A 41,161-nucleotide genomic window follows, 5' to 3' on the forward strand; every position below is an offset into this window, starting at 1 on the left:
TCCGAGGATGCGCGTGTACATGGGATGTTCCTTGTTGGAGGCAGCGCATTTCTTGCGCCCTCACTCCATGAACGAATGAACCGCTCGCTCTATTCCGGATCTGACGAAGGCGTGATCATGCGCGTGAGCACGCCATCCCTGAGCTGGAAATGATGCCGCAGTGCCGCCGCGACGTGGAGCGCGACCAGAGCCATGCCGGCATAGCCGAGATACCAGTGCGCCGCCGCCCAGAAGCTTTCGGCACCATCCGATTCGGCCAGCGGCAGGTTCGGCATGATGAACAGGTTGAACGGCAGGCTGGGAATCTCCAGCATCGAGACCGACACCAGCGCCCAGCCGGACAAGGGCAAGGCAAGCTGGAACGCGTAGAGCGCAAAATGGGCCAACGGTGCCGCCCGACGCTCCAGAGTCCCGACCGAGCGCGGCAGCGGCGGCCATACATTGCCAAGGCGCCAGGCGATGCGCAGGACGATCAGGCCGAGCAGCAGAAAACCGAAGGATTTGTGCAGCTGGATCAGTTCGAAGGCGGTGCGCTGGCTGGTCAGCCGCACCATGACGAAGCCGAGTCCGAACTGGCCGATGAAGATGAGCGCAATCAGCCAGTGGAGAATGATCGCGCCCCAGCCGTAGCTGGTCGTGCTATTGGTGATCGATGTTTGCATCGTTGGTGAACGACCGCGATGCCGGTTTTCTTCCACCAGGGGGAGGGGCGAGCCCGCTCTATCCACTCACCTTGAAGAAATCGACAAACGCCCTGAGCGCTGGCCGCATCTGACGGCGGCTCGGATAATAGACAAAGAAGCCGTCGAAGGGCGGGCACCAATCCTCCAGCACGCGGATCAGCCTGCCGTCGGCGAGCGGGGCGCGGACATAATCCTCAAAGACGAAGGCAAGCCCGGCGCCGTCGACCGCCGCCTGCGCGATCAGATGGTCCTCATCGAGGATCAGCGGTCCCTCCACCGCCATCTCGATCGTCTCGCGGCCTTTCTCGAATTCCCAGCGGTAGAGGATGCCGCTGGAGAAGCGGAAGCGGATGCAGCGGTGGCCGGCTAGGTCGCGCGGGTGGAGCGGCTTGGGGCTCACCTCGAAATAGACCGGGGCGCCGACCACCGCGCCGCGAAGGTCCGGCCCGATGCGCACCGCGATCATGTCGCGCTGCAGGCTCTCGCCTAGCCTGACTCCAGCATCGAAGCCGCCTTCCACCACGTCGGTGAAGCGGTCCTCGATGACGATCTCCAGCACGATGTCGGGATAGGCCGACGCAAAGGCGCCCAGCCGTGGCGTCAGCGCCAAATGGGCCGCCGTGCGCGGCACGGTCAGCCGCAGATTGCCGGCCGGTCGGTCGCGCGCTTCGATTGCCGTCTCCAGCGCCAGGTCGATCTCGGAAAGCGCCGGCCGCAATCGCTCGAGCAGTTGCGCGCCCTCCTCGGTCGGGGCAACGCTGCGCGTGCTGCGTGCCAACAGGCGCACGCCAAGCCGGGCTTCGAGGCTGGATACCGCGTGGCTAACCGCCGAAGGCGCGATGGCCAATTCCCTGGCAGCGCCGCGAAAGCTGCCGCATTGAGCGACAGTCGCCAGCACCGCCAGTTGTGAAAGATGCGCTCGATTCATTGATCTATCTTTTAGTACAGCCCGTGCGGATGAAAACCGATTATCGAACACAAGGCAAGGCGCTATTTCTGCCACATCGCAACAAGGAGACGCGTTATGCACACCCGCAAGCTAGGAACTGAATTGAACGTCTACCCCGTCGGCCTCGGCTGCATGGGCATGAGCTTCGCCTATGGCGGCCAAGCGGAAGCCGATGCGATCGCCACGCTCCACCGCGCCGTCGACATCGGCGTCAATTTCTTCGACACGGCGGAAGTCTATGGCCCTTACGAGAACGAGATCCTGCTCGGCAAGGCGCTGAAGTCGGTGCGTGACAAGGTGACGATCGCGACAAAATTCGGCTTCAAGATTTTGGAGGAAGGCACAGGCCTCGACCGCATGGCGGGCGTCGACAGCCGCCCCGAGCACGTCAAGGCGGTCGCCGAGGCCTCGCTGAAACGGCTGGGCACGGATGTGATCGACCTCTACTACCAGCACCGCGTCGACCCCAACGTGCCAATCGAGGATACGGTCGGCGCCATGGCCGAACTGGTGCGCGAGGGCAAGGTGCGCGCGCTTGGCCTGTCCGAGGCGAGTGCCGCGAGCATCCGCCGGGCCCATGCCGTTCATCCGATATCGGCCGTGCAGAGCGAGTATTCGCTGTGGAGCCGCGACCCGGAAGACGAGGTGTTCGCCGTCTGCCGCGAGCTCGGCATCGGCTTCGTTCCCTATAGCCCGCTCGGCCGTGGGCTGCTGACCGGCACGATCGCCAAGCCCGAGGCCTTGAGCGACGACGACTGGCGCCGGACCTTGCCGCGCTTCCAGGCCGAGGCGATGGAAGCCAATGCCGCCGTCATCGCCACGCTGGAAAAGCTGGCGGCTGAAAAGGGCGCAACCTCGGCGCAGCTGGCGCTGGCCTGGGTGCTGCACCAGGGCGATTTCATCGTACCGATCCCCGGTGCGCGCAAAATCCGCCATCTCGAGCAGAACACGGCGGCGGCGGACATTGCACTTAGCGCTGTCGAGGTGCAGGCGATTGGCGATGCGCTGTCGCCCGACAAGGTGGTCGGTAGGCGCTATGCGCAGAAGGAGTTGGCGCTGGTGAATGGGTGAAAGCTGGTGAGTAAGCGGAAGGGGTGCTTCGGCGCCCCTTTTCATGCGCGATGGTGCAGAAGGTTGCGTGACGTTGGCGCGAGGCACCCCCCTCTGTCCTGCCGGACATCTCCCCCGCAAGGGGGGAGATCGGATGTCACGCCGGCTTTCGCCAATCACCAACGTTGCAAGAAGGGTGCCGCCGATGAAGTTGCCAATCTCCCTCCTTGCGGGGGAGATGGCCGGCAGGCCAGAGGGGGGTGCCTCGCGCCAACATTCCGGCAACTCCCTACCAAGGCACGACAGTGGTCTCCGGCCAATACTCCTGGGCGCGTCTGCCCTTCACCTCATGCGTGCGCTGATTGTCCATCACCCGGTTCGGTGTGATGCGGAACGAAAAAATATCGTCAAGACCAAATGGAGCCACGATCTCGAGCTGCCCATCCGCATCGTATCGCACACCCACCGCATGGGTCTTCGACGCAAAATAGCTGACGGATTCGCTGGCGCTCGAATAGCGCGGGCAGGGTTGGCAGAACTTCTGCGGATACCATAGATGCACCCGCGCCTGGTTGCGCACCTCGACCGGCAACGCTAGCCCCTCGAAATGCCGCGCCGCCCGGCGGATCACCGCGTCCTCGGCCTCGTAGGACAGGTCGCTGTCATCGAAGTAGAAGAGATCAACGTCCTTGATGCCGTAACCCGAAGGCTTGCCGGTCAGGTGGTTCCAGACACTGTTGTAGAGCGCGCCGGACACCACCAGCCAGCCCGGCAGGTCGAGCGTGCGAGCCCGCGCCAGCGCGTCGCGGACCAGCGGGTCGGCAGGCACGATGGCGAGAAACGCCGCGCGCTGTTCTTCGAAAGGAAGTCCGGAATACCGCAGATGGTCCATCGCCCTTTGGAGGGCGATTCGCCATCTGCTCGCAAGTCTTAGCCGCGCAGAACGCCGCCCGTCTGCTTGCCGACATTCTCGACGATACGCTTGGCCAGTGCCTCGAAATCCTCGTCGGTCAGCGTCTTTTCGACCGGCTGGATCGACACTTCGATGGCAATAGACTTCCTGCCCTCGCCGAGCGAAGCGCCTTCGAAGATGTCGAAGACCGAAACGCCCGTGATGAGCTTCTTGTCGGCGGCGAGCGCCGCGCGGACCAGCGTGCCGGCCTCGACCGTTTTGTCGACGACGAAAGCGAAGTCGCGCTTGACCGCCTGGAAGGGGGACAGTTCCAGTTTCGGCTTGGTTTTCGTCGGCTTGGCCTTCGGTTCGGGCACCGCATCGACGAACACCTCGAAGCCGCACAGCGGCCCGGAAACATCGAGCCCCTCCAGCGTCTTCGGGTGGAATTCGCCAAAGGTGCCGAGCACGGTTTTCGGGCCGAGCTTGATGGTGCCGGAACGGCCGGGATGGTACCAGGCTGGACCGCCGGCCTCGATCTGCAGCCGCTCGACCGGCGCACCGCAGGCTTCGAGCGCGGCGATCGCGTCGGCCTTGGCGTCGAACACGCCGACCGCACCCGAATTGCCGGCCCAGTTGCGGCCTGAGCCGTCGAGCTTGGCGGTGCCGCGGCGCACGCCGGCGGCGACGCGCCGCTGCTGGTCGGCGCCGTCGCCCTCATAGGTGCCCGACACTTCGAACAGCGCCACGTCGCCGATACCCTTGTCGGCGTTGCGCTGGGCAGCCGCGATCAGGCCCGGCAGCAGCGACGGCCGCATGTCGGACATGTTGGCGGCGATCGGGTTGGCGAGCTTCAGCGCGGTCTGGCCACCGCCGAACAGCTCGGCATGCTTGGCCGGAATGAACGACCAGGTGACGGCTTCCATCATGCCGCGCACGGCAAGCGCGCGCTTGGCGGTGCGGGTGCGGACCTGCAGCGTGGTGAGTATCCTTGCGTTGACCGCGTCATGCGCACCGAGCGGCTGCGGCGCGATGTTGTCGACGCCGTGGATGCGCATGACTTCCTCGACCAGGTCTGCCTTGCCATCGACGTCGGGGCGCCAGGACGGCACGGCGACATCGACGACATCGCCCGAGCCCTCCGGCTTGAAGCCGAGGCGCGACAGGATGTCGAGGCTTTCCGCCCTGGGAACCTCGATGCCGGTCAGCCTCTTCACTTCCGAAAGCGGGAAGGAAACGATCTTCGACTTGTGGCCGGCGTAACCGACGACTTCCATTTCGGTCGGCGTGCCGCCGCAGAAATCGAGCACCAGTTTCGTTGCCAGCTCGACGCCAGGCACCATGAATTCAGGGTCCACGCCGCGCTCGAAGCGGTAGCGCGCGTCGGTGATGATGCCGAGCGTACGGCCGGTGCGCGCCGTGGTGATCGGATCCCAAAGGGCGGATTCGATCAGCACGTCGGTCGTGTTCTCGTCGCAGCCCGAATGCTCGCCGCCCATGATGCCGGCGATGGACTCGACGCCATTGTCATCAGCGATGACACACATTTCCGGCGTCAGCGTGTATTCGCGGCCGTCGAGCGCCTGCACCTTTTCACCATCGCGCGCGCGGCGCACGACGAGATTGCCGGCAACCTTGCTGGCGTCGAACACATGCAGCGGGCGTCCGCGGTCGAAGGTGACGTAGTTGGTGATGTCGACCAGCGCGCTGATGGGTCTCAGGCCAATGGCGATCAGCCGCTGCTGCAGCCATTTTGGCGACGGCCCATTCTTGACGCCCTTGACCAGGTTGAGCGCGAAGCCGGGGCAAAGCTCCGGCGCTTCGATCGTCACCTTGACCGGACACATGCCATTGCCGACATGCGGCATGATGGCGCCGCCAACGAGGCGGCCAAGCCCGCTCGCCGCCAGATCCCTGGCGATGCCATAGACGCTGGTGGCATCCGGCCGGTTCGGCGTCAAATTGATCTCGATGACCGGATCGTCGATATGCGCATAGGCGGCGAAGCTGGTGCCGACCGGCGCATCCTCGGGCAGGTCGATGATGCCGTTGTGTTCGTCTGACAGTTCCAGCTCGCGCTCGGAACACATCATGCCGTGGCTTTCGACCCCCCTGATCTTGCCGACCGCCAGCGTCACGTCGATGCCGGGCACATAGGTGCCGGGCGCGGCAAAGGCGCCGATCAGGCCAGCGCGGGCGTTTGGCGCGCCGCAGACGACCTGCACGGGTGGCTTGCCGTCGCCCGTATCGACGGTCAGCACGCGCAGCCGGTCGGCATCGGGATGCTGGACCGCCGTCAGCACCCTGGCGATGACGAAGGGCTTCAGGCTTGACTTGTCGTCGACATGCTCGACTTCGAGGCCGATCGAGGTCAGCCGCTCGACGATCTCGTCGAGCGTAGCGTCGGTCTCTAGGTGGTCCTTGAGCCAGGAGAGGGTGAATTTCATGGGGCTGTTCCGTCTGGTCTTTTGACGCTTGATTTCAGATGTCTCGGCAGGTCGTCGGACATATGCAGGTAGGGCAGCTGCTCGCCGACATAGGCATGCAGCGTGGGTTCAAAATCGGCTGGCATGTCCATGGCGCCGAGCATGAAGTAGATGTCGTCTTCCAGCCGCTCGTCGACATAGGCGATGGGTGAGCCGCAAGTGCCGCAGAACGAGCGCGTCACCGGGCCGTTCTCGAACATCTTCAGCGCCTTGCCGGTGAACGCGACCTGACCGGCCGGGAAGCCGACAAAGGCCGATACAGGCGCGCCGCTGGCCCGCCGGCAATCGCCGCAATGGCAATAGCTGACGTGGTGCGGTTCGGCCGATGCCTCGAACCGCACGGCGCCGCAGCGACAGCCGCCGGCGTAGGGCGCTGTCATGCGCTCAGGCCCCCAAACAGCGTCGGCATGTCGAGCGGCCTGAACCCGTAATGCGACAGCCAGCGCACGTCGGCATCGAAGAAGGCGCGCAGGTCCGGCATGCCGTATTTCAGCATGGCGATGCGGTCGATGCCCATGCCCCAGGCAAAGCCCTGATATTCGTCCGGATCGAGCCTGCCATGGCGCAGCACGTTGGGATGGACCATGCCGCAGCCGAGGATCTCCATCCAGTCGGAGCCTTCGCCGAAGCGCACTTCGCCCGGCCGCGAGCGGTCGCACTGGATGTCGACCTCGAGGCTCGGCTCGGTGAACGGGAAGAAGGACGGCCGGAAGCGCATCTTGACCTGCGGCACCTCGAAGAAGGCCTTGCAGAACTCCTCCAGCACCCACTTCATGTTGGCGACGTTGGCCGTCTTGTCGATCACCAGCCCCTCGACCTGATGGAACATCGGCGAGTGAGTGGCGTCCGAATCCTGGCGGTAAGTCTTGCCCGGAATGACGATGCGGATCGGCGGCTTCTTCGTCTCCATGGTGCGGATCTGCACCGGCGAAGTGTGCGTGCGCAAAAGCTTGCGCTCGCCCTTCTCGTCCGGCTGGAAGAAGAAGGTGTCGTGCATCTCGCGCGCCGGATGGCCTTCGGGGAAATTCAGCGCAGTGAAATTGTAGTAATCGGTCTCGATATCGGGACCTTCCGCGATGGAAAACCCGAGGTCGCCGAAGATCGCAGCGATCTCATCGATGACCTGGCTGATCGGGTGGATACGGCCGCGCTCGGCCGGCGACTGCCGCACCGGCAGCGTCACATCGACCCTTTCGGCGGCGAGGCGGGCGGTGATCGCCACATCTTTCAACTCGGCCTTGCGCACCGTCAGCGCATCTGTGACGCGGTTCTTGAGTCCGTTGATTGCGGGGCCTTTGACCTGACGCTCCTCAGCGGTCATGGCGCCAAGGGTCTTCAGCATCTCGGACACGGCGCCCTTCTTGCCGAAAGCAGCGATGCGCACGGCCTCGATGGCCGGCTCATCGGCGGCCGAGGCGATTTCGGCCAGAAGTGAGTTTTCAAGCGTATCCAGGCCAGTGGTTGCGTCGTTCACGGTCAAACTCGCTACGTTGGAAATCAGCTCAAAGTGAAAGTCACTTTTAAGTTGAAAGTTCAGGCAAAAGAAAAACCCGCGCCAGCCGTGCCAGCGCGGGTTCCCCAAATCAGAATTGCGAATGCTTGGGAAGCGCTGGTCTTAGGCGACAGCGCTTTCAAAAGCGTTCGGCGTGGTGTTCTTCAGATATTCGAGCGCCACCTTGGCCTTGGCGACCAGGGCTGCGAAAGCCTGCGGCTCATGGATGGCCATGTCCGACAGGATCTTGCGGTCGATCTCGATGCCCGACTTGTTGAGGCCGTCGATGAAGCGGCCATAGGTCAGGCCATGCTCGTGCGTCGCGGCGTTGATGCGCTGGATCCACAGCGCGCGGAACGAGCGCTTGCGGTTCTTGCGGTCGCGATACGCGTACTGCATCGACTTTTCCACCGCCTGCTTGGCGATGCGGATGGTGTTCTTGCGGCGGCCGTAGAAGCCTTTGGCGGCTTTCAGGACCTTCTTGTGCTTGGCGTGCGAAGTGACGCCTCTTTTTACGCGTGCCATGTCATGATCTCCTTAAAAGCAATTCCAGGAAAAGTGCCTTGCGGTTTTCCGTTCGGAATTGCGTAAAACAAATGCGTGTCCGGACCGAATGATCTTATTTTGGCGAATGATGTTTTCCAAAAAGTCTGCAACTTTTTGGCATCATTCCCTAGAGACCGTTCGGCAGAAAATTCTTGATGACCTTCTTGCCATCCGGTTCAGCCAGAACCATCGTGCCGCGGGCATTTCGAATGAACTTGTTGGAACGCTTGATCATGCCGTGACGCTTGCCGGCCGCAGCCGACAGGACTTTACCCGTACCTGTGATCTTGAACCGCTTCTTGGCGGCCGATTTGGTCTTCATCTTGGGCATTTTGCTACTCCGTATTGTTGGCGCACTATCGCGCTTCTTGTTCGCTTCGGGCCGACCAAAGCCCGAAAAGCAAATGAAACCGCCACGGCATGCCCTGCCGGGCGGTTTTCTTGAACGGCGGTGCTATACGTCAAAGACGGCCCGCGTGCAACACCTGTGGAGATGCGGCGCTGTGTCCTTGGTCAGGGCAGCGTGAACCAGACCGGCAACATGCCTGACAGCTGGGCTCCGTCTATCAGCTCGAAGGCCGGCAGGGCGACGAGGAAGACCAGGCCGTCGAGCAGCGTGGTCAGCAACAGGCGGGGCTTGAAGCTGCCCGTATCGCCCTCCTGGTAGAGCGACAGCTTCGGGAAGAAGCGCGGCACCTTCTCCAGATAGGCCTGGTACGGCGCGCCGAGCGCTTCCTTGAGGAACTTCTCTTCGCGCAGGATGACGATGTGGAAGGCACCCGCGCACAGCAGCGCAAAGAGGATGATGCCGGAGAACGAGCCGATCTGGGCGCCGACGCCCGCCGCGGCCACGGTCGAGAACACATAAAGTGGGTTGCGGGTGATCGAGTAAGGCCCGCCGGTCACCACCTCGGAAGATTTGCGCCCGCCTATGTAGAGCGTCGCCCAAAGGCGCCCGACGATGCCGAGGAAAATCAGCAGCACGCCGAACATTTCGATCGACTCATGCACCCAGGTTTCAGGCGGAAACGTCGATTGGCCGAACAGCAGTGCCAGAAACAGCACCACCACCAGCACCGCAAGCACCATGCGGCGCATATGCTGGTAGTTGCCCAGCCCGTGTGCCTCGACGGGCGCAGACTTGATTTCATTGACCATGGCGGAATCCGATCGTCGAAAAACTTGCCGGCGATCGCAGCTTCTGGCCAAGAAAACAGGGCCCCGCCGATCGTTGGGACGGCTTGCAGGATAATTCAGGCGGATTTAATGCATGTCGCCTCTTTTGACTGCCTACCGCAGCTCAATACAGCCAGAAGAGGACGGGAATTACACCGCTTTCCTGTCCGGACTCGATGAGTTCGAAAAACGGTATGGAAACCAGAAACATCAAGCCGTCGCGCAGCGTGTGATTGAAGATGCGCGGTGTGAAGGTGACCTCGGCCTGATCGCGATAAAGCCGGGGATTGGGAAAAAAACGCGGCACCCGTGCAACGTAGTCCTTGTACGGCGCCCCGAGCACGGTCGTCAAATGCCGTTCCTCGCGCAGCGTGACGATGTGGAACGCGGCCGCGCACAAAACCGCCGACGCTACCGCGACGATCGCGCTGCCGGTCTGGGTGCCGATGCCGACGGCCGCTACGGTGGAGAAAAAATACAGCGGGTTGCGCATCACCGAATATGGGCCGGTTGCAACCACTTCGGCCGACTTGCGGCCGCCGATATAGAGGATCGACCAGAGCCGGCCGCCGATTCCGATCAGTATCAGGGCGATCCCGTGCGCCTCTATGCGTTCGTGGGTCAGTTCATCGTGCGGGGAGCCGCCGAAGATCAGCAAAGCGCAAAAAGCGCCGATTAGCAGCGCCAGCAGGACGCGCCGGCGCCGCTGATAGCGACCCATTTCACTTGTAGAACGTGCCGCAGCGGTCATGGGAGAATCCTTTCGCCGCGAGGACCGGCAACCAGAATCCTTGTCGAAGCAACTTGCGGAGAAATCATGGCGGAGGCAAAACAAAACAAAAGCCGCCGAAGCGGCCTTTGCTTTTGACGGGGATCGCTCTAGCGCGGCGACAGCACCATCATCATCTGGCGGCCTTCGAGCTTCGGTTCCGCTTCGACCTTGGCAATCGTCGCCACTTCCTCGCGGACCTTGTTCAGAAGCTGCATGCCGAGTTCCATATGCGCCATCTCGCGGCCACGGAAGCGCAGCGTCAGCTTGACCTTGTCGCCTTCCTCGAAGAAGCGGCGAACCGCCTTCATCTTGGTCTCGTAGTCATGGCTGTCGATGTTCGGGCGCATCTTGATCTCCTTGATCTCGATGACCTTCTGGTTCTTGCGCGCCTCGGCCGCCTTCTTCTGGTTGGCGTATTTCAACTTGCCGAGATCGAGGATCTTGACGACGGGGGGCACCGCATTGGGCGATATCTCGACGAGATCGAGCCCAGCCTCTTCGGCGAGCAGCAACGCATCGTTGATGGAAATATCGCCGCGGTTCTGGCCATCGGCGTCGATAAGCTGGACCCGGGGAACCCGGATGTCACGGTTGGAGCGCGGGCCATCCTTGGTCGGCGCCGCTGCTTTGAAAGGTCTGCGAATGGTCGTGGTCTCCTTGGCCGTTTCGTTCAGGTTCGTCAGTGTTGATGCGTGGACGCGCAATGTGGTGAGCGCGCGGGCGGAGTCAATAGCACAGCATTGACAGAAAATCACCCTGATCGCTGCTCTGCACCAAACAAACAACATCGTGAGCACTTTTCGCCACGCCACCGGCTGTGTCACAAGACCCGCGTTGAGGAAAAGCCATGACTGCTACGCCCCCAATCTTTCTGGATGTAGATGGATCGCGCATCGCGGTGCGCCATACTGCTGGCTCTGCGCCAGGCATCGTCTGGCTCGGCGGCTACAAGTCGGACATGCTGGGCACGAAGGCGCAGACGCTGACGGACTGGGCGGCGAAAGAAGGCCGCGCCTTCCTGCGCCACGATTATTCTGGCCATGGCGAATCCGGCGGCGCCTTTGCCGACGGCACGATTTCGACATGGCTTGCGCAGAGCCTTGCCGTGTTCCGGCATTTCACCCGGGGCAGCCAGATCCTGGTCGGCTCCTCGATGGGCGCCTGGATCGCGCTGCGCATGGTGCAGGAATTGCGCAAGGCAGGCGATAGCAACGTCGCCGGCATGGTGCTGCTGGCGCCAGCCCCGGATTTCACCGCCGACCTGGTCGAACCGGTGCTGACCAAGGCGCAGAAGCGCGATCTCGCCAAAAAAGGTTTCTTCGAAGAGCCGTCGGACTATTCCACGGAACCCTACATCTACACCCGCGCCCTGATCGAGGACGGGCGCTACAACCGGGTTATGACAGGCCCGATCGACACCCATTGCCCGGTGCACATCCTGCAGGGCCTGGCCGATGCGGACGTGCCTGCAAGCCACGCACTGAAGCTGGTCAGCTTGCTGCCCGCCGACGACGTGACACTGTCATTGATCCCCGACGGCGACCATCGCTTGTCGCGACCCCAAGATCTCGACATGCTGGTGCGGGCCGTCGATGCGATGGCGCAGAGGGGAAACTGATGCGCCTTTCCATCCCGATATCCGCCTTCGTCGCGGCGATCGTCGGCTTCGGCGGCACGCTGGCCATCGTCATCGCAGCCGCCACCGCAGTCGGTGCGACGCAGATCGAGACGGCAAGTTGGGTGACGACGATCTGCCTGGCCATGGCGATCGAGAGCCTGTGGCTGTCATGGCGCACGAAAATGCCTGTCATCACCGCCTGGTCGACGCCGGGCCTGGCGCTGATCGCGGCATCGAGCGGCTTTTCGATGAGCGAGGCCGTCGCCGCCTTCATCGTCACCGGCGTCCTTCTGATCGCCACAGGGCTGTTTCGGCCCCTGACCAAGCTGATCTCGAGGATACCGCCCTCCGTCGCCTCGGGCATGCTGGCCGGCATCGTCGTCACCTTCGCGCTCAATGCGGTGAAGACCATTCCGATCGACCCGTGGCTGATCCTGCCGCTGATCGCCGTCTTCTTCGTTATCAGGCTGTTCAACCCGGCGCTGTCGGTGCTGGCGGTTCTGATCGGCGGTGGCCTCGCCGCTTTCCTCACCGGCCGTGTCGGTGGCCTGCCGACACCGGAACTGTCGACGCTGACGCTGATTGCGCCTGACTTCACCACCAAGGCGGTGATTGGCCTGGCACTGCCGCTCTACCTCGTCACCATGGCGTCGCAAAACCTGTCCGGCCTCGCCGTGCTGCGCGCCGCCGGCTATCACCCGGAGCCCGGCCCGCTGATCGGTGTCACGGGCCTGTTTTCGCTGCTGTCGGCGCCGTTCGGCGGCTCGACGACCAATCTGGCGGCGATCTCGGCGGCGATCTGCACCGGGCCGGACGTCCACCCCGATCCCGCCGAGCGCTGGAAGACCGGGCCGTTTTATGCGCTCGCCTATCTCATCTTTGCTATTTTCGGCGCTTCGCTGGTGGCGATCTTCGCGGTGCTGCCGCAGAGCCTGATCGTGCTGGTGGCAGGCCTGGCGCTGATGGCGTCGCTCGCCAACGCGCTGTCTATCGCGCTGAAGGAAGAGGCGGATCGCATGGCCGCCACCGTCACCTTTGTCGTCACCGCGTCGGGCCTGACGCTGTTCGGCGTTGGCGCCGCATTCTGGGGCCTGATTGCCGGGTTGGTCGTGCTTTCCCTCGATATGATCAAAAAGCGGTAATCATTTCAGATGCTTGTCCGGATTTGGCGGACATTGTCTTGAATCGCCGTTTTTCTCTTCCCATTTCGATTCCACGCAGCCGGGTTTGGCTGTCTCCAACCGAAGGAATGGGAGAAAATGAACACATCCGCATTGATCCGTCCGGCCTGGACGCCCGCAACCATCGCGTTGATGGTTGTGGGTTTCATGGTGTTCTGGCCACTCGGCTTCGCCATGCTCGCCTACATCATCTGGGGCGACCGCCTCGATGGCTTCAAGCGTGACGTCAACCGCGCGACCGACGGCATCTTCGCCGGATGCCGCCGCGGTTCCGACAAGGCCGCGCGCTGGGGCAATGGCTCCGCCCGCACCGGCAACGTCGCTTTCGACGACTGGCGCGAAAAGGAACTGGAGCGCCTGAACGAAGAGCGTCGCAAGCTCGACGAGATGCTGACCCAGTTCGACGAGTATGCCCGCGAATTGCGCCGCGCCAAGGATCAGGACGAGTTCGACCGGTTCATGGCCAACCGCAACAAGTCGACGGCTCCGACGAAGACCGATCCGGGCGCCGGAACGACGACCACCAAGCGTGGCAAGGGTTCGAACCTGCTTGACGACTGAGGCCCGACGCATAACCCCGAAAACCGGAACCGGTTTTCGGGTCATGCGCCAACTTAAAGTGCTACAGCGTCCTTTGCGCGTCCCAGAGGACGCGCGGCGCTGTAGGACAGGCCAAGGTATGACGACGGCGTCGCGCGAGCGGCGCCGTTTCTTTTTTGTTCTAGTCGTTTTTCTCGAATCGCGTATCGTCCCGCCATGACTCTCGGCTTCTTTCGCAATCTGACAAAGCCCAAGCCCACGCCTGTCGTGGAACGCGAATATTGCATCGCCGGCCGCACGCTGCCGCTCAAGATCGTCGAGAGCGCCAGGGCGCGCCGAATGACGCTGCGCATCGATTCAGGCGGCCAGGGTCTGCGCATCACCGTGCCGCCAGGCCTGCGCCGCGGCGAGGTAGACAGGTTCCTCGAGCGGCACCAGGACTGGCTGGAGCAGCGACTGGCCAAGGTGCCGACGCGGCCGCAGGTGCGGCCCGGCATCAGGATCCCGGTGCGTGGCGTGGCGCACCGCATCGTCCATGAGCCATCAAAGCGCGGGACCGTGACGGTGTCGAGCGATGAGCGCGGCCCGCTGCTGATCGTGCACGGCGATCGCATACACCTACCGCGCCGCATCGCCGACTTCCTCAAGCGCGAGGCCAAGAAGGACATCGAGAAGCTGGTGCTCAAGCACACCCAGGCGTTAGGCAAACGCGCCAAGGCCGTCCGCTTCAAGGACACGTCGAGCCGCTGGGGCTCCTGCACCTCCGAAGGCAATCTGTCCTTCTCCTGGCGCATCATGATGGCGCCGTCGCCGGTCATCAACTATCTCGTCGCGCATGAAGTGGCGCATCTCAAGGAGATGAACCATGGTCCGAAATTCTGGAAATTGTGCGAAAAGCTCTGCCCCGACACCGATCGCTGCAAGGACTGGCTGAAGCGCAATGGCGGTGCGCTGCAGGCGATCATGTTCGAGTAGATCGCTCAGTCGTCGTTTGCGGCGTTCAAGTCCTCAGGCCGCAACCCCTCATCGCCATGATGCGGCCACGGCAGGAAATTGCCGTCGAATTCATCGCCGCCGAAATAGTCGAGCGCCCGGTGCGCTTCGGCGCCGTTGAAGGCAGCCTTGTCGATCAGGTGCGCGATGACCTCGCGCGCCTGCGCGACCTTCTGCCTGAGTTCGGCAATTGTCCTGTCGGTCATGATCGTGCTCCCGCCGTGTCCTGTTCATCCATAGGTAGCGCCTTTGGCCGTGTCGGCAAACAGCATGCTTTTTCTCGACTCTTTTCGCTTTTCATGCCAATTCCCGCGCCATGGCACTCGACATCAAGATCTGCGGCTTGAAGACCGACGGGGCAATGGCCGCGGCGCTGGCCGGCGGCGCCAGCCATGTCGGGTTTATCTTCTTCGCCAAAAGCCCGCGCTATGTCGAACCTGCCGAGGCTGGCCGTCTGCGCGAGACTGCGCGCGGCAAGGCGATGGCGGTTGCCGTCACCGTAGATACCAGCGACGCCTTCCTTGATGAAATCGTTGCCAAAATGCAGCCTGACATGCTGCAGCTGCATGGTGCGGAAACGCCCGATCGCGTCGCCGAGGTCAAAGCCCGCTATGGCCTGCCGGTGATGAAGGCGCTGCCGCTCAGCGAGGCCGCCGATCTCGAACGGATAAAGCCGTTCATCGGCATAGCCGACCGGTTCCTGTTCGACGCCAAGCCGCCGAAAGGCTCGCAACTGCCGGGCGGCAACGGCGTGGCCTTCGACTGGCACATCCTCGCCGGCCTTGACGGCAGCGTCGATTACATGCTTTCCGGTGGGCTCAACGCCGCCAATATCGGCGATGCCCTTCGGCTTGCCGACCCGCCCGGAATAGACATTTCCTCAGGCGTGGAAAGCGCGCCGGGCATCAAGGATCCGGCGCTGATCGAACAGTTTTTCCGGGCCGTCAGGGCCGCGCGGAACACCCGCGCAGCCTGAGCGTGCTGTAAACGACAAGCCAGGAGATCGGCGATGAACAAGCCGGCGACACCCAATTCCTTCCGCACCGGACCCGACGAACAGGGCATGTTCGGCATTTTCGGCGGTCGTTTCGTTGCCGAAACGTTGATGCCGCTGATCCTCGATCTGGAGCGGCACTGGAACGAGGTCAAGAACGATGCGGATTTCAGGGCCGAGCTGACTGACCTGTCGACCCACTATGCCGGACGGCCGTCGAAGCTTTATTTCGCCGAAGGCCTCACGAAGCATCTCGGCGGCGCAAAGGTCTATTTCAAGCGCGAGGATCTGAACCATACCGGTTCGCACAAGATCAACAATTGCCTCGGCCAGATCCTGCTGGCCAAGCGCATGGGCAAGAAGCGCATCATCGCCGAGACCGGCGCCGGCCAGCACGGCGTGGCGTCGGCCACGGTCGCGGCCCGCTTCGGCTTTCCCTGCGTCGTCTATATGGGCGCCACCGACGTCGCCCGGCAAAGCCCCAATGTCTTCCGCATGAAGCTGCTCGGCGCCGAAGTGCGGCCGGTGACCGCCGGTCACGGCACGCTGAAGGACGCCATGAACGAGGCGTTGCGCGACTGGGTGACCAATGTCGAGGACACCTATTACTTGATCGGCACCGCTGCGGGCCCGCATCCCTATCCGGAGCTGGTGCGCGATTTCCAGTCGGTGATCGGCATCGAGGCGCGGGCGCAGATCCTCGAACAGGAGGGCCGGCTGCCGGACACGATCATCGCCGCTGTCGGCGGCGGCTCCAACGCCATCGGCCTGTTCCATCCGTTCCTCGACGACAAGGATGTCCGCATCATCGGCATCGAAGCCGGCGGGCGCGGTCTCGACGGCATCGAGCATTGCGCGTCGATGAATGCCGGCGCGCCCGGCGTGCTGCACGGCAACCGTACCTATCTCCTGCAGAACTCTGACGGCCAGATCATGGATGGCCATTCGATCTCGGCCGGCCTCGATTACCCTGGTGTCGGCCCGGAGCACTCGTGGCTGCGTGATTCAGGCCGCGTCGAATATGTGCCGATCCTCGACGACGAAGCGCTGGAGGCCTTCAAGCTGACGACGCGCGTCGAAGGCATCATCCCGGCGCTGGAATCCGCGCATGCCATTGCGCATGCGGTGAAGATCGTGCCCGCCATGGACAAGGACCAGATCGTCATCGTCAACCTGTCCGGCCGTGGCGACAAGGACGTGCACACGGTGGCTTCGATGCTGGGCATGGAGATCTGATCATGGTGACCCGCATCGACCGCCGCATGGCGAAGCTGAAGACCGAGGGCCGCCCGGCGCTCGTCACCTATTTCATGGGCGGCGACCCCGACTACGACACCTCTTTGTCGATCATGAAGGCACTGCCCAAGGCTGGCGCCGACATCATCGAGCTCGGCATGCCGTTCTCCGATCCGATGGCCGACGGCCCGGCGATCCAGGCAGCGGGCCTGCGGGCGCTGAAGGGCGGCCAGACGCTGGTCAAGACGCTGAAGATGGCGTCCGACTTCCGTGCTGGCGACAATGAGACGCCCATCGTGCTGATGGGCTATTACAATCCGATCTACATCTATGGCGTCGACCGCTTCCTCAAGGACGCGATCGCCAGCGGCATCGACGGGCTGATCGTCGTTGACCTGCCGCCCGAGATGGACGAGGAACTGTGCATTCCGGCGCTCAAGGCCGGCATCAACTTCATCCGGCTGGCGACGCCGACCACCGACGACAAGCGCCTGCCGAAAGTGCTGCAGAACACGTCGGGCTTCGTCTATTACGTCTCGATGACCGGCATCACCGGCTCGGCGCTGGCTGACACCGGCAAGGTGGCGGCGGCGGTCAAGCGCATCAAGGGCCACACCGACCTGCCGGTCTGCGTCGGCTTCGGCGTCAAGACCGCCGAGCAGGCCCGGGTGATCGGCGCCAATGCCGACGGCGTCGTCGTCGGCACCGCGATCGTCAATGCGGTGGCCAATGTGCTGGGACCGAAGGGCGAAAAGACCGCCGATCCGGCCGAAGCCGTCGCCACGCTGGTCAGCGGCCTTGCGCAAGGTGTGCGCTCGGCCCGCCTTGCTGCTGCCGAATAGTTTCCCTACGTCTTTAGCCAAATCTTCGTCAGGACAGGAGCCGAAGCGATGAACTGGATCACCAATTACGTTCGCCCGAAGATCAATTCGATGCTCGGCCGGCGCACCGACATGCCCGAGAATCTCTGGATCAAGGATCCGGAGACCGGCGAGATGGTGTTCCACAAGGACCTGGAATCCAACCAGTTCGTCATTCCTTCGTCCGGCCATCACATGAAGATCTCGGCCAAGGAGCGGCTGAGATTCTTCTTCGATGGCGGCAAATACGAGACCCTGGACAACCCCAAGGTGATGCAGGATCCGCTGAAATTCCGCGACGAGAAGCGCTATGTCGACCGGTTGAAGGACGCCAAGGCCAAGACCGGCCTTGAGGACGCGATCATCAATGCGCTGGGCACCGTCGAGGGTCTGCCGGTGGTGGTCACGGTGCAGGACTTCGCCTTCATGGGCGGCTCGCTCGGCATGGCTGCCGGCGACGCCATCGTGCATGGCTTCGAAGTGGCCCTGCAGCGCAAGCGGCCGCTGATCCTGTTCGCCGCTTCCGGCGGCGCGCGCATGCAGGAAGGTATTTTGTCCCTGATGCAATTGCCGCGGACAACGATCGGTGTCGACCGGCTGAAGGAAGCCGGCCTGCCCTATATCGTCGTTTTGACCAACCCGACCACGGGCGGCGTGACCGCCTCCTACGCCATGCTGGGCGACGTGCACATCGCCGAGCCCGGCGCGCTGATCGGCTTTGCCGGACCGCGCGTCATCGAACAGACGATCCGCGAGAAATTGCCCGACGGCTTCCAGCGCTCCGAATATCTGATGGAGCACGGCATGGTCGACATGGTGGTGTCGCGGCTGGAGCTGCGCGAAACCATATCGCGGCTGCTCAAGATGCTGCTCAAGCTGCCGGAGGAGCAAAAGCAGCTGGAGCCGGAAATCCTGCCGCCGGCAGCGGTCGCCGCGGAAGCTCGGCCGCAAGCCTGAAGCGACACGAAGCGCCGCGACCGCGATTGCACGACGGCTTCGGCGCGCTGTAGCTTTTGATTGCCATGGCCATCCGAAACGATTCTGGTTTTCAGGCTCATGCGCTAGGATTCTACCCATGACGACGCTTGCCGCCGACCGCGAAATCGAAGCCCTGATGGCACTTCATCCGAAAGGCTTCGACCTTTCGCTCGACCGCATTTCGCGGCTGCTGGAGCGGCTTGACAATCCGCAGGATCGGCTGCCCCCGGTCATCCACATCGCCGGCACCAACGGCAAAGGCTCGTGCGCCGCCTTTTCGCGCGCCCTGCTCGAGGCCGCGGACTACCGCGTCCATGTCCATACCTCGCCGCATCTGGTCAACTGGCATGAGCGTTACCGGCTGGCTGCCGATGGCGGCGGCAGGCTGGTCGAAGACAGGGTTTTCGCCGATGCTATTGCCCGTGCCGCCAGGGCCAATGAGGGCGAGAAGATCACCGTCTTCGAGATTCTCACCGCAGTCACCTTCCTCTTGTTTTCCGAACACCAGGCCGACGCCGCCATCATCGAGGTCGGGCTCGGCGGCCGCTTCGACGCGACCAATGTCGTCAAGGAGCCCGCCGTGTCGGTGATCATGCCGGTGTCGCTCGACCACGAGGCCTATCTCGGCGACCGGGTCGAACTGATCGCGGCCGAAAAGGCCGGCATCGTCAAGCCCGGCTGTCCGGTGGTCATCGGCGCGCAGGAGAGCGAAACGGCGCTGCAGGTGCTGATCGAAACCGCCGAGCGGCTTGAATGCCCCACCTTCGTCTACGGCCAGGATTTCCTTGCCTTCGAGGAAAACGGCCGCATGGTCTACCAGGACGAAGACGGGTTGATGGACCTGCCGCCGCCCAGGCTGCCCGGCCGCCACCAGTTCGCCAATGCGGCGGCGGCGATTGCCGCGGTCAAGGCGGCCGGTTTCGAGATCAGCCATCGCGCCGCCGAAAAGGCGATGATCAATGTCGCCTGGCCCGGCCGCATGCAGAAGCTGATGCAGGGCCGGCTGGCCGAACTGGCACCCAAGGGCGCCGATATCTGGCTCGACGGTGGCCACAATCCGGGAGCCGGCGTGGTGGTTGCCGAAGCGTTGGCCGAGCAGGAAGAGAAGAACCCGCGTCCGCTGTTCCTCATCTCGGGCATGATCAACACCAAGGACCAGAGCGGCTATTTCCGTGCCTTCAAGGGCCTCGCCCGGCATGTCTACACGGTGCCGGTGAGCCTCAGCGAGGCCGGCGTGCCTAATGACGAACTGGCGATCCGCGCGACGGAAGCCGGGCTGACCGCCGAGCCGGTGAGTTCCGTCGCCAGCGCGCTGATGCTGCTGCGCGACACCTGGGACGGCCCGGCGCCACGCATCCTGATCAGCGGTTCGTTGTATCTGACCGGCGCGGTGCTGGCCGAGAACGGCACTCCGCCGACCTGAGGTCGGAGTTGCGAGGAACCCGTCATGATCAAGGTTAAGCAGCTCGCTCACGTCTGCATCTTCGCGCATGACCTGGAGGCAACGCGAAGCTTCTATCGCGACGTGCTGGGCCTGGATACGCAGTTCAATTTCCTGCGCGACGGCAAGATTTTCGGGTTCTACCTCAATTGCGGCGGGCGCAGCCACATCGAGGTGTTCCAGAAGGACGGCACGGCCTACACCGAGCAGAACCAGATCAACCATTTCTGCCTTGAGGTGGAAAACATCGATGCTGCGATCGATCACATCAAATCGAAGGGCATCGACGTCACGGCCAAGAAGCACGCCTGCGACGACACTTTCCAGGCCTGGATCCGCGATCCCAACGGCGTGAAGATCGAGCTGTTCGAATACACCGGCAAAAGCGCACAGTTCGCCGGCGGCGACCGCATCGCCGATTGGTAGAGCATTCCTCCTTTTCCGTGAAACGGTGAAACGCCCTAACGCGTGTCGCGTCTGAACGAATTCAGGTGACCCGCTTTAGGCCATTGTTTTTATGCATGTCGTCTTCCCAAAACCGAGATCACTTTTGGGCGACATGCATTAGAAATCCCAAGGTGAGATCAGCTCGAGGTTGGCCGGGCCGAAGTCGTTCAGGTTACGCGTTGCCAGCCGACCGCCATTCACGCGCGCTATCGCTGCAATCATGCCATCGGGTGCCGACATGCCCCGGCCCTTGCGCGTCGCCGTTCCCATAATCTCGCCATAAGCCAGAGCCGCCTCCTCCGTCAGCCCAAAAATGCGACCGGCAAAGCGATGGCGCCATTGGGAGAGACCTTGCTCCAGGCGATCGGCACGCTCGTCAGGTCGTATCTTTTGGATACCGAAAGCGATTTCGGCAATCGCCACCGTGGGAAGCGCCAGTTCGGTATCGTTGCGAACCAGCCAAGCCATGACAGCCGCGTCAGGCGCCTTTCTAAGGCTCTCAGAAATCACATTGGTGTCGACGAAAATCAAAGCTCCGGCCCTGTATGGACCTTGCGGTTTTCCCGTATGATTTCTTCCAGATCGATGTCGACGCCAACGCTTGCCGTCAGGCGGGAGTAGAAGGCGGATGCCGGTTCTCGCCCGGCCTCGCGAATCTCATAGGATTCAAGCGCGCGTTCGACGATATCAGCTATTGAGCGGTTTTCGCGACGAGCGAGTCGATGCGCAAGATCACGTGCTTTTGCGCTGCGGACGGAAAGCTGGGGTTCGGCCATTTCAAACTCCCTTTTGAAAAGATATAGCCTTTCCTGCCCCTGCCATCAAGATGGCAGATGATGGCACGCCATCACTTCAGCTCGATCTCGATGAAGGCGTATTCACCCTCATTGGCGCTGATCACGTCGTGCTCGACGCCTTCCTTGCGGAAATAGGGTGCGCCCTTCTTCATCTCGGCGAAGTTCTCGCCATCCTTGGTCACCAGCTTCACCTTGCCGTCCATCAGCGGCACCACGACATAGTCATGGCCATGGCGATGCCAGCCAGTATTGTCGCCGGGCTGGAAGCGGTATTCGGTGACGATGACGCGCTCATTGTCGATGAAGACGGTGGCCTTGGCGGATCCGGTCATATCATTTCTCCCTGCTTGCGCTGCCAACAGAAGACATGGATTGCCCGGATGTGAGGGCCAGAGCCTGTTACCAATGACGCCAACAAAAAGCCCGGCGCGAGGCCGGGCTTGATATCAGGAATTTCAGATAGGTCAGGCGAGGTTGCCATTGATCCAGTGCGACAGCGCGGTCTTCGGCGCCGCACCGACCTTCATGTCGGCCATTTCGCCGCCCTTGAAGATCATCAGCGTCGGGATCGAGCGCACGCCGAACTGGGCGGCAAGCTCGGGATTCTCGTCGATGTTCAGCTTGGCGATCTTGACCTTGGCGCCGAGTTCGGTGGCGATGTCTTCGAGCGCCGGAGCGATCTGCTTGCAGGGGCCGCACCATTCCGCCCAGAAATCGACGACGACCGGTACGTTGGCGTCAAGCACGTCAGCCTGGAAGTTGCTCTTGTCGACCTTCACGGTTGCCATATGGAAAAATCCTTTTGAAAGTTTTTGTACCACCAAATGTGGTGGCGATCGCGCCCTTCTTCAAGCAGGTGTTGTGTCACGCTCGCGTGAGTCGAGCAAGAGCGTCGTCCATGGCGCTGGCCGGCAGTTCGATCAGCCGTGGCGCCTCGGTGAACAGCAAGGCCGCCTTGACCATGCGGCCGGGATAGAGCGGTTGCAGCAAGGCGCGATAGAGCGCGAGCTGCAGGACATAGGCCGGCGTAACCTCGGCCAGAGAGCCGGGCGCCGGCCGATTGGTCTTGTAGTCGACGATCGACACACTGTCCGATGTCACCGCCAGCCGGTCGATCTTGCCGGAAATCGAGCGCTTCTTGCCCTTGACCTCCAGGCTGCCCATGATCGCGACCTCGGCGCGCGACGACGGTGCAAACAGCTGACCGAAGCCGGGATCGGCAAGGATTGACGTGACCGACGCCAGGGCCTTTTTACGCTCTGACGGAGGCCAATCAGCACCCGTTCGTGCGAGATAGCGCTCGGCGGCGTCCGAGCGGTCAGGCTCCGCAATGCCGGGCAACATCTGCAGCAGTTTGTGCAGGGCAAGCCCCCGCAGCACGGCAAAGCCCGGCTCGGCATCGGCGTCCAGCACCGGAGACGTCTTGTCGACCACAGCTTCCTTGCCTTCGTCTATCAGCGCCGAGGCACCGGATGGCGACAGCGGACGCGGCAGATCCTCGAAGGGCGGCAAGGGCCGGAACAAAGTCGCCGGCAAAGGTCCGAAAGCATCCGTCCGCCGCGCCTGCTCGCTGGAAGCCTGTGCGACCGGCGGCAGCTTGGTGACATGGAAACGATGCACCGGCTCGCCGCCGGCGGGATGCGCACGCTGTTCGCTTTCCGGCGCGCCGATCAGCGCGCGGCTGACGATCGAGTGCCAGGTGCCGGCGTTCGGCGCCCGCTTGCCGTGATAGCCGCAGACGATCAGCCGGTCCTCGGCACGGGTCATGCCGACATAGAGCAGCCGGCGGTATTCGTCGTCGGCGAGTTCCCGTGCCCGCGCTGCCGCTGCTTTGGAAAAGCCGTTGGCGACGTCGCTGGCCGAGCGCCAGAGATAGCCCTTGCCGTCCCAGTTCGCGCCGGAGCCGTCGAAGGGCATCAGGCGCGGCAAATGCTGGTCGCTGAACGGGGCGGAACCGCCATCGACCAGGAACACGACCGGCGCTTCCAGCCCCTTGGCAGCGTGCACGGTCATGACTCGGACCTCGTCGCGGGTCTGGTCCATCTCCCGCTTGATCTCGGGACCGGCGTTTTCCAGCGTCGACAGGAAGGCTTCCAGCCCCGGCAGGCCGGTCCGCTCCTCGGCAAGGCAGAAGCTCAGGAACTCGTCGAGAATGTCGCCGGCTTCGGGCCCAAGCCGCGCGATCATCTTGCGGCGCACGCCATCGCGCGCCAGCAGGCAAGCGTAAAACTCGAACACCGGTTTGAAGGCGGCCTCGTTCGTCCAGATGTCGACCTGAGCGACGATCTTCGCCATTCTCTCGCTTTCGCCGGCGTGCTGGCGCAGCGATGCGATCAACGACAGGCCAGCCGGCCTCTGCGCGGCGAGCGTGAAAAGCGTCTCTTCCGGCAGATCGAAGATCGGGCTGCGCAGCACCGCGGCGAGCGACAGGTCGTCCTGCGGCTGGATGAGGAGGTGACCGAGCGCAATCAGGTCCTTGACCGCGATGTGCCCGGGCAGGCTCAGCCGGTCGGCGCCGGCGACCGGAATGTCGCGGCGTTTGAGTGCGCGGGTCAGCGCATGGACGAAGCGATCGCGTTTGCGCACCAGCACAAGCACATCGCCCGGCCGCAGCCGCTTGCCGCGACCCTCGATGATCTCACCGGTGCCGATCCAGCCGGCTATGGTGGCGGCGACGTTCTCGGCCACGCGCACCGCCGGCGCGTGCGCATGGTCGATGGCTTGCGTCCAGTCGTCGGGCTCATCGACGACATCGGCGCCGACTGACGGCCACACCTCGACATAGCCCGGTGCGTCGGTGCGGATCGCCTGGTGGCGCAGCGGATCGGGATCATGGCTGATGCCGCGCCGCACGCTCGCGTCGGCAAAGACGCGGTCGACCGCGGTCAGAACATCGTCGGTCGAGCGGAACGACCAGGTCAGCTTGAGGTCGGCAAAGGACGCCTCGGCGTCACGCACTCGTCCGGCGAACAACAGCCGGCTGTCGGCGAAGGAGTCCGGGGCAGCCCCCTGGAACGAATAGATCGACTGCTTCTCGTCGCCGACGGCGAAGACCGTGCGATGGACCCTGTCGCGCGCGCCCAAGCCGGCAAAGAATTCTTCCGCCAGCCGTTTCACCACTTCCCATTGGTCCGGACTGGTGTCCTGCGCTTCATCGAGCAGGATATGGTCGATGCCCTGGTCGAGCTTGTACTGCACCCAGGGGCCGGCGTCTGGTCGCGCCAGCAGGTTGACGGTGCGGGTGATCAGGTCGTTGAAATCGAGAAAGCCGCGGCTGCGCTTCAGCATTTCGTAGCGGGCGATCAGCCAGTCGGCGATGGTCAGCGCCGCTCTTGTACCCTCCAGCATCCGGAACAGGGCCAGCCGGTCGGTGGTTTCGACGATGGCGTTGGCGGCCGAGAGATAGCGCTCCGCCAGATCCGGCAGCCGGTCGACCAGGGCCCTCTTGAAGGCCTTTGCCGGGTCGTAGGCGTCGCCATCGGTCTTGAGGAAGGCTCGCGCGAGCAGTTGCAGGCGCCGAATGGGATCGCCCTCGGCGAAAGCCTGCCGCGCATAGGGCAGGATGTTGTTCAGCACCGATCTGGCGTCGGTGGCCTCGGCTGCGTGGGCGAAGCCGGCAAAATAGTCGGGCAGGAAACCCGGCAACGGCCATACCGAAGCGGCTATGCCCTCGGCCGTCTGGCCTGGATGGAAATGGAATTCGTCGAACAGGGCCTGGAAGCGCGTGCCGTCACGCCCGACGGCGTCGATGAAATTGCGCAAGCCGTCGCGCTTGCGCACGATCTCACCCAGCAAGGCGTCTAGCCCGGCTTCGCCGCCCCGATCGAGAATGGCGGCAAAAGCCTCAGCCAGATTCTTGTCACCGGCGGATGTGCCCGAAATCATCTCGCGGCGAGCCGCGGCAAACAGCGAGGCCTCCATCTGGCCGTCGAGCATCTCGAAATGGGCCGGGATATTGGCTTCCAGCGGGAACTGGTGCAGCACCGATTCGCAGAAGGCATGGATGGTCTGGATCTTCAGCCCACCGGGTGTTTCCAGCGCCTCGGCGAACAGGCGCCGCGCCCGGCGCATGGTCTCGAGATCGGGCCGGCGGCCCTCCAGCGCCTCGACCTTTGCCGCAAGGTCCGCGTCACCAAGCGTCGTCCACTCCGACAGCGTCGAGAACACCCGGTTCGACATGTTGGCGGCGGCGGCACGCGTATAGGTCAGGCACAGGATCTTCGACGGATCGGTGCCGCGCAGCAGCAGCCGGATGACGCGCTGGGCCAGCACATGGGTCTTGCCGGATCCGGCATTCGCCGACACCCAGGCGGAATTGCCGGGATCGGCGGCGCGGGCCTGGCTGGTCGCGGTGTCGCTGGGGATCGGATAGGCCTTTTTCATGCCTCCCCTCCCTCGTCACCGGCATCGCCGCCTGCCGACCATTCGAGCACGCGGGCAAGATGGTCGTAGTCGCCATCGGTCTCGCCTTCGCGGAACGGCAGCGCGCGCGACAGATAACCCGTCGCAGGATCGGCATAGTGGATCAACAGCTTTTCCAGCCGCGCCCAGGCCTCTTCGGCAAGGTCGGTCGCGGTCCGCGGCTGGCGATTGTGTTCGAGGATGGATTCCTCGAACACCTCGCCATTCGGCTTCAGCCTGATGAAGGCCAGTTGAGAGGGCTCGCGCGCGCCCAAATCCTTGAAGGCGCCGCGCCTGAGCAGCGCGCCCTCCAACGCCAGTTGCGGCGCAAGCAGTGTGTGCGCCTGCGCCTTGGACGGCGAGGACCCCGTCTTGTAATCCAGTATGTCGGCCATGCCGCCGGCCAAAAGGTCAACGCGGTCGGCGTAGCCGGACAGAGTCACGCCGGATTGGCCGACGACGGTCTTTCCGGCGCGCTCCTCGGCATGGCGCCTTGTCACTGCATCGGCGCGCGTGCGCTCCCACTCGATGATGTTTGCGGCGAGTTTCTCGAAACGTGGCCACCACACGGCCTCGACATCCGCCGGAAGGTCGGCTTCGACGAAACAGACGCGGCCGGCGGCGATAAGGCCGGCAAGCGCATCGGGGGCGCGCGGATCGGCGACGCTGCCTGAGAACAGGTGCAGGATGGCGTGAAACAGCGTGCCGCGCTCGGCCGCACCAGGATCGCGAATGACCGGATCGAGCGGCATCAGGCCGAGGATGCGTCTTGCATAGACGGCGTAGGGGTCACGGCGCAGGGTCTCGATCTCGGTGACCGAGAAATGCGTCGGGCGCACCGACAAGGGCGGCTTCGGCTGCGGCCGTGGCGCGAAATCCTGCCTTGGGCCTGTATCCAGCGCGCGCGCCCAGGCGAGCAGTTCGTCGCCACGCCGGCGCAACTCTGCTGCCTGATCGTTGCCGATGAAGGTCAACAGCCGCTGCAGCCAGCGTGATGGCACGGCGGGTGCGTCGCCGGCACGCGCCGAGCGGGACAGCACGACCTTCCCAGCCCCCATGGCCATCTGGAAATCATGCGCGGCAAGGCCGATGCGCCGTTCCGGCGGTTCGAGGTCGATGCCGGTCTTCATCAGCCGCGACATGAAGCGGTCGCTCTCTGGCTTGCGCGGCCACACGCCCTCGTTGAGCCCGCCGATGACCAGCGTATCGACAGTCTGCAAGCGCGCTTCCAGCGCGCCCCAGATGGCGATGTTCCGGTCGGTGCCGTGTGCCGGCTTGACCGTTTCAGGCGCGATCAGCGCCGCCATGATATCGGGCCACTCGGTCGCCGCGAAGGATAGCGAAGCCGAAGCCGCGACCAGCCCGCGCAGCAGTTCGGCAAGCTTCTCGCCGGCGTCACCGGCATAGAGTTCGGCAAGGCCGCCATCGACGGTGCGGCCGAGATTTTCGAGGATGGCGACACTGGCCCTGACAAGCGCGGCAAGGTCGGCATCGTCCCGGCCGCGGAAGGCTGCGAGCGGCGCCAGCGCCTGCTTGAGACGTTCAAGCAAATTCCGGGCGGTTTCGATGGAGCGCACGGTCAGCCGGGAAAACCAGAAGGGCTGCCGGCTGCCGCCGCCCAGGCCGGTGAGGCGGGCCTCAAACAGTTCCGGCAGCGAAACGATGTCGGGGCGGCCGGTGCCGCCGCGCAGCGCCACCAGCTCGACCAGTTCCGCCGCGTGGCGCACATCGGCCCGTTCGAGGCCAAGGCCAAGCAGCGGATGCTTGAGCAGCGACAGCAGGCCGACCGGATCGCCTGGCCTGAATAATGCCTCGAGCGCCAGCCTGAGCAGGCTGGCCGCGGGGGTGTTGGCGAGCGGCGTGCCACCGGAATCGTCGGCCGCGACGCCGAAGCGCTGGAGCTCGATCGAGACGCGCCGCGCCAGCGCGCGGTCGCCGGTGACGAGAGCCGCCCTTTGGCCGGGCTGTTCAACCGCGCGCTTGAGCGCGACGGCGATGGCGACGGCTTCATCACGTTCGCTTGCAGCTTCGAGCAAGGTCACCCCGGCGAAGGCGCCGGCCATATCGGAGGCCGGGAAGCCCGCACGTGTCTCGGCCCAGAGTTCGGTGGTCTCGGCCGGCCGCAGCGCTTCGCCGACAAGAGCGGCGCGGAGCGCCAGACGCGGCTCGGCCACGCCGAGCTCGTCGACGTCACCGCGCAGCCCGCCGACCTTGGCGATCAATCTGGCCAGGCCATATTGCGGGTGGCCGAGCACGGCTGGACGCGCGCCTGGCGCGGCGATTGCCTGGAACGACGCTTCGTCCAGCGTACGGTCGAGGCCGGGCAGCACGATGGCGCCGCCGGGCAGGCCGGCGATGGCGGCAAGCAGTTCGGCCGTGGCGGGTATCGAGCCGGTCGAGCCCGCGGCGATAACGGGGCCGGCGGGCGGATTGCGCAGCAGCCGCGCCGCCTCGGCGCGGATCAGCGCACTGCGATGCGCGGCCGGATTGGAGCGGTCGCTTTCCGCGAGGAATTTCGGCCAGGCTTCGGTGACGATGCCGAGGAATTCGAGCGTCACCTGCCACCATCCGGCAAGATTGCCGGTCACCAGATCTGTGAGCTTGGCCCAGTCGGTGCCTTCCGTCTCGATCTCGTCCATCAGCCGGGCGAGATCGCGCGCCAGCCAGATTGCGTCGGCGGTGGAAGCCGGGATGACGATCTCCTCGGCGAAAAGGGCGGCGACATGCGCCGGCAGCCGGCGTTTCCAGGCCCGAACCAGCGGCGTCAGCAGCAACAGGCGTTCGGTTGCCGAAATCGGCGGCGCGAGATCGATGGCCGCCGATGCCTCCGTCTCGAATGCGGCCTCATCCTCGTCGAACTCGCCCAGTGGCCGGATGACCGGCAGGATCGCCGAGCCGCCGCCGCCGCGTGCCGCCAGGCTGTCGACGAAGACACCCCGCAGAGCGCGCGCAGCACGGCGTGTCGGCACATAGATGGTGACATCGGCCAAAGCGAGCGGGTCGCCGTCAAATCGAAACCCCGGGACAAGACGGCCGGCAAGCAGCGCCTCGGCAAGCGTCGGCAGAAACGGCGCTCCGGGCGGGATCGAGAAAACGCGGCTAGAGCCGCTCATTGCGACTCGATTAGCGCGCCGGCGACCGCCGCTTCCGCGAGCGCAATGGCATCGGGCGTACCGACGGTGATCCAATGGCCATCCATGGGCATGCCGAACAGGCGGCCGGCCGCGATGGCGGAATCGAAATAGGCGTTGAGCGAGTGCGGCCCGGCCGGTGCACCCTCGAACAGGCGCGGATGGACGATCGCCGCCCCGGCATAGATCAGCCCCGCCGGGTCGCCTTTCGAACGCCGCAAGCCGCCATCCGGCGCCACCAGGAAATCGGTGCTGCCGCAGTGTCCGGTCGCCTGTTGGAGATCCGCCAGCATCAGCAGAATATCCATTTTTGCCGCGTCCCATGCAAGGGCGAGGCGCTGGAGATTGAGAGGACCGTCATCGATCCAGAAGGTGTCGGCGTTGAGGATGTAGAAGGGCTGATCGCCCAGTTCCCGCAACGCCTTGACGATGCCGCCGGCGGAATCGAGCAGTTGTTCGCTCTCGTCGGAAATGACGATGTTTGGCGCGCGGCGGGCAGTGACATGGGCGACGATCTGTTCGGGAAAGTAGTGGACGTTGACGACCGCCTTGCCGACGCCGGCAGCGGCCAGGCTGTCCAGGCTCCAATCGAGCAACGTCTTGCCGGCTATCCTGACCAGCGGCTTGGGGATGGTGTCGGTGATCGGCCGCATGCGTTTGCCAAGCCCGGCTGCGAGTACGATGGCGGTGTCGGGTCCTGCTGTCACAGCGCTCGCTCCTCCAGCAAACCGTGGGCGTCGTAGAACTCGCGCAGGCTTGCCAGCGCCGGATGAGACAAGGCCCGGCGCAGATAATCGCGGATGCGCGGCAGGTGCTTCAGATAATACGGCTTGCCGTCGCGTTTTTCGAGACGGACGAAGATGCCGAGGATCTTGGAATTTCGCTGCGCCGCCATGATGGCGTAGGATTCCAGGAAGCTTGCTTCGTCGAAAGCACCGGCTGCGTGGCGCGCGGCGATATAGGCGTCGAGCGCCGCTCTCTCGAGCTCGGGCGACATCGTAACACGAGCGTCCATGGCAAGCGAAGCGACGTCATAGGCGGACGGGCCGATCAGCGCGTCCTGGAAATCGACGATGCCCAATCGATCATGCCCTGAACGGTCGCCGCGCCAGACGATGTTTGGCGAATGGAAGTCACGCAGCATCAGCGCGACTTCGCGGCCATGCAGCCGGTCGAGCAGCATGTTCCATTGCTTGTGGTAACCGGCGCGCAAGCTGTCACTTGGCGGGCCGCCCGATATCGCCGGCACGTACCAGTCGACCAGCAAATCGGCTTCGATCATCATGGCGTCGCGGTCGAAAGGCGGCACATCGTGGAAGCCGCCTTGCCCTGTTTCCAGGCGCTGCGGCCAGGCCCTGCCATGCATCATGGCCAGCAGCTCAGCCGCCGCTGCGTAACGCTCGGCCAGCGGCTGGCCATCGTCGCCGAGGAAACCTTCGGAACCAAGATGTTCGAGAAGCAGGAAACCTTGCTCCTGGTCCTCGGCATGGATTTCCGGAACGCTGACGCCGCCTGCCTTCAAGGCGCGGTCGATGGCGACGAAAGCGGCTACCGACTGAGCGGTATGCGCGATCTCGGCATAGGGCTTGCCGTCGCGCACAGGGGGGCCGAGAACCAGCCGTGGCGAGTTCATCAGGACTTGCGGCTTTCGACCCGGCAGCGAAACGATCTCGTAGGAGCGGGCGGAGGCATCGCCGATGAAATGGCGGCGCTGCGCTTCCCCCCAGCCGGCGTTCACGAGAAAGTCGCGCATGGCCAGCGACCGTGCCGCCCGATCGAAGGCAGTTCCCTGCCCCGACAATCGCGCCAGCCGGCCGTCGCCATGCTGGACGAGCTCGATCAGGATCGTGGTTTTCGGCAGATGGGCTTCCGCCCGTTCCGGCCATTCGACCAAAGCAGCACCTTGCGCCAGGGCTTCGTCGAACCCAAGCTCATCGAGCTCGTCCGCCGAGGACAGGCGGTAGAGATCGAAATGATGGACCGGAATGCGGGTGTCGTAGCTCTGCACCAATGTGAAGGTCGGACTCGGAACGTCGAGGCCGGCATCGTCGGCCAGGGTCCTGATCAAGGCCCGCGCCAGCGTCGACTTGCCGGCGCCCAGATCGCCCTTGAGGGCGAGCACGTCGCCCGGGCGCAGCGACAGCGCCAGATCTTCGCCCAGCCGCGCTGTGTGGGTCTCGTCGGCGAGTAATCGCTCCAGCACCAGTCCGGTCATCGAACGCGCTACTCGGCCGCGGCGCGGATGCCCGGCATGTCTGGAAAGGTGCAGATGACGGTCGTGCCCTTGTCCTTGCCGGTTTCGATGCGAACGCTGCCGCCATGCAGCTCGACGAAGCTCTTGACGATCGACAAGCCGAGGCCGGCGCCGCGCCGGCGGCCGCCATTGGCGCGCGGCTCGAAACGGCGGAACACCGAATCAAGCACATCCGGCGGCATGCCGGGGCCGTCGTCATGAACCGAGAATTCCACCCCGTCCGCCAGATGGCGGCAAGTGAGCCGGATGATGCTGGCTTCCGGGGCGTAATTGGCTGCGTTGCTGAGCAGATTGTAGAGGATCTGGCGGACGCGGACCTCATCGCCGTGAAATGTCTTCGGCGCCGCGACGGCGTCGACCTGGAGACTGATCGAATGCTCTTCCAGCCGGTCGGCCACCAGCTCGGCCGCAGCGGCGATGGTGCGATCGACCTGCACTTCGGAGATGTCGAGCTGCATGATGCCGGCGTCCACCGTCGCCAGGTCGAGGATGTCGTTGACGATGGTGAGCAGGACCGAGGAGGACGAGCTGACATGCTCGACATATTCGCGCTGCTTCTGCGTCAGCGGACCGGTCGTGGGCTGCGACAGGAGTTCGGTGAAGCCGATGATGTTGGTCAGCGGCGAGCGCAGTTCATAGGAGACGTGCTGGACGAATTCGTTCTTGAGCTGGTCGGACTTTTGCAGCGCCTCGTTCTTGTCCTTCAGCGCCCGCTCGACATGGACGCTGTCGGTAACGTCGACGAAGGTCATCATCACCTGCCCGTTGGGCAGCGGGATCATGGCGTAACTCAGCACATTGCCGTTGTTGAGCTCGGTCTGTCCGTGGCGGTCGCGGCGCTCGTCGTCAAAGCCGGTGATGGCGGCAACGAAGCTGGGCCAGGGGCTGTCCGCGGCCTGCCGGTCGCAGAGGTCACGTATCGCCGACACATGGACTCTGGGCTTGGCCGCTTCACCGCTCAATCCCCAGAGAGTGGCAAAGGCAGGATTCGACAGCCGGAGCCTGCCGTCGGGTCCGAACACCGCCACGCCTTCGGCAAGATTGTCGAGCGTCTCGCCCTGAACCCGCACCGCTGTCTGGTAGCGGCTTTCGAGGTCCATCTTCTCGGTCAGGTTCTCGAACACCCAGGTCACGCCGCCCTTGGGCTGCGGATTGGCGACGACGCGAATGGTCTTGCCATCCGGCAGATGCCACCAATGTTCCTGGGATTCGACGGCGCGATAGGCGCCGAGCAGGCCTTCCTTCCAGCGGCGCCATTCAGGCTGTTCGGCGATCTTGCCTTCGCTGCGCAGCCGGTCGAGCAGCAAGGCATTGTCGGGTGCGCTGTGCAGGAAGCCGGCGTCCAGCCCCCAAAGCTTCTGGAAGGCCTGATTGAAGAACCGCAGCTTCTCGTCGATGTCGAAAATGGCGACCGCCGTGTTGAGCTGGTCGAGCGTGTCGGCGTGGCTTCGCACCGTCCGTTCGTATTCGCCGCGAACGGCCTCAATGGCACTGGTGTCGCAGGCAAGGCCGGCCGAGCCATCGCTGCCGGCGAAATCGGTGACCGCGAACACACGGCGGTCACCTTCGATCACGGTGGACAGCGACTGCTCGAAAACCGGATGCGTCTTGTGCTGGGCGGCAATAGCATCGCGCGCCTGACCGCCGAGGAACTCCTTTTTCTCCCGAACCGCGGCTTCGGCATTTTCGGCTTCGACGGCATCGGCATAGGCGCGGTTGACCCACTTCAGCCCGCCATCCTCGCCGCGGAGCCATGCCGGCATGTTCATCGCGTCGAGCAGGCCGATCATCGTGTCGTGGTCGGCGGCCAGCCGCTGGTTCTCGATCTTCAGCCTGGCCTGGCTGCGCTGCGTCTCCGAGAGCGAGACGAAACGCACGAGCACATGCGCGGCACTCTTGCGGCCATGCACTTCGAGCGGCGCGCCGGCCTGCGATTCGATGACGAGGTCGAAGGGTTTGGCCCTTTCGCGCAATCCCGCGACGGCATGTTCGAGTGCCGCCGCCGAACGCGGCATCAGCCAGCGGCCGAAAGCAAGAAAAGCGGCCCTATCCTCGGGAGCGCCGCTTTCGACGGGCAATGTGCCGATGAGCTCGGGCTTCTTGTTTTCCGCGGCCCAGACGACGACGCGCTGGTCGCGCAGATTGAGCAGCGCCTCCGAACGGCGGAGCGCCGCGTTGATGTCGGCCAAGCGGCTCCTGAGTTCGACATTCTCCGCCGAGGTGCGGGCTCTTTCGCGGATGAGAACGATGGCCGATATCAGTGCGGCACCAGTCACGCCGACGAACACGGCAAGCTGCATGACCTCGATGGCGCTCAGCGACAGTCCGGCGACGCTGGCAGCAGCGGTTTCGGCATGCGCGACGGCGCCAGCCAAGGGGACCGTGAGCGCGGAGGTGGCAAGAAATGTCGACGCGCGGGCGCGCCAGGACAGGCTCCCGCCTTCCAGGGCGGAGCCAGCAATCCCCGAATCGTCATGGCCGCCGGAAACGGCCCGTCCCGCTCTGTGCGGGTGTTGCCCCGGCATGTCTTGGTCCTCTCCGCCGCCTGAATGCAAGACCGCCCTGATGCGTGCCTCTCTTGACCCTCTCGGGCTGGAAGCATCGCCGAATCACCTGACAATAACCCCTCGCCGAATCGCCGTGAAGGCTGATGGCGCGCAAAAATATGGCCGGGCGAAAAGTCAATCGCCCGGCCTCAATATCTGGTAGTAATTTTAGCTTTGGTTAATAGCGGTAGTGTTCCGGCTTGAACGGACCCTGCGGCGTGACGCCGATATAGGCGGCTTGTTCACCGGACAGTTCGGTCAAGCGGGCGCCGAGCTTGTCGAGATGCAGGCGCGCGACCTTTTCGTCGAGATGCTTGGGCAGGACATAGACCTGGTTCTCGTACTGGCCGGGCTTGGTGTAGAGCTCGATCTGGGCCAGCACCTGGTTGGTGAAGGATGCCGACATGACGAAGCTCGGGTGGCCGGTGGCGTTGCCGAGATTGAGCAGCCGCCCTTCCGACAAAAGGATCATCCGCTTGCCGTCCGCGAAGGTGATCATGTCGACCTGCGGCTTGACGTTTGTCCATTTCAAATTGCGCAGCGCGGCGACCTGGATCTCATTGTCGAAGTGGCCGATGTTGCCGACGATGACCATGTCCTTCATCGAGCGCATATGGTCGAGGGTGACGACATCCTTGTTGCCGGTGGTGGTGATGACGATGTCGGCGGTGGGGGCCGCATCTTCCAGCGTGACGACTTCAAAACCGTCCATCGCCGCCTGCAGGGCGCAAATCGGATCGACCTCGGTGACCTTGACGCGGGCGCCGGCGCCCTTGAGCGAGGCCGACGAGCCCTTGCCGACGTCGCCATAGCCGCACACGACAGCGACCTTGCCGGCCATCATCGTGTCGGTGCCGCGGCGGATGCCGTCGACCAGCGATTCCTTGCAGCCATATTTGTTGTCGAACTTCGACTTGGTGACCGAGTCGTTGACGTTGATGGCGGGGAAGGGCAGCAGGCCCTTCTTCTGCAGCTGGTATAGGCGGTTGACGCCGGTGGTCGTCTCTTCGGTGACGCCGCGGATCGCCGCCTTCTGCTTGGTGAAGAAGCCGGGCGAAGCCTTCAGGCGCTTCTTGACCTGGGCGTAGAAGTATTCCTCTTCCTCGCTCTGCGGGTTGGACAGCACATCCTCGCCTGCCTCGGCGCGGGCGCCGATCAGGATGTACATGGTGGCATCGCCGCCATCATCGAGGATCATGTTGGAGAGGCCGCCATCGGCCCACTGGAAGATCTTGTCGGTGTAGTCCCAATACTCCTCGAGCGACTCGCCCTTGACGGCGAACACCGGGATGCCGGCTTCGGCGATGGCCGCGGCCGCATGGTCCTGGGTCGAGAAGATGTTGCAGGAGGCCCAGCGGATATCGGCGCCCAATTCCTTCAGCGTCTCGATCAGCACCGCCGTCTGGATCGTCATGTGCAGCGAACCGGTGATGCGCGCGCCCTTGAGCGGCTGCTTGGGACCGAATTCCTCACGGCAGGCCATCAGGCCCGGCATTTCGGTTTCGGCGATCTCGAGTTCCTTGCGGCCCCAGCCGGCAAGCGAGATGTCGGCGACCACATAGTCCTTGCTACCCGTCATGGCAGTACTCCGATGCGAATGTTGTGCTTGCGAATTTGTTGCGGACACGCCCGCGCCGGTCGGCGCGTCGAAGGGCGCGAATTGCCGGCCTGACTAGCAGATCGGAGCAGGGTCGACAATGGGATATAAAGAAATCTTTATCCCTGCATGTCTCTCAGACGCGCATCTGCACTCAGCATTCCTCGCCAAAGCGGGACGCCACCAGCTGCTCCAGGGCGTCGATGACCTGCCGGGCCTCCGGCCCGCTGGCGGTGACGCGGATCGAATAGCCGGGGCTTGCCGCCAGCATCATCAGGCCCATGATCGAGGTGCCGCCGACCTTGACGCCATCCTTCTCGACATGCACCGAGGCATCGAAGCCGCTGGCCAGCTGGACGAACTTCGCCGAAGCGCGCGCATGAAGGCCACGTTGGTTGATGATGGGAAAATCCCGGACAATTTGGTCTTTTTCCGGGGACAGCGCGGTCATTTGCTGCTCAGGAGCTGGCTGGCGACGTTGATGTATTTGCGGCCGGCGGCCTGAGCCTCATCGAGCGCGGCGGCCATATTGTCGCCCTTGCGGATCGAGGAGAGCTTGATCAGCATCGGCAGGTTCATGCCGGCGATCACCTCGGTGCGGCCGGATTCCATCACCGAGATGGCAAGGTTGGAGGGCGTGCCGCCGAACATGTCGGTCAGCACGATGACGCCCGCCCCGGTATCGACACGGGCAACAGCGTCGACGATGTCGCGGCGACGCTGCTCCATATCGTCGTCGGCACCGATCGCCACGGTTTCGAAATTGTCTTGTGGCCCGACGACATGTTCGACGGCATGTCGGAACTCGGTGGCCAGTTGACCGTGCGTTACAAGCACGAGTCCGATCATTCTTTGGTGGCTCCCGTCATCGCCGCTTCACAGGCGCATTTTATGCTCGCCAGCCAATCCAGGCGGCGGGAGCGCTATCTTGTCGACGCACGGCCCGTTGACAAGCCCAAAATTGCGCAGGCACATGCCATTTTGACGCATTGCAGCAAAAAACCCGGAACGGATCATAGAAAAGGCGCGATCGACAGCCGCGCCATCACGACCGGCAAGACCGCTGGGACATTGCGTTCGACCACGTCGACCCGCGGCACCAGACAGCCCGCAATGCTGCTTGCGGTATCCTCCTGGAAGCGCACCGCTTCACCGGCCGGCACCAGGCGGACATGGAGGTCGACGAGGCCTGCCGGCTCGAATGGCAGAGGTCGGGGGCCGAGCCCCGGCACCTCGGCGAGGCCTTCTATGGCGGCGGGAGCGCGGCACAGCAGCCGCCCGGCATGCGCCTCGACGAAGAGCTGATCGTCGCCGACGAGCCGCGAGAACAGGCCGCGATGGCGACAATGGTCGATGAGCGCCAGTGCCAGCGTCGTCTTGCCCGAGCCGGATGCTCCGGTGACGAGAATGCCGCGCTCGCCGATCAAAACCATTGTCGCGTGAATGTTTTCAGGCTGCACGGCTGGACCAGGCGTGGTGGAATTCATGCTCTCAGCCTTCGGCCGGCAATGTCACCACAAAGCGTGCGCCCTTGATCTCGCCGGGTTTGGTGCCGGGGATGTTCTCGGCGGTCAGCGTGCCGCCATGGGCCTCGACGATTTGCCTGGATATCGACAGGCCAAGGCCCGAATTCTGGCCGAATGCCTCGCCGGCCGGCCGATCCGTGTAGAAGCGCTCGAAGATGCGGTCGATGTTGTCGGCGCGGATGCCGGGGCCATTGTCGTCGACGGTGACGATGTTGAACTTGCCGGCACGCGCCAGCGAGAGGCTGATGTGGCCATGGTCCTCGGGAACGAAGGAACGGGCGTTCTCGATCAAATTGGTGATGACCTGGCCGATGCGCAGATCATGCCCGACGACGACGTAGCCTTTGACGCCTTGCGGCAGTTTGGCGGCCTTGAACTCGATCTCGACCGCCTTCTTGTTACGCGTCGCTTCGCGCGAAACGGCGACGAGATCGGTGATGAATTTCTTCAGGTCGACCGTCCCGGCATCTTCACGCGCGAGCTCCGCGTCCAGGCGCGATGCGTCGGAAATATCGGTGATGAGCCGGTCCAGCCGCCTGACATCGTGCTGGATGATATCCATCAGCCGGCCGCGCGAATCGTCGTTCTTGGCCAGCGGCAAGGTTTCCACCGCGCTGCGCAGCGACGTCAGCGGGTTCTTCAATTCATGCGACACGTCGGCCGCAAAGCTTTCGATCGCCTCGATACGGGCGTAGAGCGCGTTGGTCATGTCGCGTATGGCGATCGACAGATTGCCGATCTCGTCCTGACGGTCGGAAAAGTCGGGGATCTCTTCACGGCTCTTGACGCCGCGCCGCACCCGCACCGCCGCCGCCGACAGCCGGCGCAGCGGATTGGCGATGGTGGAGGCAAGCAGCATCGACAGGATGGCGGTGACAAGGGCCGCGATACCGAAGACGCGCAGGATCGCCTTGCGCTCGGCGGCGACGATCTTGTCGATGTCGCCGCCTTCGGTCGACAGCATCAGCACGCCCAGGACGGCACGAAAGCGCTGGATCGGCACCGCCACCGAAACGATCTGCTCGCCCTGCTCGCTGACGCGCACGATGGTCGACGGGCTGCCGGTGAGAGCCTTGACCACTTCCGGGAAAGCGGCGCCATTGCCGCCCGGCTGCTCGTGATAGACCGGCAGCTCGGTGTTGCGGAAGAAGTCGAAGACGAATTTCTGGATGCGCTCGACAAGATCGGGCTCTTCCTCTTCAACCGGCGGCAGATCGTAGCGCAGGATCTGGCCGCGCGAATAGAGGTGGCGCGAATCGAGCAGCAGATTGGCGTCGCGGTCATAGATGCGGGCGCGGGTCCTGGTCGGCGAGATCAGCCTTCGCAGCACCGGGGCGACCCGCTCCGGGTTGATCGGGAAATCGAGATTATCGAGCTGGTCGGAGCCCGGCCCCAGGCTTTCGCCGGCCTGCAGCTCAAGCAGCTTTTCCGGGTCGATGCTGATCGAATCCGTCTCGACCGTCGCCGACGCGGCGATCGCACCGGCGATAATCTCGCCCTGGGTCATCAGGCTTTCGACGCGGGCATCGATCAGTCCGTCGCGGAAGGTGTTGAGATAGAGGATGCCGGTCACCAGGACGGCGAGGCCGGCAAGGTTGAGGAACAGGATACGCCGCGTCAGGCTGGAAAAGATGTGATGGCCAAGGAAGCGGCGCATCGGCACCGTGATCTTCGAGACGAAGGACGGCATGATCCGCGACGGCCGCCTGGAGGCGCCCGCCGGTCTTGTTCGCTGTGCTTCCACTGCCATCGAATAGCAGGCCCTGCTACTTACGCTTCGCGGAACCGGTATCCGACTCCGTAAAGGGTTTCGATCATCTCGAAGTCGTCGTCGACGGCCTTGAACTTCTTGCGCAGCCGCTTGATGTGGCTGTCGATGGTGCGGTCGTCGACATAGACCTGTTCATCATAGGCCGAATCCATCAGCGCATCACGGCTTTTTACGACGCCTGGACGCTGCGCCAGCGAATGCAGGATCAGGAACTCGGTGACGGTGAGCGTCACCGGCTCGCCTTTCCAGGTGCAAGTGTGGCGCTCCTGGTCCATGACGAGCTGGCCGCGCTCGAGCGAGCGGGCCTGCTGGCTTGGCGTCTTGGCGGCAGCCTCGCGGGCACTGGCGCGGCGCAGCACGGCGCGCACGCGCTCGACCAGCAGGCGCTGCGAGAAGGGTTTGCGGATGAAGTCGTCGGCGCCCATCTTGAGACCGAACAACTCGTCGATCTCATCGTCCTTGGAGGTCAGGAAGATCACCGGCAGGTCGGACTTCTGGCGCATCCGGCGCAGCAGTTCCATGCCGTCCATGCGCGGCATCTTGATGTCGAGGATGGCAAGGTTCGGCGGGCGTGCCGCCAGGCCTTCCAGCGCCGACGCACCATCCGTGTAGGTCTCGACGCGATACCCCTCGGATTCCAAGGCGATCGACACCGATGTCAGAATGTTGCGGTCGTCATCGACAAGCGCGATTGTTGCCATTTCAAGCGGCTCCCTCATGAGCTGTCCCTTCTGTCGTAGAGAAGGGGCTTTTGCAGGACAAATTAGGTACAAAATGTGGCATAGGCCTTGTCCGCTGTCACGCGCGGCATGCCGGCGGCCACAATCCTACCTCGACATGGGTTGGACGAACGTACATCGCCAATCCTTTGGGCAACCGCGAAACTTTTTGCACATATAAACGATTTAAACAACTTTCAAAATATTTAAATCGATTAATGATTTGATATCATTTGCCTTTTCTGGTTCTGACCATCTCAGCCCGCGTAGTGGGCGTGCTGGAAACGTGCCGGCAAAGATGCGGCAAATCCAAGAGGGACACTCGATGTCGGAAGTCGGCAAACGCAATTCCGCCTGCGCGATCGATCATATCGGCCTGAAAACCACCGGCGTGGTGCGCTATAATTTCGGTGCGGCTACCCTTTATGAGGAATCGATCCGGCGCGGCGAGGCCCGCTTGACCGCCCATGGCGCGCTGGTCGCCGAGACCGGCCAGCACACCGGCCGCTCGCCCAAGGACAAGTTCGTCGTCCGCAACGGTGACACCGAACCACATGTCTGGTGGGAGAACAACAAGGCGATCTCGCCGGCCCAGTTCGACACGCTGCTCGCCGATTTCCAGGCGCACGCCGCGGACAAGGATCTATACGTCCAGGATCTGGTCGGCGGCGCCGATGCGGAGTCGAGGCTGCCGACCAGGGTGATCACCGAATTTGCCTGGCACTCGCTGTTCATCCGCAATCTGCTCATTCGTCCCGGTGCCACCGAACTCGAGCAGTTCGTGCCCGAGATGACGATCATCGACCTGCCGTCCTTCCGCGCCGATCCCCTCCGTCACGGCAGCCGCACCGAAACGGTGATCGCCGTCGATCTTTCGCGCAAGATCGTGCTGATCGGCGGCACCTCCTATGCCGGCGAGATGAAGAAGTCGGTGTTCACCATGCTCAACTATCTCCTGCCGGCGAAAGGCGTGATGCCGATGCATTGCTCGGCCAATGAGGGTGCGGCCGGCGACGCCGCCATCTTCTTCGGCCTGTCGGGCACCGGCAAGACGACGCTCTCGGCCGATCCCTCGCGCACGTTGATCGGCGACGACGAGCATGGCTGGGGACCGCACGGCATCTTCAATTTCGAAGGCGGCTGCTACGCCAAGACGATCAAGCTGTCGGCGGAAGCCGAGCCGGAAATCTTCGCCACCACGCAGCGCTTCGGCACGGTGCTGGAAAATGTCGTGCTCGACGCCGATGGCGTGCCGGATTTCAACGACGGAAGGCTGACCGAAAACACACGCTGCGCGTACCCGCTGGACTTCATCCCCAATGCCAGCAAGACCGGCCGCGCCAACCATCCCAACAACATCATCATGCTGACCGCCGACGCCTTCGGCGTGATGCCGCCGATCGCGCGGCTGACCCCGGCGCAGGCGATGTATCATTTCCTGTCCGGCTACACCGCCAAGGTGGCCGGAACCGAAAAGGGGGTAACCGAGCCCGAAGCGACGTTTTCGACCTGTTTCGGTGCGCCGTTCATGCCGCGCCATCCCTCTGAATACGGCAATCTGCTGCGCGAGCTGATTGCAGGCCACGGCGCCGATTGCTGGCTGGTCAATACCGGCTGGACCGGCGGCGCCTACGGCACCGGCAAGCGCATGCCGATCAAGGCGACGCGCGCCTTGCTTGCCGCCGCACTTGACGGCTCGCTGAAGACGGCCGAGTTCCGCACCGACCCTCATTTCGGTTTCGAGGTGCCGGTGGCTGTCGCGGGCGTCGACAGCGGCATTCTCGACCCGATGATTCTGGACCCCCGGGCGACCTGGGCCGACAAGTCCGGCTATGACCGGCAGGCGGCAAGGCTGGTCGGCATGTTCGCCGTCAATTTCGAGAAATTCGAAAGCCATGTCGACGCCGTGGTGCTGGGCGCCGCGCCGCGCATGCAGGAAGCGGCGGAGTAATCGCGCCACAGGGTTCAGCTTTCGTTGAAAAGGCCCGGTTCTGAACTGACCCCCGAAAGTTGGACACAACCTTCGGGGGTTTTGCATGTCCAAATACAGCGAGAGTTTCAAGCGCTCGGTTGTCGATAGCTATT

40 protein-coding genes (1 of these 40 cut by a window edge) are annotated in these 41,161 nt (G+C 63.7%); 12 read left to right on the forward strand and 28 right to left on the reverse strand.

Features of this window, described 5'->3' with window-relative positions:
• The 3 genes from NKI69_RS22365 to NKI69_RS22375 all read right to left on the reverse strand — a co-directional run.
• Positions 1–21: the 5' end (the start) of a YceI family protein gene (locus tag NKI69_RS22365; RefSeq protein ID WP_023810598.1), read on the reverse strand. It extends 555 nt beyond the left edge of the window; the window shows 21 of its 576 coding nt (coding positions 1–21); the start codon lies at positions 19–21; its stop codon lies beyond the left edge, outside the window.
• Between the two features lie 68 nt (positions 22–89).
• The gene (locus tag NKI69_RS22370) at positions 90–662 is read right to left on the reverse strand and encodes a cytochrome b (RefSeq protein ID WP_023810599.1); all 573 of its coding nucleotides are present in this window, start codon (positions 660–662) and stop codon (positions 90–92) included.
• A gap of 58 nt (positions 663–720) precedes the next feature.
• The gene (locus tag NKI69_RS22375) at positions 721–1,611 is read right to left on the reverse strand and encodes a LysR family transcriptional regulator (protein ID WP_023810600.1); all 891 of its coding nucleotides are present in this window, start codon (positions 1,609–1,611) and stop codon (positions 721–723) included.
• 96 nt (positions 1,612–1,707) lie between these two features.
• Between NKI69_RS22375 and NKI69_RS22380 the strand changes: the two genes are divergently transcribed.
• Positions 1,708–2,703 carry an aldo/keto reductase gene (locus NKI69_RS22380; protein WP_023810601.1) on the forward strand — a complete coding sequence of 332 codons (996 nt, stop codon included), beginning with the start codon at positions 1,708–1,710 and terminating at the stop codon, positions 2,701–2,703.
• Positions 2,704–2,971: 268 nt separating this feature from the next.
• Here NKI69_RS22380 and NKI69_RS22385 read toward each other — a convergent pair whose 3' ends face one another.
• From NKI69_RS22385 to infC, 9 genes are all read right to left on the reverse strand, one after another.
• Positions 2,972–3,574, reverse strand: coding sequence for a nucleotidyltransferase family protein (locus NKI69_RS22385; RefSeq protein ID WP_352611044.1), 603 nt, complete (start codon positions 3,572–3,574; stop codon positions 2,972–2,974).
• A 38-nt stretch (positions 3,575–3,612) separates the two neighbouring features.
• Positions 3,613–6,021 carry a phenylalanine--tRNA ligase subunit beta gene (gene pheT / locus NKI69_RS22390; protein ID WP_023810603.1) on the reverse strand — a complete coding sequence of 803 codons (2,409 nt, stop codon included), beginning with the start codon at positions 6,019–6,021 and terminating at the stop codon, positions 3,613–3,615.
• Complete coding sequence (locus NKI69_RS22395) at positions 6,018–6,440, reverse strand: GFA family protein (RefSeq protein ID WP_023810604.1); 423 nt, start codon at positions 6,438–6,440, stop codon at positions 6,018–6,020. The genes pheT and NKI69_RS22395 overlap by 4 nt, the downstream gene beginning before the upstream one ends.
• The gene (pheS, locus tag NKI69_RS22400; RefSeq protein WP_128302733.1) at positions 6,437–7,534 is read right to left on the reverse strand and encodes a phenylalanine--tRNA ligase subunit alpha; all 1,098 of its coding nucleotides are present in this window, start codon (positions 7,532–7,534) and stop codon (positions 6,437–6,439) included. The genes NKI69_RS22395 and pheS overlap by 4 nt, the downstream gene beginning before the upstream one ends.
• A gap of 141 nt (positions 7,535–7,675) precedes the next feature.
• Complete coding sequence (gene rplT / locus NKI69_RS22405) at positions 7,676–8,077, reverse strand: 50S ribosomal protein L20 (protein WP_023672281.1); 402 nt, start codon at positions 8,075–8,077, stop codon at positions 7,676–7,678.
• Positions 8,078–8,225: 148 nt separating this feature from the next.
• Complete coding sequence (gene rpmI / locus NKI69_RS22410) at positions 8,226–8,429, reverse strand: 50S ribosomal protein L35 (RefSeq protein ID WP_006201248.1); 204 nt, start codon at positions 8,427–8,429, stop codon at positions 8,226–8,228.
• 182 nt (positions 8,430–8,611) lie between these two features.
• A complete protein-coding gene (locus tag NKI69_RS22415) occupies positions 8,612–9,256 on the reverse strand; it encodes a methyltransferase family protein (RefSeq protein ID WP_023810606.1) in 645 nt (214 codons plus the stop codon).
• Between the two features lie 142 nt (positions 9,257–9,398).
• Positions 9,399–10,025 carry a methyltransferase family protein gene (locus tag NKI69_RS22420; protein WP_023810607.1) on the reverse strand — a complete coding sequence of 209 codons (627 nt, stop codon included), beginning with the start codon at positions 10,023–10,025 and terminating at the stop codon, positions 9,399–9,401.
• A 128-nt stretch (positions 10,026–10,153) separates the two neighbouring features.
• Positions 10,154–10,690 carry a translation initiation factor IF-3 gene (gene infC / locus NKI69_RS22425; protein ID WP_023810608.1) on the reverse strand — a complete coding sequence of 179 codons (537 nt, stop codon included), beginning with the start codon at positions 10,688–10,690 and terminating at the stop codon, positions 10,154–10,156.
• A 203-nt stretch (positions 10,691–10,893) separates the two neighbouring features.
• On the opposite strand from infC, the gene NKI69_RS22430 reads away from it, so the two are divergent.
• The 4 genes from NKI69_RS22430 (at position 10,894) to NKI69_RS22445 (ending at position 14,360) form a co-directional block, all read left to right on the forward strand.
• Positions 10,894–11,664 carry an alpha/beta hydrolase gene (locus NKI69_RS22430; protein WP_023810609.1) on the forward strand — a complete coding sequence of 257 codons (771 nt, stop codon included), beginning with the start codon at positions 10,894–10,896 and terminating at the stop codon, positions 11,662–11,664.
• Positions 11,664–12,806, forward strand: a complete 1,143-nt coding sequence (locus NKI69_RS22435) for a benzoate/H(+) symporter BenE family transporter (protein ID WP_023810610.1) — start codon at positions 11,664–11,666, stop codon at positions 12,804–12,806. The genes NKI69_RS22430 and NKI69_RS22435 overlap by 1 nt, the downstream gene beginning before the upstream one ends.
• A gap of 117 nt (positions 12,807–12,923) precedes the next feature.
• Entirely contained in the window at positions 12,924–13,406 is a 483-nt protein-coding gene (locus NKI69_RS22440; protein ID WP_023810611.1) for a DUF2852 domain-containing protein, read from the forward strand.
• Positions 13,407–13,601: 195 nt separating this feature from the next.
• Positions 13,602–14,360 (forward strand): M48 family metallopeptidase, encoded by a 759-nt coding sequence (locus tag NKI69_RS22445; protein ID WP_023810612.1) that lies wholly within the window; start codon positions 13,602–13,604, stop codon positions 14,358–14,360.
• A 5-nt stretch (positions 14,361–14,365) separates the two neighbouring features.
• On the opposite strand, the gene NKI69_RS22450 is transcribed toward NKI69_RS22445, so the two are convergent.
• On the reverse strand, positions 14,366–14,584 hold the full coding sequence (locus NKI69_RS22450) for a hypothetical protein (RefSeq protein ID WP_023810613.1): 219 nt from the start codon (positions 14,582–14,584) through the stop codon (positions 14,366–14,368).
• A gap of 110 nt (positions 14,585–14,694) precedes the next feature.
• Between NKI69_RS22450 and NKI69_RS22455 the strand changes: the two genes are divergently transcribed.
• The 6 genes from NKI69_RS22455 (at position 14,695) to NKI69_RS22480 (ending at position 20,313) form a co-directional block, all read left to right on the forward strand.
• Positions 14,695–15,354, forward strand: coding sequence for a phosphoribosylanthranilate isomerase (locus NKI69_RS22455; RefSeq protein WP_023810614.1), 660 nt, complete (start codon positions 14,695–14,697; stop codon positions 15,352–15,354).
• Between the two features lie 33 nt (positions 15,355–15,387).
• A complete protein-coding gene (gene trpB, locus NKI69_RS22460) occupies positions 15,388–16,608 on the forward strand; it encodes a tryptophan synthase subunit beta (protein WP_023810615.1) in 1,221 nt (406 codons plus the stop codon).
• 2 nt (positions 16,609–16,610) lie between these two features.
• Positions 16,611–17,450 (forward strand): tryptophan synthase subunit alpha, encoded by an 840-nt coding sequence (gene trpA, locus NKI69_RS22465; protein WP_023810616.1) that lies wholly within the window; start codon positions 16,611–16,613, stop codon positions 17,448–17,450.
• A gap of 48 nt (positions 17,451–17,498) precedes the next feature.
• A complete protein-coding gene (gene accD, locus NKI69_RS22470; protein ID WP_352722543.1) occupies positions 17,499–18,425 on the forward strand; it encodes an acetyl-CoA carboxylase, carboxyltransferase subunit beta in 927 nt (308 codons plus the stop codon).
• Positions 18,426–18,543: 118 nt separating this feature from the next.
• Positions 18,544–19,869 carry a bifunctional folylpolyglutamate synthase/dihydrofolate synthase gene (locus NKI69_RS22475; RefSeq protein WP_023810618.1) on the forward strand — a complete coding sequence of 442 codons (1,326 nt, stop codon included), beginning with the start codon at positions 18,544–18,546 and terminating at the stop codon, positions 19,867–19,869.
• Between the two features lie 24 nt (positions 19,870–19,893).
• Positions 19,894–20,313: a VOC family protein gene (locus NKI69_RS22480; protein WP_023810619.1), complete on the forward strand. Its 420-nt coding sequence runs from the start codon at positions 19,894–19,896 to the stop codon at positions 20,311–20,313.
• A 138-nt stretch (positions 20,314–20,451) separates the two neighbouring features.
• Here NKI69_RS22480 and NKI69_RS22485 read toward each other — a convergent pair whose 3' ends face one another.
• The 15 genes from NKI69_RS22485 to NKI69_RS22555 form a co-directional block, all read right to left on the reverse strand.
• Positions 20,452–20,865 carry a type II toxin-antitoxin system VapC family toxin gene (locus NKI69_RS22485; protein WP_023810620.1) on the reverse strand — a complete coding sequence of 138 codons (414 nt, stop codon included), beginning with the start codon at positions 20,863–20,865 and terminating at the stop codon, positions 20,452–20,454.
• Positions 20,862–21,110, reverse strand: a complete 249-nt coding sequence (locus tag NKI69_RS22490; RefSeq protein ID WP_023810621.1) for a hypothetical protein — start codon at positions 21,108–21,110, stop codon at positions 20,862–20,864. The genes NKI69_RS22485 and NKI69_RS22490 overlap by 4 nt, the downstream gene beginning before the upstream one ends.
• A gap of 71 nt (positions 21,111–21,181) precedes the next feature.
• Positions 21,182–21,463 carry a cupin domain-containing protein gene (locus tag NKI69_RS22495; RefSeq protein WP_023810622.1) on the reverse strand — a complete coding sequence of 94 codons (282 nt, stop codon included), beginning with the start codon at positions 21,461–21,463 and terminating at the stop codon, positions 21,182–21,184.
• A gap of 132 nt (positions 21,464–21,595) precedes the next feature.
• Positions 21,596–21,919, reverse strand: coding sequence for a thioredoxin (trxA, locus tag NKI69_RS22500; protein WP_023810623.1), 324 nt, complete (start codon positions 21,917–21,919; stop codon positions 21,596–21,598).
• A 76-nt stretch (positions 21,920–21,995) separates the two neighbouring features.
• A complete protein-coding gene (addA, locus tag NKI69_RS22505) occupies positions 21,996–25,514 on the reverse strand; it encodes a double-strand break repair helicase AddA (RefSeq protein ID WP_352722544.1) in 3,519 nt (1,172 codons plus the stop codon).
• On the reverse strand, positions 25,511–28,645 hold the full coding sequence (gene addB / locus NKI69_RS22510; protein ID WP_352722545.1) for a double-strand break repair protein AddB: 3,135 nt from the start codon (positions 28,643–28,645) through the stop codon (positions 25,511–25,513). The genes addA and addB overlap by 4 nt, the downstream gene beginning before the upstream one ends.
• Entirely contained in the window at positions 28,642–29,370 is a 729-nt protein-coding gene (locus tag NKI69_RS22515; protein WP_352722546.1) for a nucleotidyltransferase family protein, read from the reverse strand. The genes addB and NKI69_RS22515 overlap by 4 nt, the downstream gene beginning before the upstream one ends.
• Positions 29,367–30,878, reverse strand: coding sequence for a tRNA (adenosine(37)-N6)-threonylcarbamoyltransferase complex ATPase subunit type 1 TsaE (tsaE, locus tag NKI69_RS22520; protein WP_352722547.1), 1,512 nt, complete (start codon positions 30,876–30,878; stop codon positions 29,367–29,369). Before tsaE ends, NKI69_RS22515 begins: the two co-directional genes overlap by 4 nt.
• An 8-nt stretch (positions 30,879–30,886) precedes the next feature.
• Positions 30,887–33,442, reverse strand: a complete 2,556-nt coding sequence (locus tag NKI69_RS22525; protein ID WP_352722548.1) for a sensor histidine kinase — start codon at positions 33,440–33,442, stop codon at positions 30,887–30,889.
• A gap of 199 nt (positions 33,443–33,641) precedes the next feature.
• Positions 33,642–35,042, reverse strand: a complete 1,401-nt coding sequence (ahcY, locus tag NKI69_RS22530; RefSeq protein ID WP_023810629.1) for an adenosylhomocysteinase — start codon at positions 35,040–35,042, stop codon at positions 33,642–33,644.
• 172 nt (positions 35,043–35,214) lie between these two features.
• The gene (locus NKI69_RS22535) at positions 35,215–35,511 is read right to left on the reverse strand and encodes an HPr family phosphocarrier protein (RefSeq protein ID WP_027039963.1); all 297 of its coding nucleotides are present in this window, start codon (positions 35,509–35,511) and stop codon (positions 35,215–35,217) included.
• A complete protein-coding gene (locus NKI69_RS22540; RefSeq protein WP_010912939.1) occupies positions 35,508–35,909 on the reverse strand; it encodes a PTS sugar transporter subunit IIA in 402 nt (133 codons plus the stop codon). The genes NKI69_RS22535 and NKI69_RS22540 overlap by 4 nt, the downstream gene beginning before the upstream one ends.
• A gap of 164 nt (positions 35,910–36,073) precedes the next feature.
• Positions 36,074–36,547 (reverse strand): HPr kinase/phosphorylase, encoded by a 474-nt coding sequence (locus NKI69_RS22545; protein WP_352631998.1) that lies wholly within the window; start codon positions 36,545–36,547, stop codon positions 36,074–36,076.
• Positions 36,548–36,551: 4 nt separating this feature from the next.
• Positions 36,552–38,336 carry a sensor histidine kinase gene (locus tag NKI69_RS22550; protein WP_013528336.1) on the reverse strand — a complete coding sequence of 595 codons (1,785 nt, stop codon included), beginning with the start codon at positions 38,334–38,336 and terminating at the stop codon, positions 36,552–36,554.
• Between the two features lie 20 nt (positions 38,337–38,356).
• The gene (locus tag NKI69_RS22555; RefSeq protein ID WP_013528337.1) at positions 38,357–39,058 is read right to left on the reverse strand and encodes a response regulator transcription factor; all 702 of its coding nucleotides are present in this window, start codon (positions 39,056–39,058) and stop codon (positions 38,357–38,359) included.
• 343 nt (positions 39,059–39,401) lie between these two features.
• On the opposite strand from NKI69_RS22555, the gene NKI69_RS22560 reads away from it, so the two are divergent.
• Positions 39,402–41,027 carry a phosphoenolpyruvate carboxykinase gene (locus tag NKI69_RS22560; protein WP_352722549.1) on the forward strand — a complete coding sequence of 542 codons (1,626 nt, stop codon included), beginning with the start codon at positions 39,402–39,404 and terminating at the stop codon, positions 41,025–41,027.
• Positions 41,028–41,161: the final 134 nt, after the last annotated feature.

It is taken from the genome of Mesorhizobium sp. M0491 (assembly GCF_040321265.1).
Lineage (GTDB): Bacteria > Pseudomonadota > Alphaproteobacteria > Rhizobiales > Rhizobiaceae > Mesorhizobium.

Bases quoted from the DNA above. Each gene is read 5' to 3' on its own strand.
- NKI69_RS22475 (WP_023810618.1), top strand. From the start codon at position 18,544: ATGACGACGCTTGCCGCCGACCGCGAAATCGAAGCCCTGATGGCACTT.
- NKI69_RS22370 (WP_023810599.1), bottom strand. From the start codon at position 662: ATGCAAACATCGATCACCAATAGCACGACCAGCTACGGCTGGGGCGCG.
- pheT (WP_023810603.1), bottom strand. From the start codon at position 6,021: ATGAAATTCACCCTCTCCTGGCTCAAGGACCACCTAGAGACCGACGCT.
- NKI69_RS22540 (WP_010912939.1), bottom strand. From the start codon at position 35,909: ATGATCGGACTCGTGCTTGTAACGCACGGTCAACTGGCCACCGAGTTC.
- NKI69_RS22375 (WP_023810600.1), bottom strand. From the start codon at position 1,611: ATGAATCGAGCGCATCTTTCACAACTGGCGGTGCTGGCGACTGTCGCT.
- NKI69_RS22550 (WP_013528336.1), bottom strand. From the start codon at position 38,336: ATGGCAGTGGAAGCACAGCGAACAAGACCGGCGGGCGCCTCCAGGCGG.
- NKI69_RS22395 (WP_023810604.1), bottom strand. From the start codon at position 6,440: ATGACAGCGCCCTACGCCGGCGGCTGTCGCTGCGGCGCCGTGCGGTTC.
- NKI69_RS22560 (WP_352722549.1), top strand. From the start codon at position 39,402: ATGTCGGAAGTCGGCAAACGCAATTCCGCCTGCGCGATCGATCATATC.
- accD (WP_352722543.1), top strand. From the start codon at position 17,499: ATGAACTGGATCACCAATTACGTTCGCCCGAAGATCAATTCGATGCTC.
- NKI69_RS22490 (WP_023810621.1), bottom strand. From the start codon at position 21,110: ATGGCCGAACCCCAGCTTTCCGTCCGCAGCGCAAAAGCACGTGATCTT.
- NKI69_RS22455 (WP_023810614.1), top strand. From the start codon at position 14,695: ATGGCACTCGACATCAAGATCTGCGGCTTGAAGACCGACGGGGCAATG.
- NKI69_RS22440 (WP_023810611.1), top strand. From the start codon at position 12,924: ATGAACACATCCGCATTGATCCGTCCGGCCTGGACGCCCGCAACCATC.
- NKI69_RS22555 (WP_013528337.1), bottom strand. From the start codon at position 39,058: ATGGCAACAATCGCGCTTGTCGATGACGACCGCAACATTCTGACATCG.
- tsaE (WP_352722547.1), bottom strand. From the start codon at position 30,878: ATGACCGGACTGGTGCTGGAGCGATTACTCGCCGACGAGACCCACACA.
- trpA (WP_023810616.1), top strand. From the start codon at position 16,611: ATGGTGACCCGCATCGACCGCCGCATGGCGAAGCTGAAGACCGAGGGC.
- NKI69_RS22495 (WP_023810622.1), bottom strand. From the start codon at position 21,463: ATGACCGGATCCGCCAAGGCCACCGTCTTCATCGACAATGAGCGCGTC.
- NKI69_RS22535 (WP_027039963.1), bottom strand. From the start codon at position 35,511: ATGACCGCGCTGTCCCCGGAAAAAGACCAAATTGTCCGGGATTTTCCC.
- trxA (WP_023810623.1), bottom strand. From the start codon at position 21,919: ATGGCAACCGTGAAGGTCGACAAGAGCAACTTCCAGGCTGACGTGCTT.
- NKI69_RS22420 (WP_023810607.1), bottom strand. From the start codon at position 10,025: ATGACCGCTGCGGCACGTTCTACAAGTGAAATGGGTCGCTATCAGCGG.
- NKI69_RS22525 (WP_352722548.1), bottom strand. From the start codon at position 33,442: ATGCCGGGGCAACACCCGCACAGAGCGGGACGGGCCGTTTCCGGCGGC.
- trpB (WP_023810615.1), top strand. From the start codon at position 15,388: ATGAACAAGCCGGCGACACCCAATTCCTTCCGCACCGGACCCGACGAA.
- rpmI (WP_006201248.1), bottom strand. From the start codon at position 8,429: ATGCCCAAGATGAAGACCAAATCGGCCGCCAAGAAGCGGTTCAAGATC.
- NKI69_RS22445 (WP_023810612.1), top strand. From the start codon at position 13,602: ATGACTCTCGGCTTCTTTCGCAATCTGACAAAGCCCAAGCCCACGCCT.
- NKI69_RS22430 (WP_023810609.1), top strand. From the start codon at position 10,894: ATGACTGCTACGCCCCCAATCTTTCTGGATGTAGATGGATCGCGCATC.
- rplT (WP_023672281.1), bottom strand. From the start codon at position 8,077: ATGGCACGCGTAAAAAGAGGCGTCACTTCGCACGCCAAGCACAAGAAG.
- NKI69_RS22480 (WP_023810619.1), top strand. From the start codon at position 19,894: ATGATCAAGGTTAAGCAGCTCGCTCACGTCTGCATCTTCGCGCATGAC.
- NKI69_RS22385 (WP_352611044.1), bottom strand. From the start codon at position 3,574: ATGGACCATCTGCGGTATTCCGGACTTCCTTTCGAAGAACAGCGCGCG.
- addA (WP_352722544.1), bottom strand. From the start codon at position 25,514: ATGAAAAAGGCCTATCCGATCCCCAGCGACACCGCGACCAGCCAGGCC.
- NKI69_RS22545 (WP_352631998.1), bottom strand. From the start codon at position 36,547: ATGAATTCCACCACGCCTGGTCCAGCCGTGCAGCCTGAAAACATTCAC.
- NKI69_RS22380 (WP_023810601.1), top strand. From the start codon at position 1,708: ATGCACACCCGCAAGCTAGGAACTGAATTGAACGTCTACCCCGTCGGC.
- addB (WP_352722545.1), bottom strand. From the start codon at position 28,645: ATGAGCGGCTCTAGCCGCGTTTTCTCGATCCCGCCCGGAGCGCCGTTT.
- NKI69_RS22415 (WP_023810606.1), bottom strand. From the start codon at position 9,256: ATGGTCAATGAAATCAAGTCTGCGCCCGTCGAGGCACACGGGCTGGGC.
- NKI69_RS22450 (WP_023810613.1), bottom strand. From the start codon at position 14,584: ATGACCGACAGGACAATTGCCGAACTCAGGCAGAAGGTCGCGCAGGCG.
- NKI69_RS22435 (WP_023810610.1), top strand. From the start codon at position 11,664: ATGCGCCTTTCCATCCCGATATCCGCCTTCGTCGCGGCGATCGTCGGC.
- ahcY (WP_023810629.1), bottom strand. From the start codon at position 35,042: ATGACGGGTAGCAAGGACTATGTGGTCGCCGACATCTCGCTTGCCGGC.